This window comes from Methyloligella halotolerans (genome assembly GCF_001708935.1).
In the GTDB taxonomy this organism is placed as follows: domain Bacteria; phylum Pseudomonadota; class Alphaproteobacteria; order Rhizobiales; family Methyloligellaceae; genus Methyloligella; species Methyloligella halotolerans.
The window spans coordinates 316533-368538 of the sequence record NZ_MASI01000003.1 but is presented as its reverse complement, the minus strand read 5'-3'; the positions used below and the strand labels follow the sequence as shown (position 1 = coordinate 368538).

General features: G+C 64.3%; 71 protein-coding genes and 2 pseudogenes (1 of these 73 running past the window's edge). 15 read left to right on the top strand and 58 right to left on the bottom strand.

Annotated features, from left to right (window positions below):
• Positions 1 to 175 precede the first annotated feature (175 nt).
• Together A7A08_RS08330 and A7A08_RS08325 are read right to left on the bottom strand one after the other, a co-directional pair.
• Positions 176 to 661 (bottom strand): YajQ family cyclic di-GMP-binding protein, encoded by a 486-nt coding sequence (locus tag A7A08_RS08330; protein WP_069095033.1) that lies wholly within the window; start codon positions 659 to 661, stop codon positions 176 to 178.
• A gap of 129 nt (positions 662 to 790) precedes the next feature.
• The gene (locus A7A08_RS08325; RefSeq protein WP_069095032.1) at positions 791 to 1189 is read right to left on the bottom strand and encodes a flagellar export protein FliJ; all 399 of its coding nucleotides are present in this window, start codon (positions 1187 to 1189) and stop codon (positions 791 to 793) included.
• A 480-nt stretch (positions 1190 to 1669) separates the two neighbouring features.
• On the opposite strand from A7A08_RS08325, the gene ctrA reads away from it, so the two are divergent.
• A complete protein-coding gene (ctrA, locus tag A7A08_RS08320; RefSeq protein ID WP_069095031.1) occupies positions 1670 to 2368 on the top strand; it encodes a response regulator transcription factor CtrA in 699 nt (232 codons plus the stop codon).
• 101 nt (positions 2369 to 2469) lie between these two features.
• On the opposite strand, the gene A7A08_RS08315 is transcribed toward ctrA, so the two are convergent.
• The 7 genes from A7A08_RS08315 to chpT form a co-directional block, all read right to left on the bottom strand.
• Complete coding sequence (locus tag A7A08_RS08315; protein ID WP_069095030.1) at positions 2470 to 3411, bottom strand: CheR family methyltransferase; 942 nt, start codon at positions 3409 to 3411, stop codon at positions 2470 to 2472.
• Positions 3411 to 4496, bottom strand: a complete 1086-nt coding sequence (gene cheB, locus A7A08_RS08310; protein WP_280948729.1) for a chemotaxis-specific protein-glutamate methyltransferase CheB — start codon at positions 4494 to 4496, stop codon at positions 3411 to 3413. Before cheB ends, A7A08_RS08315 begins: the two co-directional genes overlap by 1 nt.
• 68 nt (positions 4497 to 4564) lie before the next feature.
• Complete coding sequence (locus tag A7A08_RS08305) at positions 4565 to 4930, bottom strand: response regulator (protein WP_069095028.1); 366 nt, start codon at positions 4928 to 4930, stop codon at positions 4565 to 4567.
• A gap of 41 nt (positions 4931 to 4971) precedes the next feature.
• Complete coding sequence (locus A7A08_RS08300; protein ID WP_069095027.1) at positions 4972 to 5448, bottom strand: chemotaxis protein CheW; 477 nt, start codon at positions 5446 to 5448, stop codon at positions 4972 to 4974.
• Positions 5445 to 6518 carry a response regulator gene (locus A7A08_RS17355; RefSeq protein ID WP_342586639.1) on the bottom strand — a complete coding sequence of 358 codons (1074 nt, stop codon included), beginning with the start codon at positions 6516 to 6518 and terminating at the stop codon, positions 5445 to 5447. The genes A7A08_RS08300 and A7A08_RS17355 overlap by 4 nt, the downstream gene beginning before the upstream one ends.
• Positions 6515 to 8212, bottom strand: coding sequence for a chemotaxis protein CheA (locus A7A08_RS17350; protein ID WP_342586638.1), 1698 nt, complete (start codon positions 8210 to 8212; stop codon positions 6515 to 6517). The genes A7A08_RS17355 and A7A08_RS17350 overlap by 4 nt, the downstream gene beginning before the upstream one ends.
• A 131-nt stretch (positions 8213 to 8343) precedes the next feature.
• Positions 8344 to 8970 carry a histidine phosphotransferase ChpT gene (gene chpT, locus A7A08_RS08290; RefSeq protein WP_069095026.1) on the bottom strand — a complete coding sequence of 209 codons (627 nt, stop codon included), beginning with the start codon at positions 8968 to 8970 and terminating at the stop codon, positions 8344 to 8346.
• Positions 8971 to 9143: 173 nt separating this feature from the next.
• Between chpT and cysQ the strand changes: the two genes are divergently transcribed.
• From cysQ to A7A08_RS08240, 10 genes and pseudogenes are all read left to right on the top strand, one after another.
• Positions 9144 to 9950 (top strand): 3'(2'),5'-bisphosphate nucleotidase CysQ, encoded by an 807-nt coding sequence (cysQ, locus tag A7A08_RS08285; protein WP_069095025.1) that lies wholly within the window; start codon positions 9144 to 9146, stop codon positions 9948 to 9950.
• Between the two features lie 145 nt (positions 9951 to 10095).
• Entirely contained in the window at positions 10096 to 11046 is a 951-nt protein-coding gene (locus A7A08_RS17345; RefSeq protein WP_342586637.1) for a DUF1134 domain-containing protein, read from the top strand.
• Between the two features lie 110 nt (positions 11047 to 11156).
• Positions 11157 to 12335 (top strand): hypothetical protein, encoded by a 1179-nt coding sequence (locus A7A08_RS08275; RefSeq protein ID WP_069095024.1) that lies wholly within the window; start codon positions 11157 to 11159, stop codon positions 12333 to 12335.
• Between the two features lie 138 nt (positions 12336 to 12473).
• Positions 12474 to 13148, top strand: a complete 675-nt coding sequence (locus A7A08_RS17150) for a hypothetical protein (protein ID WP_069095023.1) — start codon at positions 12474 to 12476, stop codon at positions 13146 to 13148.
• Entirely contained in the window at positions 13145 to 14440 is a 1296-nt protein-coding gene (locus tag A7A08_RS08265; protein WP_069095022.1) for an OmpA family protein, read from the top strand. The genes A7A08_RS17150 and A7A08_RS08265 overlap by 4 nt, the downstream gene beginning before the upstream one ends.
• A 157-nt stretch (positions 14441 to 14597) precedes the next feature.
• Positions 14598 to 15110, top strand: a complete 513-nt coding sequence (locus tag A7A08_RS08260; RefSeq protein WP_069095021.1) for a CreA family protein — start codon at positions 14598 to 14600, stop codon at positions 15108 to 15110.
• The gene (gene xth / locus A7A08_RS08255) at positions 15107 to 15880 is read left to right on the top strand and encodes an exodeoxyribonuclease III (RefSeq protein ID WP_069095020.1); all 774 of its coding nucleotides are present in this window, start codon (positions 15107 to 15109) and stop codon (positions 15878 to 15880) included. Before A7A08_RS08260 ends, xth begins: the two co-directional genes overlap by 4 nt.
• Positions 15881 to 15978: 98 nt before the next feature.
• Positions 15979 to 16826 (top strand): annotated as a pseudogene (locus A7A08_RS17595) (DUF4396 domain-containing protein).
• A gap of 98 nt (positions 16827 to 16924) precedes the next feature.
• Positions 16925 to 17758: a DUF1206 domain-containing protein gene (locus A7A08_RS08245; RefSeq protein WP_069095071.1), complete on the top strand. Its 834-nt coding sequence runs from the start codon at positions 16925 to 16927 to the stop codon at positions 17756 to 17758.
• A gap of 75 nt (positions 17759 to 17833) precedes the next feature.
• A complete protein-coding gene (locus A7A08_RS08240) occupies positions 17834 to 19234 on the top strand; it encodes an L-serine ammonia-lyase (protein ID WP_069095019.1) in 1401 nt (466 codons plus the stop codon).
• 68 nt (positions 19235 to 19302) lie between these two features.
• Here the strand turns inward: A7A08_RS08240 and folD are convergent, their stop codons facing one another.
• Together folD and A7A08_RS08230 are read right to left on the bottom strand one after the other, a co-directional pair.
• Positions 19303 to 20214, bottom strand: coding sequence for a bifunctional methylenetetrahydrofolate dehydrogenase/methenyltetrahydrofolate cyclohydrolase FolD (folD, locus tag A7A08_RS08235; RefSeq protein WP_069095018.1), 912 nt, complete (start codon positions 20212 to 20214; stop codon positions 19303 to 19305).
• Between the two features lie 376 nt (positions 20215 to 20590).
• Complete coding sequence (locus A7A08_RS08230) at positions 20591 to 20788, bottom strand: hypothetical protein (protein ID WP_069095017.1); 198 nt, start codon at positions 20786 to 20788, stop codon at positions 20591 to 20593.
• Positions 20789 to 20938: 150 nt separating this feature from the next.
• On the opposite strand from A7A08_RS08230, the gene A7A08_RS08225 reads away from it, so the two are divergent.
• Positions 20939 to 21199, top strand: a complete 261-nt coding sequence (locus A7A08_RS08225) for a hypothetical protein (protein WP_141693910.1) — start codon at positions 20939 to 20941, stop codon at positions 21197 to 21199.
• A 567-nt stretch (positions 21200 to 21766) separates the two neighbouring features.
• Here A7A08_RS08225 and A7A08_RS08220 read toward each other — a convergent pair.
• The 9 genes from A7A08_RS08220 to A7A08_RS08185 all read right to left on the bottom strand — a co-directional run bounded on the left by A7A08_RS08220 (position 21767) and on the right by A7A08_RS08185 (position 24751).
• Positions 21767 to 22039 carry a hypothetical protein gene (locus A7A08_RS08220; protein WP_208430594.1) on the bottom strand — a complete coding sequence of 91 codons (273 nt, stop codon included), beginning with the start codon at positions 22037 to 22039 and terminating at the stop codon, positions 21767 to 21769.
• Between the two features lies 1 nt (position 22040).
• Positions 22041 to 22256, bottom strand: coding sequence for a hypothetical protein (locus tag A7A08_RS08215; protein WP_069095015.1), 216 nt, complete (start codon positions 22254 to 22256; stop codon positions 22041 to 22043).
• Positions 22256 to 22423 (bottom strand): hypothetical protein, encoded by a 168-nt coding sequence (locus tag A7A08_RS16270; protein ID WP_169822964.1) that lies wholly within the window; start codon positions 22421 to 22423, stop codon positions 22256 to 22258. The genes A7A08_RS08215 and A7A08_RS16270 overlap by 1 nt, the downstream gene beginning before the upstream one ends.
• On the bottom strand, positions 22420 to 22608 hold the full coding sequence (locus tag A7A08_RS08210) for a hypothetical protein (RefSeq protein ID WP_069095014.1): 189 nt from the start codon (positions 22606 to 22608) through the stop codon (positions 22420 to 22422). Before A7A08_RS08210 ends, A7A08_RS16270 begins: the two co-directional genes overlap by 4 nt.
• Positions 22608 to 22901, bottom strand: coding sequence for a hypothetical protein (locus A7A08_RS08205; RefSeq protein ID WP_069095013.1), 294 nt, complete (start codon positions 22899 to 22901; stop codon positions 22608 to 22610). The genes A7A08_RS08210 and A7A08_RS08205 overlap by 1 nt, the downstream gene beginning before the upstream one ends.
• 11 nt (positions 22902 to 22912) lie before the next feature.
• Positions 22913 to 23380 (bottom strand): hypothetical protein, encoded by a 468-nt coding sequence (locus tag A7A08_RS08200; RefSeq protein WP_069095012.1) that lies wholly within the window; start codon positions 23378 to 23380, stop codon positions 22913 to 22915.
• Positions 23377 to 23904 carry a lysozyme gene (locus A7A08_RS08195; RefSeq protein WP_069095011.1) on the bottom strand — a complete coding sequence of 176 codons (528 nt, stop codon included), beginning with the start codon at positions 23902 to 23904 and terminating at the stop codon, positions 23377 to 23379. Before A7A08_RS08195 ends, A7A08_RS08200 begins: the two co-directional genes overlap by 4 nt.
• A gap of 71 nt (positions 23905 to 23975) precedes the next feature.
• A complete protein-coding gene (locus tag A7A08_RS08190; RefSeq protein ID WP_069095010.1) occupies positions 23976 to 24242 on the bottom strand; it encodes a hypothetical protein in 267 nt (88 codons plus the stop codon).
• A gap of 68 nt (positions 24243 to 24310) precedes the next feature.
• Complete coding sequence (locus tag A7A08_RS08185) at positions 24311 to 24751, bottom strand: C40 family peptidase (protein WP_069095009.1); 441 nt, start codon at positions 24749 to 24751, stop codon at positions 24311 to 24313.
• Between the two features lie 87 nt (positions 24752 to 24838).
• Between A7A08_RS08185 and A7A08_RS08180 the strand changes: the two genes are divergently transcribed.
• Together A7A08_RS08180 and A7A08_RS08175 are read left to right on the top strand one after the other, a co-directional pair.
• Entirely contained in the window at positions 24839 to 25411 is a 573-nt protein-coding gene (locus A7A08_RS08180; protein WP_069095008.1) for a class I SAM-dependent methyltransferase, read from the top strand.
• Positions 25399 to 25743, top strand: coding sequence for a hypothetical protein (locus A7A08_RS08175; RefSeq protein ID WP_169822963.1), 345 nt, complete (start codon positions 25399 to 25401; stop codon positions 25741 to 25743). The genes A7A08_RS08180 and A7A08_RS08175 overlap by 13 nt, the downstream gene beginning before the upstream one ends.
• A gap of 6 nt (positions 25744 to 25749) precedes the next feature.
• On the opposite strand, the gene A7A08_RS08170 is transcribed toward A7A08_RS08175, so the two are convergent.
• The 31 genes and pseudogenes from A7A08_RS08170 to A7A08_RS15575 all read right to left on the bottom strand — a co-directional run bounded on the left by A7A08_RS08170 (position 25750) and on the right by A7A08_RS15575 (position 49068).
• The gene (locus tag A7A08_RS08170) at positions 25750 to 26316 is read right to left on the bottom strand and encodes a hypothetical protein (RefSeq protein ID WP_069095006.1); all 567 of its coding nucleotides are present in this window, start codon (positions 26314 to 26316) and stop codon (positions 25750 to 25752) included.
• Positions 26313 to 27059 (bottom strand): phage tail protein, encoded by a 747-nt coding sequence (locus A7A08_RS08165; protein WP_069095005.1) that lies wholly within the window; start codon positions 27057 to 27059, stop codon positions 26313 to 26315. The genes A7A08_RS08170 and A7A08_RS08165 overlap by 4 nt, the downstream gene beginning before the upstream one ends.
• A 44-nt stretch (positions 27060 to 27103) precedes the next feature.
• Positions 27104 to 27502, bottom strand: a complete 399-nt coding sequence (locus A7A08_RS08160; RefSeq protein WP_069095004.1) for a phage tail fiber protein — start codon at positions 27500 to 27502, stop codon at positions 27104 to 27106.
• 63 nt (positions 27503 to 27565) lie between these two features.
• Positions 27566 to 27712 (bottom strand): hypothetical protein, encoded by a 147-nt coding sequence (locus A7A08_RS16265; RefSeq protein ID WP_169822962.1) that lies wholly within the window; start codon positions 27710 to 27712, stop codon positions 27566 to 27568.
• On the bottom strand, positions 27709 to 28431 hold the full coding sequence (locus A7A08_RS08155; RefSeq protein ID WP_069095003.1) for a hypothetical protein: 723 nt from the start codon (positions 28429 to 28431) through the stop codon (positions 27709 to 27711). Before A7A08_RS08155 ends, A7A08_RS16265 begins: the two co-directional genes overlap by 4 nt.
• Entirely contained in the window at positions 28428 to 29414 is a 987-nt protein-coding gene (locus tag A7A08_RS08150; protein WP_069095002.1) for a hypothetical protein, read from the bottom strand. Before A7A08_RS08150 ends, A7A08_RS08155 begins: the two co-directional genes overlap by 4 nt.
• A 14-nt stretch (positions 29415 to 29428) precedes the next feature.
• Positions 29429 to 32293, bottom strand: a complete 2865-nt coding sequence (locus A7A08_RS08145) for a phage tail protein (protein ID WP_069095001.1) — start codon at positions 32291 to 32293, stop codon at positions 29429 to 29431.
• Positions 32278 to 32595 carry a hypothetical protein gene (locus A7A08_RS08140; RefSeq protein WP_069095000.1) on the bottom strand — a complete coding sequence of 106 codons (318 nt, stop codon included), beginning with the start codon at positions 32593 to 32595 and terminating at the stop codon, positions 32278 to 32280. Before A7A08_RS08140 ends, A7A08_RS08145 begins: the two co-directional genes overlap by 16 nt.
• 1 nt (position 32596) lies before the next feature.
• Positions 32597 to 33001, bottom strand: a complete 405-nt coding sequence (locus A7A08_RS08135; RefSeq protein ID WP_069094999.1) for a DUF6950 family protein — start codon at positions 32999 to 33001, stop codon at positions 32597 to 32599.
• Positions 33001 to 33588 carry a hypothetical protein gene (locus A7A08_RS08130; RefSeq protein WP_069094998.1) on the bottom strand — a complete coding sequence of 196 codons (588 nt, stop codon included), beginning with the start codon at positions 33586 to 33588 and terminating at the stop codon, positions 33001 to 33003. Before A7A08_RS08130 ends, A7A08_RS08135 begins: the two co-directional genes overlap by 1 nt.
• Before the next feature lie 3 nt (positions 33589 to 33591).
• The gene (locus tag A7A08_RS08125; RefSeq protein ID WP_069094997.1) at positions 33592 to 34239 is read right to left on the bottom strand and encodes a hypothetical protein; all 648 of its coding nucleotides are present in this window, start codon (positions 34237 to 34239) and stop codon (positions 33592 to 33594) included.
• Positions 34240 to 35976 carry a phage tail tape measure C-terminal domain-containing protein gene (locus A7A08_RS08120; RefSeq protein WP_169822961.1) on the bottom strand — a complete coding sequence of 579 codons (1737 nt, stop codon included), beginning with the start codon at positions 35974 to 35976 and terminating at the stop codon, positions 34240 to 34242.
• Between the two features lie 472 nt (positions 35977 to 36448).
• Positions 36449 to 36799 carry a GTA-gp10 family protein gene (locus A7A08_RS08110; RefSeq protein ID WP_069094994.1) on the bottom strand — a complete coding sequence of 117 codons (351 nt, stop codon included), beginning with the start codon at positions 36797 to 36799 and terminating at the stop codon, positions 36449 to 36451.
• A 13-nt stretch (positions 36800 to 36812) separates the two neighbouring features.
• A complete protein-coding gene (locus tag A7A08_RS08105; protein ID WP_069094993.1) occupies positions 36813 to 37511 on the bottom strand; it encodes a phage tail tube protein in 699 nt (232 codons plus the stop codon).
• Positions 37512 to 37513: 2 nt separating this feature from the next.
• Positions 37514 to 37882 (bottom strand): tail completion protein gp17, encoded by a 369-nt coding sequence (gp17, locus tag A7A08_RS08100; RefSeq protein WP_069094992.1) that lies wholly within the window; start codon positions 37880 to 37882, stop codon positions 37514 to 37516.
• Positions 37883 to 37886: 4 nt separating this feature from the next.
• Positions 37887 to 38333 (bottom strand): HK97-gp10 family putative phage morphogenesis protein, encoded by a 447-nt coding sequence (locus A7A08_RS08095; RefSeq protein ID WP_069094991.1) that lies wholly within the window; start codon positions 38331 to 38333, stop codon positions 37887 to 37889.
• A complete protein-coding gene (locus A7A08_RS08090) occupies positions 38333 to 38692 on the bottom strand; it encodes a head-tail adaptor protein (protein WP_069094990.1) in 360 nt (119 codons plus the stop codon). Before A7A08_RS08090 ends, A7A08_RS08095 begins: the two co-directional genes overlap by 1 nt.
• On the bottom strand, positions 38673 to 39245 hold the full coding sequence (locus tag A7A08_RS08085) for a head-tail connector protein (protein WP_069094989.1): 573 nt from the start codon (positions 39243 to 39245) through the stop codon (positions 38673 to 38675). Before A7A08_RS08085 ends, A7A08_RS08090 begins: the two co-directional genes overlap by 20 nt.
• A 3-nt stretch (positions 39246 to 39248) precedes the next feature.
• Entirely contained in the window at positions 39249 to 39500 is a 252-nt protein-coding gene (locus A7A08_RS08080; RefSeq protein WP_069094988.1) for a hypothetical protein, read from the bottom strand.
• 11 nt (positions 39501 to 39511) lie between these two features.
• On the bottom strand, positions 39512 to 39862 hold the full coding sequence (locus A7A08_RS08075; RefSeq protein WP_069094987.1) for a hypothetical protein: 351 nt from the start codon (positions 39860 to 39862) through the stop codon (positions 39512 to 39514).
• Positions 39863 to 39948: 86 nt separating this feature from the next.
• Positions 39949 to 41238 (bottom strand): phage major capsid protein, encoded by a 1290-nt coding sequence (locus A7A08_RS08070; RefSeq protein WP_083226574.1) that lies wholly within the window; start codon positions 41236 to 41238, stop codon positions 39949 to 39951.
• A gap of 27 nt (positions 41239 to 41265) precedes the next feature.
• A complete protein-coding gene (locus A7A08_RS08065; protein WP_069094986.1) occupies positions 41266 to 41940 on the bottom strand; it encodes an HK97 family phage prohead protease in 675 nt (224 codons plus the stop codon).
• A 5-nt stretch (positions 41941 to 41945) separates the two neighbouring features.
• Positions 41946 to 43193: a phage portal protein gene (locus A7A08_RS08060; protein WP_069094985.1), complete on the bottom strand. Its 1248-nt coding sequence runs from the start codon at positions 43191 to 43193 to the stop codon at positions 41946 to 41948.
• A pseudogene (locus A7A08_RS08055) lies at positions 43190 to 44922 on the bottom strand (terminase large subunit). Before A7A08_RS08055 ends, A7A08_RS08060 begins: the two are co-directional and overlap by 4 nt.
• A 1-nt stretch (position 44923) precedes the next feature.
• Positions 44924 to 45274, bottom strand: a complete 351-nt coding sequence (locus A7A08_RS08050) for a hypothetical protein (protein ID WP_141693908.1) — start codon at positions 45272 to 45274, stop codon at positions 44924 to 44926.
• A gap of 168 nt (positions 45275 to 45442) precedes the next feature.
• On the bottom strand, positions 45443 to 45844 hold the full coding sequence (locus A7A08_RS08045; RefSeq protein ID WP_245290847.1) for an HNH endonuclease: 402 nt from the start codon (positions 45842 to 45844) through the stop codon (positions 45443 to 45445).
• Positions 45845 to 45984: 140 nt separating this feature from the next.
• Positions 45985 to 46170 (bottom strand): hypothetical protein, encoded by a 186-nt coding sequence (locus A7A08_RS08040; RefSeq protein WP_069094983.1) that lies wholly within the window; start codon positions 46168 to 46170, stop codon positions 45985 to 45987.
• Entirely contained in the window at positions 46167 to 47603 is a 1437-nt protein-coding gene (locus A7A08_RS08035) for a helix-turn-helix domain-containing protein (RefSeq protein ID WP_141693907.1), read from the bottom strand. Before A7A08_RS08035 ends, A7A08_RS08040 begins: the two co-directional genes overlap by 4 nt.
• The gene (locus tag A7A08_RS08030) at positions 47575 to 47775 is read right to left on the bottom strand and encodes a hypothetical protein (RefSeq protein ID WP_069094981.1); all 201 of its coding nucleotides are present in this window, start codon (positions 47773 to 47775) and stop codon (positions 47575 to 47577) included. Before A7A08_RS08030 ends, A7A08_RS08035 begins: the two co-directional genes overlap by 29 nt.
• On the bottom strand, positions 47772 to 48584 hold the full coding sequence (locus A7A08_RS08025; RefSeq protein WP_069094980.1) for a hypothetical protein: 813 nt from the start codon (positions 48582 to 48584) through the stop codon (positions 47772 to 47774). The genes A7A08_RS08030 and A7A08_RS08025 overlap by 4 nt, the downstream gene beginning before the upstream one ends.
• Before the next feature lie 127 nt (positions 48585 to 48711).
• A complete protein-coding gene (locus A7A08_RS15575) occupies positions 48712 to 49068 on the bottom strand; it encodes a helix-turn-helix domain-containing protein (protein ID WP_083226590.1) in 357 nt (118 codons plus the stop codon).
• Between A7A08_RS15575 and A7A08_RS16260 the strand changes: the two genes are divergently transcribed.
• Positions 49048 to 49206: a hypothetical protein gene (locus A7A08_RS16260; RefSeq protein WP_169822942.1), complete on the top strand. Its 159-nt coding sequence runs from the start codon at positions 49048 to 49050 to the stop codon at positions 49204 to 49206. The genes A7A08_RS15575 and A7A08_RS16260 overlap by 21 nt on opposite strands.
• Positions 49207 to 49281: 75 nt before the next feature.
• Here A7A08_RS16260 and A7A08_RS08020 read toward each other — a convergent pair whose 3' ends face one another.
• The 7 genes in view from A7A08_RS08020 to A7A08_RS16800 are tightly spaced (at most 11 nt apart) and all read right to left on the bottom strand, a layout consistent with a single transcriptional unit that may run on beyond the window.
• Positions 49282 to 49536 (bottom strand): hypothetical protein, encoded by a 255-nt coding sequence (locus A7A08_RS08020; protein WP_069094979.1) that lies wholly within the window; start codon positions 49534 to 49536, stop codon positions 49282 to 49284.
• Positions 49533 to 49841, bottom strand: a complete 309-nt coding sequence (locus A7A08_RS08015) for a hypothetical protein (protein ID WP_069094978.1) — start codon at positions 49839 to 49841, stop codon at positions 49533 to 49535. The genes A7A08_RS08020 and A7A08_RS08015 overlap by 4 nt, the downstream gene beginning before the upstream one ends.
• Positions 49838 to 50119 carry a hypothetical protein gene (locus A7A08_RS08010; RefSeq protein ID WP_141693906.1) on the bottom strand — a complete coding sequence of 94 codons (282 nt, stop codon included), beginning with the start codon at positions 50117 to 50119 and terminating at the stop codon, positions 49838 to 49840. The genes A7A08_RS08015 and A7A08_RS08010 overlap by 4 nt, the downstream gene beginning before the upstream one ends.
• An 11-nt stretch (positions 50120 to 50130) precedes the next feature.
• Entirely contained in the window at positions 50131 to 50316 is a 186-nt protein-coding gene (locus A7A08_RS08005; RefSeq protein ID WP_069094976.1) for a hypothetical protein, read from the bottom strand.
• Complete coding sequence (locus A7A08_RS16255; protein WP_169822960.1) at positions 50313 to 50477, bottom strand: hypothetical protein; 165 nt, start codon at positions 50475 to 50477, stop codon at positions 50313 to 50315. The genes A7A08_RS08005 and A7A08_RS16255 overlap by 4 nt, the downstream gene beginning before the upstream one ends.
• The gene (locus A7A08_RS08000) at positions 50474 to 50896 is read right to left on the bottom strand and encodes a hypothetical protein (RefSeq protein ID WP_141693905.1); all 423 of its coding nucleotides are present in this window, start codon (positions 50894 to 50896) and stop codon (positions 50474 to 50476) included. The genes A7A08_RS16255 and A7A08_RS08000 overlap by 4 nt, the downstream gene beginning before the upstream one ends.
• Positions 50893 to 52006: the 3' portion of an MT-A70 family methyltransferase gene (locus A7A08_RS16800; protein ID WP_069094974.1), read on the bottom strand. Its footprint extends 326 nt past the window's final position; the window shows 1114 of its 1440 coding nt (coding positions 327–1440); its start codon lies beyond the right edge, outside the window — the gene reads right to left on this strand; its stop codon occupies positions 50893 to 50895. Before A7A08_RS16800 ends, A7A08_RS08000 begins: the two co-directional genes overlap by 4 nt.

Genomic DNA, 52006 nt, shown 5'->3' with positions numbered 1-52006 from the left:
CGCCTCAGGCTCTCGCCAAGAGTTGCGCTCTCTCTAGAATTTACGTGTTCTGCGGTGCGTCGGCTTGGGCCGACATGCGCGCCGGCGCGTTAGGGTCGGTGGCGCCCCCGGCGCTCCGAAGCCGGCGCTTTATGCGGCGACATTCGTCGGCCGTCTGCGCCGCGCTTGCGCCTGGCTAGTCGCGGAAATTCTCGTATTGCAGGGGCTGATCGATCGGCAGCTCCTTGAGGAACGCGATCACCTCTTGAAGGTCGTCGCGCTTCTTGCCGGTAACACGCAGCTCGTCGCCCTGGATCGAGGCCTGGACCTTGAGCTTCTGCCCCTTGATCTCCTTGACCAGTTTCTTGGCGAGCTCCTTGTCGATCCCCTGGCGGATGACCGCCGTCTGGCGGACCGACTGGCCGGCGGCCTTTTCAGCAGTCTTATAGTCGATGCAGCCCGCATCGATCTGCCGGCGGGCAAGATGCCCCTGCAGCAGCTCATGCATCTGCTTCAGCTTGAGATCGTCGTCGGCGTGAATAACGATCTCGTCGCCCTTACGCTCGATGGTGGCCGAAGCGCCTTTGAAATCGTAGCGCTGCTCCATCTCGCGGCTCATATTGGCGAGGGCATTGTCGACCTCGGCGAGATCGGTCTTGGAAACGATGTCGAACGACGGCATGCCGCCCTCTATGTCGGTTGTTGAAACACTGCGGCTGCTCGGGCGCCTGACGCGCGAAGGCCGCCCGTCAGTGCGACAGGCGGCCTATGATTTCACGGCTCATCGCCGTCTTCAATGCGCGAAAGCCCGCTAGCTTGCGACCCGATGCTGTCCGGGATGTTCCAGACTGGAACGATCGCTCTCGGAATCGCTGCGGCCCCGGTCGCGCTCTTCGAGCATTGCGACCCGCTTCAGCTCTTCTTCCGCCTCTGCATACCGCTCCTGGGCCTGCTTCAGCTTCTCTTCCAGATCCCGTGCCGAATTGATCAAATTATCGCGCCGTTCCACGGCCGCCTTGGCGAAGGTGGGATAGGCGTAATGATTGACATCCGTTACACCGGCACGCTCTTGCTCGATCGCAATCTGCCGGTCGAGATCGGCGGCCATCTGCCGAAAATCGCCGATCATGGCCTCGATGTCCTCTACCGTCTGGCGCTTCTCGTCGACTTCGAAACGCTTCAGGCGGATCAGTGCGTCCCGTGACTTCATGACTCAGTACCTCAACAACTCTGAACGCTCTCGCGGACACGTTTCAAATCCCGTGCCACCATTTTGAAACACTCTAAAGAAGCGAACATCCTCATGGGTCGGCAGGCGCCGCTGGCGCCGACGAAAAACGCTTTCGTTTCAAAAGGTCCCCCGCTTTCCTGCCCCGAGCATCAATTCCCTCGCAGCATCGAAAAAACCGAATGAAGCCCGATAGTTACCGCATGCCTCACCCAGGACGTCCCCCGATATCGACCAGTATGCATGAGAGCACTTAAACACCGGTAAACCATACCCTCGGCATTTAAAGTTCCGGCCTAACACTTAAGGCAGCCCCGCCCTCGGGGAATTAACTCCCCCTAACGGGTTAGTTTTTGTTAACTATTGGGGGCTAATTTCTTGATTCGAGTTAACCAATCGCGTTTCACAGGGGTTTGCGACCCGGAGAAGCAAACCTGAAATTTCGGCGACCGGGGGATCAATATGCGGGTGCTTCTAATCGAGGACGACAGCGCCACTGCCCAGAGCATCGAGCTCATGCTGCAGTCGGATGGCTTCAACGTCTATACGACTGATTACGGCGAGGAAGGTGTCGATCTCGGAAAACTTTACGACTACGACATTATACTTCTGGATCTGAACCTGCCCGACATGAGCGGGTACGAAGTTCTCAAGACCCTTCGGGTCGCCAAAGTCCAGACGCCGATCCTCATCTTGTCGGGACTTGCCGGCATCGAGGATAAGGTTCGCGGTCTCGGCTTCGGCGCCGACGACTATATGACAAAGCCCTTCCACAAAGACGAGCTGGTCGCCCGCATCCATGCCGTGGTGCGCCGCTCCAAGGGCCACGCCCAATCGGTCATCCAGACTGGCGGCTTGCGGGTCAATCTCGACACCAAGACCGTCGATGTGAATGGCCAGCGGGTGCATCTGACCGGCAAGGAATATCAGATGCTGGAGCTTCTCTCGCTCCGTAAGGGCACTACCCTCACCAAGGAGATGTTCCTCAATCATCTCTATGGCGGCATGGACGAGCCCGAGCTCAAGATCATCGACGTCTTCATCTGCAAGCTGCGCAAGAAGCTGGCGGCCGCGACCGGCGGCAAGCACTACATCGAAACGGTGTGGGGCCGCGGCTACGTGCTTCGGAATGCCGAAGAGGAATCCGAAGTCGCCGCCTGACGTAACGACGTCTCACAGACTTACTCAGCACCGAAAGCGCCTCCGGACCGAAAATCCGGGGGCGTTTTCGATTCTGATTCCAATGCCTTAGACCTACCGGCTCAGCGCCCTGCTGCCGCCATTGCGGGACTGTCGCGACCGTCGCCATGGGAGGACGAGCCTTGGGAGCCCGTTCCAGCCCCTGTTGCCGGGAGCATGGTCCGGTCGCGATTTTCCGCAGAAATCGGCTGAAAAACACCCGGACAAGGGGCGGCGAGAGGAGCGAACCGATCGCTCAATCCGAGCACCGACTCGGTCGCTCCCAACAGCAGATAGCCGTCTGGCTGGATCTGCTGCGACAGCCTCGAAAGAACCTGGCGCTTTGTGGGTTCGTCGAAATATATCAGCACGTTGCGGCAGAATATGACGTCAAACACGCCGTGCCGCATGCTGTTATGCATCAGGTTCTGATGCCGGAACCGCACCCGTTCGCGGATCTCCGGCACAATCTCCCAGCCATCCGCGACCCGCTTGAAATACTTCAACAGCAAAGTGACTGGCAGCCCGCGCTGAACCTGGAACTGGCTGTAGACCCCCTTCTGAGCGAAGAGCAGCGCTTCTTCCGAGAAATCGGTCGCTAGGATCTCGATCTCCCATCCCTGCAGCAGGTCGCCTTTCTCGGCCAAAGCCATGGCGATGGCATAAGGCTCCTGTCCGGTCGAGCAGCCCGCACACCAGATCCGGAGTCGCCGGCTGGTCTGCCGTGCCTCGAGCAGCGACGGCAGCACCCGCTCCTCGAAGCACTCGAACACCGATTTGTCCCGGAAAAAATACGTCTCCTGAACGGCGACGCACTCGGCGAGCCGCCATTTGAGGCTCTCACCGTCGCTACGGGCGATCGCGCCGCACAGCGCGGAAACCGAATCCAGCTGATATTCCTTCAACACCCGCTTGAGCCGCGAATGCAGAAGCTCTTCCTGATCCTCCTTCAGGGTCATGCCGGTGCAGCTCTTCACCGCGTGGGCGAGAAACTTGAACTCTTGCGGAGTCATGGGTGTCAGCATCACGGCCGCTCCATCTCGAAAAGTCCGGCGGCGATCTCTGCCAAATGTTCCGGATTGCCGATCGCGGCGGCATAGCCGGCATTGGCCGCAGCCCCGGGCATCCCCCAAACCACGCTGGAAGCTTGATCCTGCACGATCACGCTGCCGCCCGTTCTTGCGATCGCACCGGCGCCTTCGGCCCCGTCGGCGCCCATCCCGGTCAGGATCACCCCCAGCACGGCCGGTCCATAGACCTGCACCAGGCTTTCGAACAGCAGATCGACCGATGGCCGGTAATAGCGCACCGGCGGCGCGTCGCTGATCGCGATGACGGGATTGGGCGATGAGACCAGGGTCATGTGGCGGTCGCCCGGCGCAAGATAGATCTGCCCTGCACGGATTTCCTCGCCATCCTCCCCTTCCTTAGAGGGCAATCCCGTGGCGGCCGAAAGCCGAATGGCCAGCGCCCGGGTGAATTCCGCCGGCATATGCTGCGCGATCAGAACCGGCGCCCGGCGGATAGCGGATACGAGCGAGGGAAGGAAGCGGAGCAGAGCCTCGGGCCCACCGGTCGAGCTGCCGACCCCGATCACCCGCGGCACGACCATGGAAAAGGGATGCCGCACCACATTGGTCGGCGGATTGGCGGCTAGTCCGGGCATCACCGCCATCCGCTCTGGACGGGACACCGGCATGCTCCGCGGCGCGGGAAATTCCGCCGGCCGGCAGAGCGCCTCGATCCTCTTCAAGAGCGCGATACGAAAGTCTTGGCCGCCCCAGCTCTTAACCGACGCGTCGGGCTTGCCAATATAATCCTTTGCCCCCATCGCCAGCGCGTCCAGCGCGATTCCCGCGGCGGCCTTGCTGAGCGCCGAGACCACGAGCACCTTGGCCGACGGACAGGCCTTGATAAGCTTCGGGAGCACCTCGAGCCCCCCAATGTCTGGCATTTCCAGATCGAGCAGCACGATATCCGGCCGCCGCCGTGCGATCGTCGCCAGAGCTTCCTGCCCGCTGGATGCCATGCCGGCCAGCTCGAGCCCGGGGGCTTCGCCGATCCATCGGGTCAGAAGCCATCGCATGAGTTGGGAATCGTCGACCACCATCACCCTGATTGGGCGATCCCTCCCCTCCCCCGTCGCCGGGGGACGTTTGGTGGCCGATGCTTCCGCCATCAGATCAGACCCACCTCATGGAATTTGGCTTCGATGATGTCTCGATCGAACGGCTTCATGATGTACTCGTTCGCCCCGGCCGAAATGGCCCGGGTGATATGGTCGACATCGTTCTCCGTGGTGCAGAAGATAACCTTCGGCCGGTCGCCTCCGGGCTCGCGGCGCAGCGCCACGAGGAAGGCGATCCCGTCCATCACAGGCATGTTCCAGTCCAGGAGCACGGCATCGGGCATGGAGACCCGGCACTGATCCAGCGCCTCCTGACCGTTCTCCGCCTCCGAAGCCTGGAACTTCATATCTTCAAGGATCCTGCAGGCGACCTTCCGGATGACCGGACTGTCGTCCACAACCAAGCAATGTTTCATCAGCCCCTCTAAATATATCGGCGGCCCCCAGGGAGCGCGCCTCAAGCTGCCTCTCTCAATTTCTCCGCATCCAACAGGCTCTCCACGTCCAGCACCGCCATCACCCCCTGATCGAGGCGGTACAGTCCCGCGCAAACCTCCGACCACCTCGACGTGAGATTGATCGGCGTGGGCTCGAAGCTCTCCGCGGACGGACGCAGCACGTTGCCGATCCTGTCTGCGATCAAACCGTAAATCTCCGCCCCGCGCTCGATACCGAGGGCGACGGAAGGCTCGCCCTCACCGCGCAAAGGCAGCCCCAGCCGGCGCCGGAGATCGATCGCCGTGACGACCCGGCCGCGCAGGCTGAGAAGACCGGCCACCGACGGCGGCGCCAAGGGTACCCGGCAGATCCCTTTGGGAATGAAGACGTCCCGCACCTGGGTTAGCGCCAGACCGAAAAGCTGGTCGCCGACCATCGCCGTCACGTAGCCTTCGGCGGCCTGTCTCCGGATTCCGTCGCTCGCCTGCTGGTTCATGCCGCGGCCTCCCAGCGCGAGCAGCAGGCTTCGAGCGCATCCATCAGCTTCTGGCGGTCGAACTTGCCGACATAGTGGGTGAAGCCCGCCGCCCGTGTCCTAGCAATCAGGCGCGGCGAGGTGTGGGACGAAAGGGCGACCAACGGTATCTCCGCCCAATGGGGATCGGACTTGATCCGCTCGGCAAACCCGATGCCATCTAGTTCCGGCATCTCAAGATCGCTGACGATCACGTCGAACCGCCAGCCTTCCTCCTTAAGCTCCAGCGCCTCGTGGCCCGACCCGGCCAAGGTCACGTCGTAGCCGTTGGCCGAAAGCAGCGGCGCGAGCATATTGCGGAAGAACTGGCTGTCGTCCACCAGCAGCACCTTCTGGGCGCGAGCCACATCGGACTCCTTCATCAGGATGCGCTGGCCGAGCCCTTCGCCGACATAGTGGGAGATATCGACGACCTCGACGACTTCGCCGCCGACCAGACAGGCCCCCAGAACGCCCGGCGTCCTGGAATGGATCTCCATGGAGAACTTTTCCTCCACCACGTCCACGATCTCATCGATGGCGAGCCCGACGCTCCGCCCGTCTTCCGAGAAAACGAGCACCGGCTGCAGATCGTCGCCGGGCCGCTTCTCGACACCGTCCATGAAGAGGACGGGCATCAGGGAGTCGCGGTAGCGCAGGACATAGCCTTCCTCGCAAGCCTCGAACTCCGAGGCCGGGATCTCCTCAAGCCGCGCGACCAGCGCAAGAGGCACCGCCTTGCGGGACCGCGAACCGGCCCTGAAGAGTAGCAGCGGCACCGTCTCCTTTTCCTCCGGCCGCGTCTGCGTTTCGGCGAGCACGGCCCCGCTGTCGCGGCGGATGTCATCCACCCCGGCGAGATGGGCCAAGGCGGGGGGATCGATGATCATGATGACGCTTCCGTCTCCCAGGATCGTGTTTCCGGAGAACACGGAAAGCTGGCGCAGGACGCTCGCCTTGGGCTTCACCACGATCTCTTCGGTGCGCAGAACATCGTCCACCAGCAATCCGAACAGGCGCGTTCCCAGCTCCAACACCGCAACCGTGGTCATCTCGTTCTGGAACCGCTCCGCGCCCGCGCCTCGGCACCCCGTTCACCCATCAGCTCGGCCAGATCGAAGACGGGAACCAGCTTGCCGCGAAGGCGAAGCTGCGGCGCGTCGTCGACCATCTCGATCCGGTAGTCCGAGCTCGCCTGAGCGCGCACGACCTCCACCACGTTATGCTGAGGCAGGGCGAACCGGATTCCCCCGCCCTCCACAATCAGCGCGGCGGTGATGGCCAGGGTCAGCGGTATCCGCATCACGAAGAGGCTGCCTTGGGGGCCACTCGATTTCAGCTCGATCGTTCCACCGATCACCTCCACATCGCTCCGCACCACATCGAGCCCCACGCCCCGCCCCGAGACATCGGTGATCTCGCGGGCGGTGGAGAAACCGGGCTGGAAGATGAACTGCTGAAGCTCGCGGTCGTCGAGCTGGGCCAGCTCCGCCGCCGTCGCCAGTCCCTTTTCAAGACATTTGTCGCGGATTGCCTGGGCATTCAGTCCGCGCCCGTCATCGGAGATCTCGATCACGATATGCCCGCCCTCGGCAAACGCCCTGAGCCGGATGTTGCCTTGCTCGGGCTTGCCGGCCGCCTGCCTTTCGGCGCGCGTCTCGATCCCGTGGTCGGCCGCGTTGCGGATGAGATGGGTCAGCGGATCGCGGACGAACTCCAGGACTTGCCGGTCCAGCTCCACATCGCCGCCCTCGCTCACCAGCTTGATCGGCTTGTCGAGACCGAGCGAGAGCTCCCGGACGAGACGGGGCAGCTTCTGCCAGCTCTTCGAGATCGGCAGCATGCGGGCCTTCATGATGCCGCGCTGCAGCTCGTTCGTGACATTGGATAGGCGATGGAGCGGGGCCTTGAACCCGTCCTCCTCGACACGGCGGGCGACATCCATAAGCTGATTACGGGTGAGAACGAGCTCGCTCACCGTCGTCATCAGATGCTCCAGCGTATCGACCCTGACCCGAACCATCTGGGTCAGGTTCCGGTCCGTGACCGCGCCCGGCGCCATCTCCTTCGCAGGAATAGCTGCTTGAGACGCCGTTTCCGAGGCCTCGGATCCCTCCTCGAACTCCGGTCCCTCGCCCGGCGCAAGCTCTGCGGCCAGGGCGTCGGGAGAAGCGGACCCGTCGGACACGCGATGCTCTCCCGGTTCGGGCGCTTGGAGATCGGATTCCGGCGCAGCGTTGAAGAACTCTCGAGGTATGGGCCGTTGATGCAGCCCTTCCGGCGCAACCGGTATCGGCGGCAGCCAGTCGCCGTCCATTACGGAATCGGGAGACGCGGGAGACTGCGTGGCCTCCGGTTCAGCCGCCGCTTCCCCGGCATCATCTCCTAGGGCCTCGAGACGGTCGATCAGCTCGCTGTCATCGCCCCGCGGCTCATGCCCTTCCTCCAGCCCCTTGAGGATCTCCTTTATGCGGTCGAGACAGGCGAGCACAACGGTGACGCCTTCGACCGTCACCGGATCGCCGTCCCGGTAATGAGCCAGCCGGCTCTCCGTCGCATGGGCAATCTTGGAAAGTCGCTCGAGTCCGAAAAAGCCGCACGTACCTTTGATGGTGTGGACCAGGCGGAAGATCTTGTTGAGGCTGTCCTGGTTGTTCGGCTCGCGCTCGAAGCGCAATAGCTCGGTGTCGAGCCGGTCGAGATTCTCGTCCGTCTCCGCCAGGAATTCTCCTAAGAGCTCATCCATCCATCCACCCCAGCACGCCGGGCATACCGCTTGTCCGGGTACCGGCTCGAAGCGGCGATACTGACCTACTGAGGTTTACGTTTCGTTGAGCAAGAAACGGAAATAGCGCAGATTCCCGCCATTGCGGACGGCTAGGAGGCCGTGATCAGCACCTCGTCAGGGCGATTGTCGACCGAAATGGTCATCCCGATGGAGTCCGCCAGCCGCCGTGCAAAATAGGGCAGGATGGAGTGGGCATCCAATCCTTCGGTCGGCCCATCGGGTGCGAGCAGTGCCTTCATCTCGTCCTTCAGCCCGGCAGCCTTGCCCTGACCGCGGATCTCGAACCGCGTCGCTTGATCGTCTATATGGACGTCGAGAGTGCCGCCTCGCGGCAGGGCGACCACGCCGAGCGAGACGAGATTCAGAAGCAGCTTCACCTTGTTCTTCGCCAAAGTGGCGAGGGGGCCTGTCCAGGTCAGTTCGTGCTTCCCCTGAACGAAGTCGCGGGAGACCTTCTCGGCATCGCGCAGATCGATCTCCGCGCCCGCCGACCCGGCGGCACCGAAGGCGATCCGCGCGAATTGCAGCTTCGCGGAGGCCGTCGCGGCGCTCTTGGTGATGAGCTCCATGGCATGCTCGCGCATCTCCGGATCGGTCTCGTCGCTCAGCACCTCGAGCCCGTTGGCGATCGCGCCGACGGGGCTGATGACATCGTGGCAGATCCGGCTGGAAATCAGCGCCGTCAAATCGATATCGGCAATTGGCTGTTCGCTCATGGTGTCCTAATGGCCTCCTCTTCGGTGTCGCAGGACACGGATTTGTCGCCCCTCGGGGCAGAGTCTGGTAAAGGGAACCGGGCCGTCCGCGCCGCTGCGGAAACGCCGAATCACCTCGCCCAGCCTATCTTGCCTTCCCGGCGCCACCAGCCACAACACGCTATAGGGGTCCCATGAAAAGCTTCGACTTCGAGCGCGCCTGCGAAATGCTGCTCGTGGCCAACTGCCAGGCCGGTGCGGCCATCATGCGGCACTACAGAAGCGATGCGGGATTCGAGCGGAAAGGCGACAATACGCCGGTGACCATGGCGGACCGTGACGCAGACGCCATCCTCCTCGCGGTTCTCCGTGAGATCGACCCCGAAATTCCCGTCGTCTCCGAAGAATCCGCCTCCGAGCTCGATCGGGAACGCGGATCCCAGTTCTTTCTGGTCGATCCTCTCGATGGCACGAAGGAATTCATCAAGCGCCGCACCGACTTCACCGTCAACGTGGCTCTGATCGAGGAGGGCGTGCCCGTCTTCGGTATGGTCTTTGCGCCGGCCCGCAAGGAGGTCGCCTTCACCATCGCCGAACATCGCGCCGTCGCCGCGAGACTCGACCCCGATCGGGATGCCGCCGAGCAGACCCTGAACGCCCAGCCGATCACGGTGCGCGATGTGCCCCCTGAGGGCATCACCGCCATGGTGAGCGCCTCCCATTTCGACGACGAGACGGAGGATTTTCTGAAGGATCTTCCCATCGCCGAGCGACACAGCGCAGGCTCGTCCCTGAAATTCATCCAGCTCGCGCAAGGCAAGGCGGACCTCTACCCGCGCTTTGGCCCGACGATGGAGTGGGACACGGCTGCCGCCGATGCCATCCTGCGCGCCGCCGGCGGCAGCGTGGTGACCATCGACGGCAATCCGCTGCGCTACGGAAAGTGGAACACCGGACTGAAGAACCCGGCCTTCATCGCCTGGGGACGGAAACCGGTCTGAAAGACCGCAAGCGTCGATGCCGGTAACCGGGCATTAACCACAGCCACAGTTTGGTACTACTTCGGACCGATCATAGCGCGAATTGCCACAGCGCAGCCGGGTCGCGTTTTCCGAACGCGTCGGCTGCGCTCACGATATGAGACCTATGCAGCTGAAAAGGCTTGCCATCCCTGCCCTCGCGGCCCTGATGCTTCTGCCGCTTGCGGCACCGTTGCGCGCAGAGACGGCACCAGCGCCCCAATCGCCTTTGCGGCTCGCCCAGGCAGGCGGCCCCACCAATATCGACCCGAGCCAGGGCGCGACGCCCCGCGCCTATGGCGAGCCTTCGCCCGAGCAGGAACAGGGATACGACAACGACTACGGCACCTATCAGGGCGGTGGCTCCCAGGGCGGCAACACCTACCAAGGCGGCGGCGACTCCTACCAGGGCAACACCTATCAGCCCGGGAATACCTATCAGGGCGGCGGTAACAGCTATCAGTCGCCCCCGGCAGGCAACTACAACAGCGATACCTACGGCCGAAGCTATGACGACGGCCCCGGACGGCCCTACGAGCCGGTCCCGCCCGCCGGTCCGCAAGAGAATTACGTTCCGCCGGAAGCCCAGCAGAACAACGGATTTTCGGTCGATGAGATCACCGAGGCCGGCCACCGCTTCTTCGGCACCGTCTCCCACGACCTCGCCAAGGTGATCGAATACGCCTTCCAGCGCCGTGGCCGTCCCAACGGCTATATCCTCGGCGAGGAAGCGGGCGGCGCCTTCGTGGCGGGTCTGCGCTATGGCGAGGGCACCCTCTACACCAAGGATGCGGGCACCCATCAGGTGTTCTGGCAGGGGCCGTCCGTCGGCTACGATTTCGGCGGCGAAGGCTCCAAGACCATGGTGTTGGTCTACGACCTCCGCGATCCCAACCAGATCTATCAGAAATTCGCCGGTGTCGACGGCTCCGCCTATCTCATCGGCGGCGTGGGCATCACCTTCCTGACCAAGGACAGCATCGTCCTCGCGCCGATCCGCTCCGGCGTCGGCCTCAGGCTGGGGGCGAATATCGGCTATCTGAAATATACCCGCCAACCCACTTGGAATCCGTTCTAGATTGGCGGTAATGAAGCAGCCGCGCCCTGGGATCTGCCGGCGCGGAACGGCCTCGGCCGAATGAGATGCAGCATCCGAGGTAAAATCCCCATGTGGGAGTGCATGGCCCGATGATCCAAGCGATTCTATATGGGGCGTTGGGGTTCTTCCTCGCCGGCCTCATCGCGGTGCTCTTTGTGCCTGCGCTCTGGAATCGGGCCGCTCGCATCACCCGCCGCCAGCTCGAAGACAGCCTCCCTCTGACGGCGGCCGAAATTCAAGCCGACAAGGACCGGCTACGCGCAGAGTTCGCAACCGAGCTGCGCCAGCTTGAGAACGAGCTGGAGAAGGCCAAGGCGAAGGCGGTCCGCGAGCTTGTCGAAACCAGCAAGCGGCGCGTGCGCATCGACGAGCTTGAAGGCGAGCTTTCCGAGTTGAAGGCGAAGTTGGACGAGACGGAGAGCGCGAAGCAAGCCCTGGTCAATACGTTGAGCCGAGGCCTCCCCCAGATGGAGGAGGAGCTCGATACGGCCCGCGAGATCATGACCGATATCGAGAAGACCCAGGCCGAGCTTCGCTTCCGCTACGGTCGCGACCGCGAAGCGCTGCGCTTCGCACAGGAAACCGTGAAGCGCCAGGCCGAGGATCTTCAAAATCTCCGCGCGGCACTGGAGGGCGGCGACAGCACCGCCCGCCAGATCTTCGGAAAATCCGACACCGCTCTCGCCAAGGAGAACCGTCAGATGCTCGCCCGCATCTCGGTGCTCGAGGAAGAGCTGGCCATGGCCCGCCATTACGACGCGGAAAACTACCTCCTGCGCGAGGAGATGCGGAATCTGTCCATGCAGATCCTGCGCGCGGCACAAGGCGAGGAGGCTCCTCTTCCGGAGCTCATCCCCGAAGCGCCCCCGGAGAACATCGACGACTACGTGGCCGCGTCCCAGTCCTTCGAGGAGGTGACGACTTCGCCCCTCCCAAGTCACGAAGCCGAACCATCCGAACCAGCACGGCAACCGGATCGTCCTGCGCCGGAGCTCAAGGCCGATCCGGAGCGCGCCCCCAAACCGGCCAAAGCCGGATTTGGCAGCCGCCTGAAAGAAAAGCTCACCAGCCAGCCGAAAGCCGTGCCCAACGGCGATACCCAGACCGCTTCCAAAAGCGCTTCCAAGAGCGAGCCGGGCTCCCTCTCCGAGCGCATGGCGGCCCGGCGCGGCAAGACCGTGGATGCGGCGACCTCGGGCGAAAAGCGGCAGGAAGACGGCCGCCGCTCGAAGGAAGCGCCTGAAGCGGTCGGCAGCGAGCAAGGCTAGCGGCCGCTTTCGCAACTTCCTGCAAAGTCAGGAACCTTCCCCGCCCTACTCGAATTTTAGTCAAAGTCCGGTGGCAAAGACCGTCGGGTCGCAATGGGGGCATTGCCGAGGTTCCGCCCCCGAGTGAGGAAACTCCCTATGTCGTTCATGAGATTCTCTCTCGTGGCTTTCACGAGCCTCTTGCTCGTTCCTGCCGCGAACGCTGCACAAAGCTCTACCCAGCTTGCCCAAAGCTCTATCGCGGCGGGCCAAGGCGGTCTGGTTCGCCTGGCCCAGCTCGACGGCGATCCTGCCGATGCGAAGAAGAAGCTGAATCAACAGGGCCAGCCCAAGAAGAAAGCCGATAAGCCCAAGCCTGCGCCCAAGCCGAAGGCTGAAGCAAAGCCAAAACCGGCTCCCAAGCCCAAGGCGGAAGCCAAGCCGAAGCCAGCTCCGAAGCCGAAGGCGGAAGCGAAACCGAAGCCGAAACCCCAGCCGGCGCCGAAGCCCAAGGCCGAAGCCAAGCCGAAACCGGCGCCTAAGCCGAAGGCGGAGGCCAAACCCGAGCCAAAGCCCGCTCCTAAGCCGAAGGCCGAGGCCAAGCCGAAACCTGCGCCGAAGCCCGAGAAGCCGAAAGCGAAAGCGGACAAGCCCGCTTCGAAGCCCGACCGCTCCGTGCGGGACGTTGCGCCCTCTCTGGCGCCCGACGCCGAGGAGACGGCACCGGAACCCAAGCCGGAACCGATCCCCGAGCCCGCGAAGGATGAGCCCAAGCCCGAACCGAAGCCCGTGGACCCCGAGGCCGACAGCAGCAAGCCGGAACCGCGCCCGTGAAGCCGGAGGATAAGAAGCAAGGAGACAAGAAGCAGGACAAGTCCGGCCAGAAGCCCGCTTCGAAGGACGGTCAGAACAAGAAGAAGAACGACGATCAGAAGAAGACACAGCAGAAGCAGCAGCAGCTTCAGAAGAAGCCGTCTACGACCCAGCAGCAGCGCAGCCGTGACGGAAGCCGCGACGGCGACCGCACACGACAGGGGTCGAGAGACGGATCCAGAGATGGCTCACGCGACCGCAATCGCGATGGTGACCGGAACCGTCAGGGCTCTCGTGATCGGGACAGAGATCGCGATCGTCGCGATGCCGACCGCCGCTACCGGGATGGTGACCGTGATCGCTACAGCCATTACCGGAAGGACTGGCAGCGTCACGACCGCTACCGCCGCGGCCAGGATCGGGAGGAACTCTCGACCAAGAGCATGCTCACCGGTCTGGCGATCGGCGCGGTGATCGGCGCCACGGCACCGGTCCTGTTCGACAACGGCCAGCGCCGCTTCGTCGAAGATGACGGCCGCGTCTACGTCTACGGCAACGACCAGGAACGCTTCAATGTCTATGGCGATGGCTATAGCGAGCGCCTGTCCGGCGGCCGGACGCGGGAGGTCTATCGCCGCCCTGACGGCACGGAGATCATCACCGTGCGCGGTCCCGACGGCTATATCCTGACCCGGACTCGCCGCTATCCCGGTGGCCGGGAGATCATCCTGATCGACGATGTCCGTCGCGGTCCTCCCCCGCCGGTCGTGCTTGGCCCTGTGCAGTATGCCGGCCCGCGCGACCAGTACGTGGTCGACTACGGCGATGCGTCGCGCGACCAGATCTATGGCGCGCTCATGGCCCCGCCTGTGGAGCGCCTCCCGCGCACCTATACGCTTGAGGAGGTGCGGGAATATCCGCGCATCCGCGAGCGCATGCCGCGGGTGGATATCAGCACCGTGACCTTCGATACGGACTCGTCCGTCATTGAGGAGAGCCAAGTGCCGGAGATTGAATATCTCGCCGACATCCTCAACGACATCCTGGAGGAGAACCCGGAAGAGGTGTTCATGATCGAAGGACACACGGACGCCACGGGGCCTGAGCTCTACAACCTCGCCCTCTCCGATCGGCGTGCCGAGTCGGTGGCCATCGTGCTCTCCGACTACTACGGCATCCCGCCGGAGAACCTGGTGACGCAAGGCTATGGCGAGGAGTATCTGGAGGTTCCGACTGAAGGTCCCGAGCGGCGCAACCGCCGGGTCACCGTCCGCCGGATCACCCCGCTGATCCGCTCCGCCGAAGCGCGCTAGAACGCTGCGGCGAAAATCGGACCGATCGAGGCCGGCGCGGTTCTGACGAACCCGCCGGCCTTTTTCGTATCTGCAGTCATCCGGCTCTATTGCCGGTCCTCGCTTCAGCGCTTACCTCCGGAGCGCCTGAAGACGTCTCCCAAGCAAGGAAACACCGATGAAGCGTTTCGTGACGGCCCTGATCTTCACCTGTCTGGCGGCCACCGGCGCCCATGCCGACGACCTGGAATGCGTCGACACGACGTGGCGGTTCCTCTCGCCTGACGATAAGGTCTGCGTCTCGATCTTCGAGGATCCGGAAGTTCCGGGCGTCGCCTGCTTTATTTCCCAGGCCCGGAAGGGCGGTTGGGGCCAGCCTTTCGGCCTCAACGAAGACCCGTCCAACTTCTCCGTCGCATGCCGCCAGCTCGGTCCTATCGACACCGACATCGCCAAGTTGCCCGAGCGCGAGCAGGCCTTCACCTCGAAGACCAGCATCTTCTTCAAGAAGACGCGCATCTACCGCATCCCCGACGTCGCCCATAACTCGATCGTCTATCTCGCCGTAAGCTCGAAGATCATCGACGGCTCGCCCGCCAATGCCATCAGCGTGGTACCCATCCTGCCCTGGCCTGAAGGCGATACCGCGAAGGACGAAAAAGACGACAAGCCATCGCCAAAAGCCGAATGAAGATCGCAACGTTTAACGTCAACGGCATCAACGGCCGCCTCCCCATCCTGCTGCGCTGGCTGAAGGAATCGAAGCCCGACATCGTCTGCCTCCAGGAGCTGAAGGCGCCAGACGACAAGTTCCCGGAAGAGGCGATTGAGAACGCGGGTTATCACGTCATCTGGCACGGCCAGCCCCGCTGGAACGGCGTGGCGATCCTCAGCCGCAACGCCGAGCCGGTCGAGACCGCCCGCGCTCTCCCTGGCGACCCACGAGACCACCAAAGCCGCTACATCGAGGCCGCCATCGACGGCATCCTCGTCGCCTGCCTCTACCTGCCCAACGGCAATCCGGCCCCGGGCCCGAAATTCGACTACAAGCTGAAATGGTTCGAGCGCCTGACGGCCCATGCGAAGGATCTGCTGGAGAGCGGCGCGCCCGTGGTCCTCGCCGGCGACTACAACGTCATGCCGACCGAGCTGGACGTCTACGCGCCGGAGCGCTGGGAAGACGATGCGCTCTTCCGCCCCGAGGTGCGCGGCGCCTTCGCGGCCTTGCGCGACCAGGGCTGGACCGACGCCATCCGCAAGCTCCATCCCAAGGAGCGCATTTACACCTTCTGGAAGTACTGGCGGAACGCGTTCCAGCGCGATGCGGGTCTGCGCATCGACCACTTCCTCCTGAGCCCAAAACTCGCCAAGCGCCTCAAAGCCTGCGGCGTCGATCGCGACGTAAGAGGCTGGGACAAATCCTCGGACCACGCCCCCGTCTGGATCGAGCTGAAGGATTGAGCGTGGATTCGCCCTCTCCGACACCCGGCAAGGTTGCGGCAACAGAATTGCGCTAGTCTTCTAGACTTCGGCCTTAAGGCGCGGCGGAAGGCGGCCCCATGCTCATCGACGGCGTTATGCTGCTCTGGTTCATCCTGACGGCGCTCAGCGTGATCTTCGTCGCCATCGACATCAGGACCACGCCGGAAAATCCGGTGATGAAATGGGCTTTCGTGCTTTTCACCGCCTATTCCGGCCCGTTCGGCGCATTCCTCTACGTGCTCGGCTGCCGCGAGCCCCTGCCCGGCACCCACGAACAATACGTCGCCGCACGCTGGCGTCAGGCCCTGGGCTCCACCATGCATTGCGCCGCCGGAGACGGTATCGGCATCCTGGTCGGCGCGGTGATCGGCGCCCTCGTGGCGCTGCCCATGGCGGCCGACATGGTTCTCGAATACGTCTCGGCTTCGCCTTCGGCTGGACCATCTTTCAGGCGCTCTTCATGGGAGGAATGTTCGGCTCATACTGGAAGGCCATGAAAGGCACCTTCACCTCGGAGCTGCTCTCCATGAATTGCCTGATGGGCGGCATGTTCCCCGTCTCCGCCCTTGCCTTCGCCGGCGACGAGGCCGCCCGCAATCCGGCCGAACCGCTCTTCTGGTTCCGCATGTCCCTCGCCCTCATGGTCGGCGCCCTGGCCGCCTACCCCATGAATTACTGGCTGGTCGCCCACCATCTGAAGCACGGCATGATGACCGTCCGCCGCGGTGGCGCGATGAAGATGGAGGGCACGGAGAACGACGCCATAGCTGACGACGCCCGGATGCAGCAGAAAATGAAGATGGCGGCTGAGACCGGCTCAGCCTTGTATGAGCCCAGCCCGCCCGTCTGGGTGATGACCCTGATCTCCTTCGCCGTGCTGTTCGCCGGCGCGGCCATCGCGCTGATCTTGGGCGGCCACGGCTAGCTTTCTCCCCGTTTCGAGGGGGAACCCCCGTGCCGACGCGGCGGTTGTCTCCGCTGAAGGTCGCCATTGATGAGCGACCCGAGGGAGGCAACAACTTCATGGACGTCACCGACGCGAAACCAAGCAACCTTCTCGAGACCATGGCGCGGGTGGGCTACAGCGCCCGCGGCCTCGTCTACATGATGGTGGGCGGCTTGGCGGCGCTCGCCGCCATCGGCAGCGGCGGCGACGTCACCGGCAGCAAGGGCGCGATGCAGTCCTTCCTGTCCCAGCCCATGGGATGGATCCTGCTGGGACTCATCGCCCTCGGCCTCTTATTCTTCGCCATCTGGCGCATTCTCCAGGCGACGACCGACGCCGATTGCGGCGACATCTCGGGTTCGAAGGCCGTCACCAAGCGCGCGATCTGCGTGGTGAGCGGCATCGTGTATTTCGGCCTCGCCTGGTGGGCCGGTAAGCTCGCCCTGGGCTTCGCGAGCAGTGGCAGCGGCGATTCCGGCGCCAAGGGCTGGACGGCATGGCTGCTGAGCCAGCCCTTCGGCGCATGGCTGGTCGCGGCCGGCGGACTTATCATTGCCGGCGTCGGACTGCGGTTTGCGTGGAAAGCCTTCACGGAGGATTTCAGCGAAGGCCTTCGGGGCGAGCCCAGCGAGTGGCTGGGCACCCTCGGTACCGTCGGCTACGCCGCGCGCGGCATCGTCTTCGTGATGATCGGCATCTTCCTGATCGTCGCCGGCTATCAGTCCGACCCGTCGAATGCGGAAGGATTGGGCGGCGCCCTGCGCAGCCTGCAGGAACAACCCTATGGCTGGATCCTTCTGGGCCTCACCGCCCTGGGCCTGGCTGCTTTCGGGGCGTTCAATCTGTCCCGGGGAATTTATGGCAAGATCCGTATGCCGGACACGCCCGGGAAGGATATGTCTTTCTCCTGACGGAGCCATAGGTCGCATGGCAATATCCGGCACCGTGAACCACCATCGCCGGATCCTGACCCAGATGCGAGGCGTATGTTTCTAAGCATCTTCGACATCTTCAAGATCGGCATCGGCCCCTCCTCCTCCCACACCATGGGGCCGATGATCGCCGCGTCGCGCTTCCTCGACACCCTCCGCAATCGTCCGGTTCCGGACCCCGTTGCCCCCGCTGCCCCCATTGCCCATGTGCAGGTCCGGCTCTACGGATCCTTGGCCTTCACTGGCAGCGGTCACGGCACCGACCGCGCCGTGATGCTGGGACTTCTCGGCTACGAGCCCGAGACTCTCGACATCGGCGAGGCCGAAAAGGCGATGGAGCGGCTCGGTCTTGAGAAACGTCTTCACCCCGCCGGCCTGCCGGAGATCGCCTTCGATCCCCGCAGCGACTTGATCTTCGATTACGGAGATCCCCTGCCCGGCCATCCGAACGGGATGCTCTTCACCGCCTTCGACGGCAACGGGGGAAACGTCGCCGAAGAGATCTACTATTCCATTGGCGGCGGGTTCGTGGTCACCGCCGACGAGCTTGCGAACCCCACACCCCCCGACCCCGACGAAACCCCTTGCATCTATCCATTCGCATCAGCCCGAGCCATGCTCGACATGGCGCGGGACAGCGGTCTCTCCATCAGCGAGATGAAGCGCCGTAACGAGATCGCCCGGCGTTCCGAGCCGGAGCTAAACGAGGGCGCCGCGAGGATCTGGAAAGCCATGTCCGACTGCATCGACCGCGGGCTGACATCAGGCGGCGTTCTGCCCGGGGGACTCAACGTCCCCCGCCGGGCGCCTGAGATGCTCAGGCAGATGCAGGAAGAGAAGGAGTCCAACAGCCGCCAGCCCTACACCGCCATCGACCGCCTCTATCTCTACGCCATGGCCGTGAACGAGGAGAACGCCGCGGGCGGCCGCATCGTCACCGCCCCCACCAATGGGGCAGCCGGCGTGGTGCCCTCGGTCATCCGCTACTATATCGACCACTGCATTGGAGCGGACCCGGCGAAGGTTGAGGACTTCCTCCTCACCGCCGCCGCCATCGGCGGCATCATCAAGCACAACGCATCGATCTCCGGCGCCGAAGCCGGCTGTCAGGGCGAAGTCGGCTCCGCCGCCGCCATGGCCGCGGCCGGGCTCTGCGAGGTGCTGGGTGGTACGCCGGCTCAGGTCGAGAACGCGGCCGAGATTGCCCTGGAGCATCACCTCGGCATGACCTGCGATCCCGTCGGCGGGCTGGTTCAGATCCCCTGCATCGAGCGGAACGGCCTCGGCGCGGTGAAGGCCGTCACCGCCGCCTCCATGGCGCTGCGCGGCAACGGCACCCATTTCATGCCCCTGGACAATTGCATTGCCGCCATGCGCCAGACCGGGGAGGCCATGAGCACGACCTTGAAGGAGACGAGCCGGGGCGGGCTCGCCGTGAACCTTCCCGACTGTTGAAGGGTCGACTGGCGGGCTACCGCGCCGGCAGGAGACGGCGGTGATCGCCATCTCCCGAAGGCATGCCCCTAAACCGGCTCGGGCTCCCCGATCCTCTCCGCCTGGCCCTTCTCGCGCTGGAAATGGCGCTCGGCCGATTTCACCGTGTTGGCGAGCAGCATGGTGACGGTCATGGGGCCGACGCCGCCTGGCACAGGTGTCAGCAGCGAGGCCCGCTCCTTCACCGTCTCGAAATCGCAATCGCCCACCAGCTTGCCGTCGGGCATGCGATTGATGCCCACATCGACCACCACCGCTCCGCGCTTCACCATGGGCCCGACCACGAGCTTCGGCGAGCCGGCCGCCAGGATGAGGATGTCGGCGAGGATCGTGTATTGAGCGAGATCGCGGGTCTTGATGTGGCAGATCGAGACCGTCGCCTCACGCTGCATGAGCATCAGCGCCATGGGCTTGCCGACAATGTTGCTGGCGCCGACCACCACCGCGTTCTTGCCGGAGATCTCGACGCCGGCCGCATCGAGCAGCAGCATCACCCCATGGGGTGTGCAGGGCGGAAACACCGTGTCGCCGATCACCAGCCCGCCGACATTGTAGAGATGGAAGCCGTCGACATCCTTCTCCACGCTGATGGCCCCGAGCACCGGTGCCAACGCGATGTGCTTCGGCAGAGGAAGCTGCACCAGAATGCCATGCACATCCGGCGCGGCGGAAAGCTCCCGCACCGTGGCAATCACCTCCTCCTGGCTGACGTCAGCGGGAAAGACGTATTGCCGGGAATCGATCCCCGCCTCCTCGCAGGCGCGCACCTTGCGGCCTACATAGACGATCGAGGCGGGATCCTCGCCGACGCGGATCACCGCGAGTGTCGGGCGCCAGCCGGCCGCTGCCACGAGCTTGTCGACCCGCGCCTTCAACCCGCCGCGGATCTTTGCGGCGATCGCATTCCCATCGATGATCTCCGCCGTGTGTTGCACCGTCATTCAAACAAATCCTTCGAGTCTGAGGGTGCCCTTCCGGGAAGGATCGTCTCAGACGCAGATTCGAAGGGCAAGCCACACGGTCGGCCATTTCGCCACAGACCTCGGCGAGGTCGCGACTGAAGAAATCATTGGATTTGAAGGGGATGGCCGCCTGCCGTCGCAGTCCGGCGCGCCTACGCAGCCGCTCTACCCCGTTCGGGATATCACCGAATTGTCGGACGATCTGGTGGGTAGAGGAAAATGGCGCCCCGTAGGGAAGTGCCCCGAGTGAGGGACATCAACAAGATAGGCGCATTTGGGATAGAACGCGCACCCTTTGTCTCGCGGGGCTTCTTGATTAGGAGTGTCCCAAAACGCGCCTGCGTAACAGCGCGGCTCAGTCCTCCCAGCTCTTCGCGATGATCCGCGCCCGCTGACAGAGAACCACGCGCCGCCCAGGCCGCTGCTTCACCGTTTCATGGAAAGCCGCATAGGCCACAAGAAGCTGATCGGCGCCCGCCATGACATGCTCAACCGACCACCCCGCATCCTCAAGGACTTCGATCTTGAACGTGAACTCTTGCTCCTGACTCATGGGCACGAGAATGAGAACGAAACAGGAACGACGTCAATGGTTGGCTTTGCGGAGTACTCGGCTTAGCGGCCCTGGCGGAAATAGTGTTTAATTGGCATTTCCTGTGGCCGAGGAGCTACTGTTTGTTCGCGCGATCTCAAGGTGCATTTCATGATCACGTTCTATTGGGCATGCGAGGTGATTTACACTCCGGGCGGCCGCTACCGCGTAAGCCCTTGCGCCATAGGCTGCTGCGATGGCGAAGGCGACACACTGCAGGAAGCGCAGGACATGGCACGGGAGAAACTGCAGAAGCGTCTCAACGACCGCGAAAGCGAAGTGATGATCGCCATGGTGACGAACGACGTCATCGATCCGGCCGATATCGTTTCAGGACGGCGCGTGAGAATTCCGGTTCGGATGCCGAAATAATGCCGACCAAAAAAACCCCGGCCTCCGTCGGAAGCCGGGTTAGGTCAGGGAACACGGTAGGAGAACCGATCGCTAGCAGGATCGCCGTGGATCGATGCCGATCGAGACAACGCGCGATGGGGCTTCGAGTTCCCAGGCCTCCTTCTCTTGGCCAGAAAGCCGGTAACCCTAACTTTACGGGTCGATGTTTCTTTATGCCCAGCGCGCTCTTCCTTACTCAAGCGTGCTGACTCTTAGAAAGAGCCCTGGTGACGCCCTTCCGGGGCTCTTTCACTTTTCAAACACCAGTGCGAAAAAATGCCCAGCGCTCTGAGAAGAGGCTGGGCGCAGGATGTCCTGCGGCCGGCGCGCCGCAGGACAGGTAACCATGGTCAACGTCCCTCGGCTTCGTCGCGCCGTCAAGCCGCTCTCGAAGCTTTAAAGCGCAAAAAAGCCCGGCCCCCCTCCGAAGAGAGAGACCGGGCCGGGTCGCAGCGGCGGGACTAGCACCGCTGCGGTGGAGAGAAGCGCCCATGCAGGAAGGCGCTTCAGCAAGCGCGGGATTAGGGAAACCGCGCTATCTCGCGATCAGCGTCCCGGGCGATCCGGTGCGCGCGTGAAATCGACATAGTACCGATCACCGGGGTTCAGTTTTCCGAACAGCGCCTCGTTCGCGCAGAAGAGCTCGAACGTTGCGGACGGCGAGAACTTGGCAAACGTGTTGTCCTCATCCGAGCCATCTTCGGGATATGAACCATCACGCGAGACGGCACTCATTTTGATGTTCTCGCCGCTCTCGACCCGTTCGACGGATTTCACGACAAGCTTGGCGCGCATCACCTTCTCACCAACTTCAGGCATCTCATTCTCCTTTCCAGTCTTCCAAGGCTTCGAGTAGTTCTCCGACCGTCACATCGGCCGGAAGATCTTCTAGGATGCGGCGCATCTGATTCCGCACACTCGCGGCCTGACGAGGCGACGCCGTAGCGGGCGCATCAACGCGGGGACCACCGCCGCTATAGGCGGCACCTTCGATTGCCACTTGAACGAGTTCCGGAAGCTCGGTTTCGGCGCGCATCAGAACCGCACTCCCAGCCACTTCAGCTCGCATACCGGCGCCGCCGGCAGCTTCCGCTCCCGGCGCACCTCTTCGGCCCGCGTCTCGCAGGCCCGCAGATCCGGCCGGATGCATTCGTTCGGCCCGCCCCAGGCGAGGCAGCCGGCGATCACGTAGACGCTCATCATGCCGGCAGCCCTCCGCTTGCCACCTGGATCTGGCAGGTCATGGGCTCCGGCAGCTTGAAAAAGCGCTGCAGCTGCTCCGCGCGGCGGAGACAGGGCTCAAGATCGGCGAACGCGCAAGGGCCCGGGCTTTGGGCCGCCAGCGCGCTGCAGCCCAGCAGCACCACCATGGGGATCGCCGTCAGCATCAGGACCGCCCATAGGCCAGGCGGACGCGGGCGTACCAGTCGAGCAGATCCTTGCCGCAGCGGGTCTTGCGCAGCTCCGATTGCCGGATCTGCCCGATCAGCCGCACCGCCATGGGCCGGGTGAGCCGGTCGCGCGGGATGTCGGTCAGCTTCTCGAAACAGGCGGCGTAATAGTCCGGCGCCTTGGGCAGCTGCACCGAGACGTCCGGGGCGCCCTGCTTCTGGCAGCCCGCCAAAGACACAGCGAGGGCCAGCGCGCCGGCCAGCGCCAGCGCGAACCTGAAAGCCTTCATGGCTTCGTCTCCTATTTGAGGTTCCGGATGGCTTCGAGCTCGTCCTCGAAGACGGCGATGGGGCAGGCCTCCTCGTCCCGCCCCTCGTGGCGGTCGATCACCTCTTGCAGATGCGCCGCCGATTCCTTCGCTTCCTCGAGCTGGGCTTCGCGCTTCGCCGCCTGGCGCTGCTCGAAATCGCGCACGTCGTTCAGGGCCGCCAGATCGTGGGTGAGCTTCCGGTTGGCGGCTTCCAGCCGGGCGATCTCAGCCTTGTCGCGGGCCGATGAGAACTGGTCGACGACGCCGGAGTAATAGACGCCCACCGTCAGCACGGTGCCGACGCAGGCGCCTACAGCCGCGCCCTTGATCCCGCCGGCGAGCCGGCCGGCGAAATAGATCACGCCGCCGGCGAACCCGCCGATCAGCGCCAGCATGAGCAGCGTCCAGATGCCGGAGAAGAGGGAGGCGAAGAGATTGCCGATGAGATTGCCGATCATCGCTTGCTTTCCTGCTCGACGCTGGTGAGGCAGATCTCCAGCTCGCCGATGCGATACGTGTCGCCGTACTCGCGGCGTAGCTTCAGGCCCCGCACCACCCGGCCGCCTGCCTTGTTGAACCAGGTCAGCGCATTGCAGGCGCCGCGATAATCCTTCGCCCGGGCACGGCGCGCGGCTGTCGATTTGCAGATGGCGCCGACGCCGACATTGTAGGCGGCATCCAACATGGAGGCCTGAAGGCCGATCGGCAGGGTGTCGAAGTTGTCGACGCAGCGCTGGAGCGGCTGGTGATAGTCCTTCTCCAGGCGCTCGTAGAGCATGCGGCTGCACTCGGCATCCGAGCAGTAATCGCCCTTCTTTACGCCCCTCGTCTCCCCGAACCCATAGGTCCAGGTTCGACCGAGATAGTCGTAATAGGCGAGGTTGCGTTTACCCTCCCACGGCTCAGTCAGATACGTGCCGGTAAACACGACCAGCCCCATGCTGACGGCAGCCGCCAGCGCGGCCACAGCTCGTTGGCTCATCTCAATCTCCGATTTTGGTGGGTGATCGTGCGGGCAGGACAGGCGGCGCCGCACAGCCGGCTGCGGAGGCGCTACTTGGCCACGCTTTCGCCGCGCATCCGGCGGCGAAGCTCATAAAGCTTGAGGGCAGCCACGGCGGAGCCGAGCATACCGGAGAGGATTGCGAAGGCCACGGCGATCAGCTGCAGCCAGGGCAGGACGATCTCGGGCGTCACAGAGGCCAGGGCGCCGCCGGTCGCGCCGGCCGTGATCGCCGCCGTCGCCACCTGTGCGCTCGACGTTTTGGCGATGATGTGCTGCACGCTTTCCTCCATCAGATGCTGGATGATGTGCCACATAAGCGGCTTCCCCTTTTCCTAGGTTTGGCAGTCGAAGGGGCCCCCGCCCCCGGATGCGGGCAAGCGCGTCAGGGCCAGCGATAGGCGACGATGCGCGAGCGCGGATAGCGCCCCACCCCCACCGTCCGCGCGCCCGGCCGGCCCGAGTGATTGCCGGAGACCAGGGTCACGCTGGAGGCGTCGAACGCCGTCACGATGCCCACGTGATGGGGCATGACCGCCACGGCCCCCACCTTCGGGCCCGGCAACGCCTTGCCGTAGTGCCGCCAGTCGATCGCCCGGTCCGAGGCGATCGGGTTGGGCATCACCGTGCGCATGTAGCGGCCGCACCATTGGCGGCTCCAGCCGGTTGGGTTGGTGCCGATATCGGCCATGGCGGCCTGCAGCCAGGGCATGCCCCCGGCCCCATGGCCCATCCCGCCGAACAGGGCGAACGGGAAGGCCGCGTACGCCGGCGTGCAGGCGGCCGGCGCCAGGCAAAGCACCAGCGCGGCGAGAAATGCTCGCATGGTCAAAACTCCGGTTTTCCAAGTTGCCCCTGAGCCGCCTGCTAACTAAGGTTGCGCCGCGTCAGAAGCGGGAAGTTGCGAGGATCAATGAGCACGGACCTGGAGCGACGGCTCTCGAACGAACGGTGGTTTCACTCGATCGACATGGGGGACTTCGCCACGAGCGGTAGGTTCAAACCAGGTGAACCCCAAAACGCGACTCTTTACGGCTTCATGGACTTGATCAAAGAGATCGATCTTTCCGGGATGACGGTTCTCGACGTCGGGTGCTCCGATGGCTTGGCCAGCTTTGGAATGCGGGCGCTCGGCGCATCGCAGGTCCATTCAACCAATTCTTTCGGGCGCGAGAAATTCGCCGTGGTGCGGGACGCTCTCGGGCTCGACGGGATTGACTACCACCCCGACCTGCAACTCAAGGATATGGTTGCGCACTTTGGCCGGGGCCAGTTCGACCTCATCCTGTGCGCCGGCGTGATCTACCACATGATCAACCCGGCAAGCGCATTCACCGAATGCCGTAAGCTGCTCAAGGCCGGAGGCTATTCTTTATGGAAACGCCCTATTATCCCGATGAGGAGCGCGCCGCTATCTTTCTCAATTCCGAAACCGAAATGGTCCCCAACGCCAAGACCTATTCGGTGCCTACCTTGGCCGCTCTGATGGGCTATATGAGGCTCTTCAGCTTTGAGGTCATCGCTACTCGGAAACTGACCTCGCCTCACCGTGTGACCCTTCTAGCCAAGGCAGTAAAGCCCGAAGAAGTCAGCGACCGGCCCTACATGGTCGAACGCATTCACGATGTGGATTTCTGTGACTTGGAGTTCCTCCTGAGCCGTGACCTATCGGAAGAGCGAAGCCACATCGTCGCGCCGAGAGCCTCGGACGGGGACATAGACCCGGCAAAATACGAACCTGACTTTCCCTATCATCCGCCGCGCGGCAAGCGCACGGTTGGCACCACGGCATGGACTACTCCTGACGGCAACCGGTGAGCGCGATCAGCACCAGTAGATATCGGCGGTGAAGTCGGGAGGAATGGGCGACATCGCTTCCAATTCATTCGATCTTTCACGAATGACCGCCGCTGCATCCTTTGCCTCTCTGGGAACTGCAGTTCCTCCAGATATCTCCCTGTCGATCATCCAGCGCGGCATCACTGCGGAAATGCGCCGCTGCGCTTCCCCCTTCACAGCTTCTATCATCGCGAGTCGATCAGGTACCCACTCACAGTTGGTAGCGTCCCAGAGGTCATACGGCCCTGGCTTCAACTCCGTCACATCGTCTGGCAACGAGCCTAGCACCGTGATTTCGATGGCCTGGCCAAGGCTGCCGATCAAGTCCCCAGCATCGCTACGGCGTGCCGCGACAAGGTAAACAGTCTTCCCGCGATGATCTTCGACGACCTCCCACTGATCACCATTCCACCGTCTCGCAAAGCCGTCCTCGGACTCGGGAGGCTCCACCGGTGTGAGCGATGCATGGTCGGCCGGAAAGATCTTGTCCGATTCGACGTATTCGTCGGTGTATTCATAGCTTTCCGGGTTGAAGCGATAGTATCGGGTCATGCGCCGAGCCCTCCGTGAACGATGACATACGGGTAAGCGACCGAGATTGGCCGGATCTCCGAGGCGGCGCCGTATTTAGCGTTCGATGCCGACGCCGCGAAGTTGGTGTTTTCCTGGCGACTGCCGCTAGCGCCGATGTCGCCAGCATGACTAGAAGGCCCCGCTTTTGAGAACGCGCCGGTTCCGCCATTAATGGCGACACGGTCCGAACCTTCCTGCAATTGTCCCGTGATATCCGGCGCCCCGTCCGCTTGGATCGCGCCACACAAAAGAGTGCTGCCATCCGCCATGCGGACAAAGCGCTTCGATGATGCAAGATCGGGAACGGTGAAGGTGGTCGACCCATCGCCCGGGCCGTACTCGCCAGCTGTCTTCGTCCCCTGACTGGCGGCCAAATTGCCGCTCGTCTGAATCCATTCCCACCAGGATGGGTAATCCTCGCGATCATACTCGGCGCCATCGGGGAAGACCCCCCACTCGGGTTCCTCATCGCCTGTGAACGGCAGGAGGGCACCGATGAAGCGAGCCGCCAGCGCCTCAATCGCCGCCTGGGCGTTATCCTGCCCCAGCACCTCTTCCGCCAGCGCGATATCCGAGGCGTCATCGTCGGATGGATTGAAGCTGCTGTCGGCCAGATCCTCGATCCGCCCTCGGATGTCGGCTGGACTGATATCGCCGGTCGTATTGTCGGGCAGCAGCGTATTCGCGTCCGAGTTCAGATCGGCGCGGCTCTTAACGGTCATCGCTCGCTCCTGGTGTGATGTCTGGTCTGGGGCGTTGGGAAGGCTTAGGCGGCCGTGACCGTGATGGTCTCGTCGCCGACGTCGAAGCTGTCCCCGTCCTCGATGAGCTTGGGCTCGTCGAAGGCGCCGTGGATCAGCAGATTTCCTGCGCTCGACGCGTCGAAAAGGCCGAAATGGCTGATCGTGCCCCAGTCTGCGCCGGCGGCGGTGAAGAGGAGCTGACCGTCATTGGTCGAGAAGGTCGGGTCGTCTCCGGAGGCGGCATTGAAGTCGATCGCCTGCCGGGCATAGCCGTTGCCGGCCGCCACCTCGTCGCCCGAGTCGTCGTCGGCGGGATCGGAGGTGAAGAGACCCAGATAAACCTGGCCCGGCATGGTGTAGGCGGCGACGCCCAGCACGTGGTCGAGCACCTTCGCTTCGAGATAATCGGACATCTTGGACATCGATCGTTCCTTCCATAAAAAAAGCCGCCTCGAGGGACGGCCGGTGCAGTCGTGTTGATGGCGTTACTTGAAGGCGAGCGGGTCGAACCCGGAGCTGAACCCGGACCCGCCGACCACCTTGCCGGCGATGCCGGTGGCGGTAATGGCGATGGCGGCGGCACCGTCGACGCGCGCGACGCGCCGCGAGACGCCGGTCGCCCCCAGCGTCATGGCTGCCGTTCCCGCCGTCCGCTTGATGCGCGGGCGCCGGCCGTGGCGGCGAATGCAATAGCCGCTTCGCCCGCCGCACGGGCAATGACCTTGGCGATGCCCTCGGCGGTCAGCAAAACGGTGGCTGAAGCCGTCGAGGTGCGAATGCGGTGCGCTTGCGCTTCGGCGGTCAACGAGACCTGCGCCGCACCGGGTGACCGCGCCGTGCGCTGTCCGGTAGCGCTCGTATCTGCGGCCAGATCGACAGAAGCGGGACTGCGCCCGATCCTCCGGCCTTCGCCTCCGGCGTCCAGGCTTCCATCGGCCACCTGCCCCGGTGTGCGGGCGATGCGCCGCGCCTCGCCGGCGACATCCAGGCTTAGCGCTGCCGCGCCGCTTCCGTACCGGATACGCTTGGCCGCACCGGCGGCGTCGATCGCGATCGCCGCGCTGCCGAACCCGGCCTGAATAGCGCGGGCCCCGGCGCGGGCCCCGATGCTGACATCGGCCGTGCCGGGCGTGCGGGCGATGCGCCGCGATGGGCTCGTATCGGCCACCTGAAAGCCAAGGTCGAAGCCGGAGTCGAAACCGCCGCGCCCCGTTGACACCTCGATTCCGGCCGCGCCAGGCGTGCGGGCAATGCGGCGGCCATCCGCATCCGCCTCGGCCTGCAGCGCAGCGCGCGCCAGCGGCTGGACAAGATCGCCGAATGCGGCCAGTCCAGGCAGGCCGGGAATCATGAGCCTGCCCCGAAGTTTCTCCCGGTTCTGAACACGAAGGCGCGCGGCGGGTCGATCGACCGCACAAAGATCGCCAGCAGGGTCTCGGCGGCGGGCTCGTCCGCGATTAGCGGTAGGCGCCCATCCGTCCCCTCATACCCCTCGGCATATGCCAGCGCGTGGCCGCCGTTCGCATCCTGCTTGATCTCGACATAAAAGCTCACGCCCGCATTCGGCACGTTCGTGGGAAAGCCGAGCGTCCGGTCGTCTGCGATCTCGAATGTGTGGAACAAGGCGTCCCCATCGGCCAGGCCGAGCGCCAAGGTTTCCGCATCGGTGCCCTCGTTCGGAATTGCCGCTGCGAGGATTTCGGCTAGCGCCGCTGCTTGGCCCCTGATGTAGATCGGCCCGATCCACTCTCCGGACGTCGCAAGCATGTAGGAGGCCTGCTCGTCCTCAACGAAGACGGTGAAGCCCGTATCTTCGTCGGCGTAGTCATCGAGCCCGGCCGCCGTCTCCACGGTCTGGTTGGGCGCAATCGGGCGGTTGATGAGCTGCCAGATACCGGCAACCTTGGCGTAGAGCTGCTGGGTATAGGGCACGAAGGCGACGTCGTTGTCGCGACCGATATCGGCAGTCGGAATGCCGTCCGTGACGAAGAAGAGCCCCTTACCCGAGATGCGCCCCCAAAGCAGGAGAAACTGCTCCGCAAGGTCTGCGCCGGCGCGCCAAGCAATAAGCTGATAGTTTTCATCCTCCAGCGGGTCGCCGGTCCAGGGCGCCGCAAGCTCGATTTCCAGATCCTGCGGGTGATCCTCTTCGTCGGCGGACTCCGGGTCAGACGCCACGAAGCCGACCAGCACCCATCCGCCGCCGGCGCGCGGCACGACCAGCATCGAATTCTTGCGGGCGACGGTCGAAAAGGCCGTGCCGATGCCGACCACCGTCGCGCTGTCGGTTTCGATCGAGATCGTGCCATCGTCGAAACGGGTTGGAATGCTCATGCGCTACGCGTCCCCTAAGCCCTGTTGACCAGCACGCCGAGATAGCCCGAGCCTTGGTAGCGCCACGTTCCGTTCGGGGCGCCGCCCGACGGAGGGCATGAGACCTGAAGGGTCACCGTGCGACTGCCAGCTGTCGGGATTTGCCCACCTGTCAGCATTCTGAGAAGAGGCAGGGTGACGAACGATCCGTCGCTCTGACCGTCCGTCAGCAGCTCGAAGACCTCGCCCGTACCGCCGACAACCAGCCTGGCGCGGGCGCGGCCGCGCCCTACCGGATCGCTGCCCGGATTGTTCCAGTACACAGTCCCAACCGTCTGTGCGGTCAGCAGTAGCCCCCGAACGCTGCTGTCGATGTCGACTGTGACTGATGCAACGGTTTCGTAAGTCGAGCTTCTGGCTTCGAAGCTTCCGGAGGAGGAGCCCGGATCCGGAAGCGTGCCGACCTTGATCTCGTCGACCGTGATCGTCCGCGCCGCGATCTTGTCGGCACTCACTGCGCGAGCCGCGAGTTTCCCGGCGGTGATCGCGCCGGCGGCGACTTTGTCTGCCGTCACCGCCTGGGCGTTGATCTTGTCCGAGGTGATCGCGTAGGCCTCGATCATCCGGGCCTTGATCAAGTTGTCGGCGACGAGTTCGGCCAGCAGGGTGATGGTCGGCGTGCCGTTCACATTCGAGACGCCAAAGGCGGGTTTCGGGTCGCCGCCTTCCGCATCGGGCTGGGAGACCAGGAAGCGCTCGGCGATGATCTGCGCGACCGTGCCGATCTCTTCGTAGACGTCGAGATAGAGCCCCGCCGAGTTCGCGCCGAACTCCGAGGATTCCGACTTCACCTCCAGGGCGATGCGCGCCAGCACCTCGGATGGCGTCGCCTGGGCGATCAAGCGGAACAGCGCGGCCGCGTCGCCATGCTCGCTCTGGGCAAACACCGCCGTGAACGCCTGAGCCAGCGCGTTCACGTCGTCATCGACCTCCGCGACCAGCAATTGCAGCGCCTTCGCCCGAGAGATCGCTTCGGCCTTTACCTCGATCAGGTTGGAGTCGATGACGGCTCCGGTCACCTGCTGATAGGCTTGGTCTTGGGCGTCCAAGGTGCCGAGCATCTCCAAAAGCGTGATGCTAAGCTGATCAAGGCGCCCTTCGGCCGCCAGCAGGCCACGCGCCAGCGAGGCGCCGGAGGCGATATCGAGCTGCTTGTTGCGCGCCTGGAGCGTGTCGCTCAGATCAACAATATCGATCCCGGCCTCTGGCGTAAGAACGGAGATCCACCCCGTCTTCTCCACCGCATAGCCATTCCGGCTGTAAAAATAGGCGCGCACCTGATAGGTGGTCAGCGCCTCGATCCCCGCCGTGATCATGCGCCCCTGGGACGGCGGATCGTCCGAGCGCACCTCCCAGATATTATCCGGCTCGTCGAACGGCCGCACCTCCATGATCACGCTTTCGAGGTCGGCATTCTCCGGGTCCGTCCAGGTCGCGTAGATCGCCGCGCGGCGGCCGCCGGGTCCGGTCGCGATCACCGCGCCCTCGACGGCGAAGTCCGGCACCTCCTGGGCGGCCGGGAAATCGGTGGTCGGCACGATGACCGGGACCTCGACGAAATCGGTCTCCGCGTCCCACTCGTAATCGTCCGGATCGACCTCGATCACCGAAACGGTGATGTTGAAGTCATGATCGTCCTCGACCGCCTCGATCTCGAAATGCTTGTTGTCGTAACCGTTCGCCGCGCTCGTCCAGGCGATCACGTCGCCGGGCTCCAGCCCCCAATGCTCCGGCCCGAGCGGGATCGTGTGGCGGCGCTCCTGGCGGCTCCGCGCCAGCAGCTGCTTCTGCAGCCGCTGAACGTGAGACACGCTCTGCACCCACGGCACGTCGAGATCGGCGGAGATACGCCGCCCGTCCCGCGCCTCGGCCGCTTCGTCCCGCCGCGGCGGCGCAACCCGCGGCAGCCAGGTGCGGCTGTCGGTAAACTGCGCGGTCAGATAGTTGACGCGCTGCTCCAGCGGTAGGATGGGCCGGAAGACATCCTCCTGGTCCGCGCGCAGATCCCCATCGGTGATGGACGCCACGGGCAGGCCGGGCGGCCCCATATAGATCTTCCAGACGCCGCCATTCTCGACCAGGCGGCCGCCGCAGGCCCGCAGCAGGGATTGCAGCGTCTCGTGCGGCTCGACATTGACGCCGATCTCCGCACCGCCGTGAAACTGCGGCTCGCCGTCGATCTCCAGATCCGCCTCGTTCATGGCGGCGAACCAGTTGTCGAGCGGCAGGGCCGATGCCGGCGTTCCTTCGATGCCGTAGAAGTGGCGCGGGATGCCGTCCGCATCCGCCACCCGGATGCCCCGAAGGATGTTGTAGGCGATCACCGCCAGGTTGGCCGACCATTCATGGGTCGAAAGGTCGTTCCAGCGATGGGAGCCGGAGCCGCCGGCCACGGTGGAATCCTTGCGCGGATCGTAGAGCTTCGCGCCGTCCACCACGAAGCGCCAAGGGAGCGGCCCGTAGATCTTCTCCGCGTCGTAGACGTAGTGCGCGCGGGCATAAGCGATGCCGCGCCCAACCATGTCGTCGGTCCAGGGCCGGCGCGAATGGCCGAACAGCTTGTCGACCGTGTAGGAATCGGCCTGGGTCTGGTTGCCGGCAAGGAAGCGGATCGACAGCTTGTCGTCATATCCCGCGACCGTCTGGGTCGCGCCCGTGCCCTCCAGGGTCGCGGCCGCCTCTTCGACGAACACTTTGACCAGCCCTTCGCACGGGTGGTCGGCAATCGCGATAATCTCGACCAGGTCGGAGTTGTCGGTCGGGCCGCGCTTTCCGTAGGTCTCGGCGTAGACCCGGGAGCCGGCGGTCACCGCCCGCCCCACGATCAGGCTTTGAGGCACGTCCGCATCGGCGCGGATGTCAAGCTCGACGCCGCCGGGCGTGTCTGTGCGCGTGGACCTGTCGCAGTTGGAGCCGTAATCTTCGGTAGTGGCTTCTCCTTGGGCTTCAGCAGTTGCCCAGCGATATAGCTGGCGCCGTACGCCAGCGCGCTCCCGGCAAGGCTTCCGACGATACCACCGGCGGTGATTGCACTGCCGACGGCGCCGACGGCCGCAATAATCGGCGCGACCAGGAAGGCGGCATGGGCCGGCGCCGTGCTGGCCAGAAGCACGGCGATCGCGAGAACGGCAATGCTGCGCATGCTAACCGACCCGGAACGCCTTGGCCGCATGGGTCAGCGGCACCTGCCCCAGCCCGTTCTTCTCCGTGCGCGCCACGATCATGCCGGCCATCACCACCCCGAGCGTATCGGTTCCGTCTTCATTGATGATCTGCGCCCAATCGCCGGAGCGCGCGGATGCGACCGGGATCTCCGGAAACATGGAGCGCGCCACGTCCGCCATGTCGCTCCAGCCCTCCGTCGTCATGACGCGCTTCGCGCCGAGCGCCGTGCTGTAGCGGCCGCGCAACCTCGCGGCGGGATCTTTGCCGGTGAACGCTTTCGCGCAATCGGCGCACCAGAGCAGGCAGTCGTGCCGTCCCCAGTTGAAGGGCTCCAGCTTGGCCCGCTCATATTCCCCATGGATGACGAGGCGCGGGTTTCGCATCACTTCTTCCGCCCGAAATAGATCGGCTTGCCGCGCTGCGCGGAGGTGTACTTGTAGAAGTCGTCGTTCGGGTCGCGCTGGTGCTGGCTCGCGCTGCTCCTTGTGTCCGTCCGGCTGATGGTCAGGGCGCGCGCATGGCTTTCGCAGGTCAGGGCATTGCCGCCCGTGCCGCCCGCTTCCGGCGTCACGATCTCCGCATCGTCCACGATGCCGACGAAACGGGGGATGAGATCGCCGATCAGCTCATGAGTGCGCGGATCGAAGATGCCCGTATGCAGCTCGATCGGCCGCTGCCCCACCGTCGAGCCGCGCACCAGGGCGTTGGTCTCCGGGTCGAGCCCCGAGAGGGTGACCTTCATCCCCTGGATGCTCATGTCGCTGACGGCCGAGATCGCCTCCGGCTTGATGAGCGCGCCCGAGCCGTAATAGGTCCGCCCGCCGATCTCCACCGAACCCTTGCCCGTCCAGAAGCCCGCCGGCGCAGGTCCGCCAGTGTCCGGGTCGAGCGCGTCGCACCATAGGAAGAGCGCGCGCTTCACCTGTCCGCTGGCCAGGGCCGCGCGCTGCGCCGTCGAAAGGTCGAGCATGGATCAGTCGAGTGTCTGGATGGCTTCGAAGCTGACCGAGGTCAGCGACTTGACGTCGGTCGGGCCGGAAAAGCTGCCCGGAACGATCTTCATCTCGGCATAGGCGCGGTGGAGCCGCACGGGCGTGTCGGCCGTCCAGCCCGGCTGGATATGCGGCCGCACCTCCACGTCCACCTCGCCGGACGCATCGGCCACACCACCGGCCACGATCATGTGTAGCGCCTGAGACGTGCCGTAGGAGAACGACAGGAAGTCGCCAACGGCAAAAGCGAAGGTTTCCGGGAGCGAGCCCAGGCTGAGAACAACGCCGCCTGTGGCACCCTCCAGGCTTGCGAACCCGTCGAACGGATTGCCGCCAACCTCCAGCCCGTCGAACCCGTCCGGGTACGCCTTCGGATACTGGCGGAGATTGTGATAGGCGTAGAACGACTCCAGGCTCCGAAGCGTCATGTACCAGGCCTGCAGCTCCCGCCACTGGTCTTCCGTGCGCGGCGGCGTCGTGAAGCTGGCCCGCCAGAGTGCAGGCCCCAGATCCTTGGAGATGACCTTGCCCGACCGCAGCGGCGTCTGCGCATCCATCGGCTCGATATTGAAGTCGAGCCCGACGAGCTTCAGCGCGTCCGGGATCACCCGCGGGAAGCTGATCGCCATCTAGCCGATCCTCCGGGAACGAGACTCCTTCATGATCGTCACGACCTTCCTGCCCAGGTCGCGATCGCGCTCGTCGAGGATCTGCCGGAAGCGGGATTCGGTCATATCGGAGCCCCGCGCATCGATCGAGGAATGGATGGTCACCCCGCCGACGCCGCGTGCGGCCTCCTGCTGTGGCGTCGTCACCGACACCCGTTCGTTCGGCGAAGCGCGAAACGCGACAAGTTGGCTGTCCGTCCCCCCGGAGCCGCCGACCTTGAACGAACCGCCTTTAGCAAATCCGAAGAGGCCGCCCAGCCCGCTCGACAGCGCACCCCCGAGCGGACCAGTGACGGTCTGCGCGAAGGTGATACGCGCCAGGTCCTGCAGGATCGAGCCGGCGAGCTCCTTGAAATTCACCTTTCCGTTCTCGACAAAGTCGCTGAACGCGCGGTCCATACCGTCGGTGACCGCCTGGGTCGCCTCTTCGATCTGTTGGAATGCCTCGGAGCTGCGCCGGCTGAGTTCGTCGAACTGATCCTGCGCTTGCCCTATTGCCCGCGTGTAGGTGTCCCAATCGATCGCCCCGGCATTCAAAAGACCCTGAAGCCGCTCGAACTCCATACGCAATTGCTCGACCGGCGTGCGAGTTTGCTCGAACACCTGGCGGCCCTCGTCCATTTGACGCTTGAGCGCGGCCGCGGCCTCTGCCGCCCCACCGGCTCCGCTCGACAGATCCTTGAATGCCTTCACAGCCTCATCGTTCAGGATCTTGGCGAAGGCGCCCGCGTCGTCACCGAGGCCCGCGAAAATGTTCAGCCCTTCGATCTTCTTTTTGAAGTCGTCCCACACACCGCTGAAATAGGCCACGCCGGCGGCGGCACCCAGAACGGCAGCAGCAATCAGCGCCCATTTGGACCGGAAGATCGTAAGAGCATCCAGAACCTTACCGGCGGCGATCAGCTTCGTCAGGGCCGTGAGGGGGCCAATAACTGAGGAGACAACCCGGAAGAACCCGCCGAATACGAACAGCAGCGGCCCCGTTGCCGCTGCGAGTGCGGCCATGGCGATCACGACATTCTGGATCGAGGGATCAAGCGCGCTGAACCTATCGACGAGGAGTTGCAGCGCGCCCAATGCAGGGCCGCCGACTTCCGCCATGAACCGCTGGAAGATGGGCAAAAGTGTATTGCCGAGTTTGGTGGCCGCTTCCTCGAACTTCGAGCCGAGTACACGCATCATGTTCGCCGGACTATCCAGCGTCCGCGCCAAATCGCCCTGCGCATTCGACGTTTGATCGAGGATCGTGATGTAGCGGCCGAGGATCTTCTGCTGCTCTGTCAGCTTTTCATTGCCCTGGATGAGCCCCATCCGCATCAGCGTCATCTTGACGTTGGTTTCGCTGACGCTGACACCAAGCCGCCGCAGCGGCTCGATCTCACCGGAGATGCCGGACTGCAGCTTCTGGAAGGCATCGTCGGGGGAGAGATTGAAGAACGAAGCCAAGTCGCCCGTGAGCTGCGCCAGGCCCTTTGACATATCGAAAGCGGCCGCGCGGCTGATACCCATAGCCGTGGTCATTTGGAAGAACGTCGCGATCGTCTTCCGGGTCTCGTATGGGTTGAGCCCCACGGCTTTGCCGAGCTGTTCCGAAAAGTCGCGCGCCCGGTCGGCCATATCGCCCATGGCCACCGCGAACAGGTTTTCGCTCTCCGTGGCATCCGAGGCGAGTTTGATCAGCCCTGCGCTCGCCGCCACGATCGGAAGCGTAAGGGAGAGACTCAGATTCCGGCCCGTGTCCTGCAGGGATTTGCCGACGCGCTGGAGGCTCTTGCGCGCGCTCCTTAGCCCGTCTTCGAACTGGGCGCTGTTGAGTGCGAGATTGACGCGCAGCGCGCCGATTACGCTTCCCGTCATTAGCCTCTCCCGCTCAACGCTACCGCCCACATTTGGGCGACCGAAATCTGCTCTTCCATCGACTGCATTGGCCGCGAGCGCGGTTCAGCGTCGTGCAAGAGGGACTTGAGCTTCACGAACTGTGTGGACTTCTGAGGCGCGTAAGCAGTCAGCCAGGCCGTGTGCCAGGCCAGCCACGCCCGTTCGTTATACTGGTCGGCCAGGCGTTCGACGTACCCGTCGAGAATGTTCTGGGTCTCTCGGGGCGTGAGCTTCCAGAAAAGCTCCGGATCCTGACCGGCCCGCACCCATGACCGTTGCAGCGAAAGCGGATCTAAGCCTTCGCCGCCTTCGGAGGGTTTTCCTTTGCGCCGGCCTTCTGTTCCGGCATGGCAAGCTGGAAGGCTTCGCCGATGGCAGCGGCTGTGGCTTCAAGGCCGGCCGCGGATGCGACGTCGCCGGCATCCTCGAGGCCCATCTCCTTGTGATGGTCTCGCAGACCCGCCCACACGAGAGTGCGAAGTCGCCGCATATCCAGATCCCCACTGCCGAACGAGTCGATGATCGCGGCGATCGATTGATCCAACGCATCCTCCAGCTCGCAGAGGGCATTGTGGGAGAACGAAAGCGTGTAGGTGGTGTCGCCTGCCTTGAGTGGGACACCACCACGATGCGGATTTGCCATGAAAGCCTCCCGGTTACGCGGCCGCAATCACGGCAGGCGTCGCGGCGCTCTCGGACGCCTGGCTGCCGACGGCATTGGTGGCGGTAATCTCCACGGTCAGTACGGCGTCCACATCGCCCACCACGGGGGTGTATGTCTTCTCCGTCGCTCCGGAGATGTCGGAATCGTCGGCCTTCCACTGATAGGCGAAGGTCGGCGCCCCGGTCCAAATCCCTTCGATGGCAGTGAGCTTGTTGTCGACCTGCGCAACGCCGGAAATGGCGGGCAGGATCAAATTGGCCGGAGCGGCGGCCGGAGTCAGAACGCGCATGGACGAGCAGCGAACGCTGACATCGGCGGCGAGTTTGCCTTCGTTCGGCGCGGTAGGCGCGAAACTGGCAAAGTGCCCCTTCCACGTCCACACCACCCCATTGGGATATGTGACGCGGTGCATCAGCTTCTTCCGCTGAACCTTCCAGCCGACGATCTTGACCTCAGTCGGATTACCGGGAATCCAATTGATGCCGAAGCTCATGGAGCCTGGATCGATGAGGGTGGGGATAAATTCCCGCGTGGAGTCCGGCGACTGGGTATGCGTGACCTCTTCCTCGCCAACGCTCATCTCGGGCGGCGTGATATCCACCGTCTCGCCGACTGTAAACCAGGTGTCACCGTCGTCTTCCGACACCTCGTAGAGGTTTCCATAGCCAATCAAGGCTTCCGACTCTGCCATCTCTATGTCTCCTGATGATGAACTATGATGTCGATCGAGACGCGGAACATGCGATTGACCTCTTCGGCATCGGCGGCCGGGAAGTCGCGTTCGCTATCGATGAAGACGCCCAGCAGCGCGCCGCTGCGAACGCCGGACAGCGCCGACCGCACCGCGCGCGCCGTGGTCTTTGCGGACCCGTAGGTCTCGCCGTAGCAGTCGATCTGAACCCGGCTTTCGACGTAACCGGACGGCCCTTGTGAGTTGTAGTCCCGATTACCGGTGATGCCGTTGAGCACCACATAGGGCGCCGCCGTCCCTTGCGGCGCGCGCACCCAATACCGCTCGCCTCCGGCCACATCAGCGAGCAGAGCCGTCAGCGCCTCTTCCATCGGCTCAGCCCTTTTTCCTGATCCGCTCGGCCGCTTTCTTTATCTCGCTGGCGAGCAGGGTCTTGATCGACCGCAGGATTCCCATCTTATTGCGATCCCAGGCCGGGCGGGCGAAGGGCTGCGGCGGTTGGTCCTTGGTGCCGAACTCCTGCAGATGGGCTTGCGGCAGTGCGCCTGCGCCCACATAGAATTCGGCCGTCGCCTTGTCCTCCCGCGCCGTGGCGCGCTTCTGAATGCGCTTCTGTCGAGCACTCAGTTTCGTGCTAGCGGCAACGCTCTCTTTAAGCTCGCCGGCGGCCACCGGAGCTCCCGCCTCCATCTCCGCCGCCAGAGGTTCGCTCGCCTTCTTGAGCACGCGTCGAAGCACCGCCTTTCCGGTTCGCTTCGGCAATTCGCCCAACGCACGATCCAGTTCCCGCAGACCTTCGACCCGAACGGTCTGACGAGCCATCAATCAGCCTCGCGCACGGCGGTGATCTCCAGATAGCGGCCGCGCCCGTGACGGGTCTCTTTGATGCCGGTGATATTCCAGACCCAGCCGTCATGGCGGATACGATCCTTGGCGGTGACACCGCGCGTTCCACTATCGGACCGCACCGTGAAGCGGCTCATCACGGTTGCGCCGACTTGATCGGCCGCCGCTTTCTCGGTGTCGCGCACATCCTCCCGTCCCGCCCAACGGGTGACCAGCGTGCTCCACGGCTTCTCGGTCTCGTTGAAGCCGTTCGCCACGCCTTCGCCGGCCCGCTCGATCGTGATCCGGCGGTCGAGTGCGCCGCGCCGGTCTCCCTCACAGGCCCACTCGACGATAAGGTGCGATCAGCGCATCCACTGCGAGAGGCGCCGCACCAAGAGACACATCCGTCACCGCCTCGCGGTGCTCGTAGAGGTGCCCGACCATCAGGAGGATGGCGGACTTGAGCGGCGCGGGAACCTCCGCCACTTCATCGCCGGCGACATACTTCACCGAGACAGCATCCCGCCGCGCATAGATCGAAGGCCAGGACTGATCGGGCTGGAGGTCGAGGTAGGGCCCACGCGCATCGGTGAAAAGCTGATAGACCGTATCGGCCAGCGTTTGCTCTTCGTTGTTACCGTCGAAATAGGTCACGCTCGTAACCGACGTCACGGGACCGACCAGAAGTCGCAGGCAGCCGAAGCCCGCAAAGCGCTGCTCCCAGCTCTGCGTGACCAGAGCCCGCCCGACGATGCCCGTGTAGCCGTCGAAATACTGGGTCGCCGAGGCGATCAGCGCACCGATCAGCGTGTCGTCGTCATTGTGATCGACACGGCAATGCGCCTTCGCCTCGGCAAGCGTGACGGGCGCCGCATCCGGCGCCGTGATGCGGACAGGCGCGAGCATGACCTACTGGTCGCCGCCTTCGCCAGTCGCCTCGTTGCCGGCGCCTTCGCCGGCCTTGAGATCGGTGTCCGCCTTGTTCTTCGGCGCCGACTTCAAGGCTTTGTTCTTCGGCGCGGACGGCTCCGCCTTCCCGCCGGTCTTCGAAAGCACGCCACCCTTCACGAGATGCGCGACCGTGCTCTCGTTCGCCTCTCGGATGTCGCCGACCTTGTAGGAGCGATCTCCGATGTGCTCTCGTTCCACGCGGAATTTCATGATCGCTGCTCCTATGCTGCCGCCGCGACGTTCGCGGTCGGATCGCTCGTTTCAGCCGCGGTGCCGCTCCAATTCGCGGCGGTCACCGTGACGGTGAGAGGTGAGCCGACATCGTCTTCGATGGGCTCATAGGTGTTCGCCGTGGCGCCGCTGATCGGCTCGCCGTCGCGATTCCACTGATAGGAGAGCGAAGGGGCCGGCCGTCCCGTCCATGTCCCGGCGGAGGCCGTCAGCTCTTCGCCCACCTGGGCGGTCCCGGTGACCTCGGGCGCTGCACTGTTCTCCGGTGCCAATGGCGTGCCGCCGTTAGCGCCAACGAAACCCGCCATGCTGCGCTTGCGCTGCTTTGCCGTCTTGGCCATCGCCGCAGATCCTCGTGAGATGGTGGAAATGTGGGAGGGAGGCCGTTCGCCACCCTCCCCATGTGGTTGATGAGGCCCGCAGCGGCCTAGCTCTCGTAGCCGAGATCGCCGTAGATGAAGGCTTCCGGCCGATAGACCGCCAGCGCCAGACGCTCTTCACAGAGGATCGTCACGAGGTTCTTGGTGAAGTCGTCATTGACGTAGCCAGTCTCGATCCGGCTATCCCAACGATCGAACACCTGGGCGCCGAGGCGGAACGCGCCGACCAGGAACTTGTCGGACGTGATCGCCTGGGTCTCGACCACCGGCAAGCGCCACAAGGTCGGAGAGATGCCGCCCTGGGGATCGCCGATGATGTAGTTGCCGCCGGCGTCCTTGGTGAGCTCGACGCGCGCCCAGTCGGTCGGATGCATCACCACACCCGTGGCCGGATACTCGGCCAGCACCGCCTGCAGCATGGCCAGGCGGATCGTGTCGATCGCCGTGGCGTCGTCAGGGGTGAACTCGGCACTGTAAGCGGTCGCCTGCGGGATAATGCCGTGCAGGTTCTGACCTGTGCCGTCGCCGCTCAGCAGCTGCTGCTCCTCCACATAGGCGAGCCCGTAGAGCAGCCGCTGATCGATCATCGATCGGAGCTGAGGGATATCGTCCACGACCTGGCGGCTGGCCTTCATCCAGTGGGCGATGACCTTGGCCGACGTCGAGATCAGATCGAGCTTGATATCGGACGAGGGCTTTGCCGCCCCTTCGGCGACCGGAGCCGCGTTGTTGGTGAAGCCGGTTTCCTGGACATACTCCAGGGTGTTGCCGTCCATCTGACCGGGGCTGATGAGGTCCCGAACAGTCATACGGCGCTGCGGCAAGGGTTGAATGCCCGGCAGCCGCGTGGGTGCGATGGCATCACCAACCGAACCCGCCGAGTCCGTCGTGGCGGAGGTCAGCGTTGCCTTGATTCGCAGATCGGCCTTGCCTTGGGTGGGAGATCCGCCGAGCCAGCCCTTGACGTTCTCGTTCTCGACGAACTGCTCGCCGAAGGTCTTGGGCTTGTCGGCGCTCTTATCGCCGACTCGAGCGAGCTTCTGCTCCATCTGGGAGACCTGCTCGCCGAGCTCGTTCATCTTCACGAGCGCTTCGTCCGACTTCTCCTTGAGAGAGGTCGTCAGCTCCTCCCCGGCCTTGGACTTGCCGAGGGCTTCCTCGGCGAGTCCCTTCACCTCTTCGACGGCTTTCGCGAAGGAACCCTTCACCTCTTCGGCGAGGGCCTTCACGTCGATGCCATTGTCATCGGACTTGTCGAAGGCAATGCGCGGGGCGAACAGCAGGTGCTCAAGCGAGCCGATGCCGCCGCCCGCGACAAAGCGGGTGTGCATTTTCATGTCGATATCCTTTGGACTTGAGAAAGTTCAGCCGGCTTTCTGAAGGATGCTCAGAAACTCTTCGGCCTGGTGGTTCGCCTTCTCGCCCTCGGACTCGCTCCGAATGGCCTTGGCATAACCGACAGAGGCGATCTGCACGGCCATGCTTTTCGGGACCCCTGCCTCCCGCAGGATGTCCTCGAATTCCTTGATCGGCATGGGATCGCCATCGCGTAGCCGCTTGGCGAATTCGTCCATGCGTTCGGACTTGACGGAGTCGATGCGCGCCCGGCGGTTGGCCGGGAATGAGACGACGCTGATCTCCAGAAGGTCCAGCTTCTTGAGCAGGAGAACGCTTCCGTCCGGCTCGGCTTCCAACTCACGATAGCCGATAGACAGACCGCGCACGGCGCCGGCCTTGAGCAGCGCGTAGATCTCGTTGCCGCGAACCGTCTCCATGACGAACCGGCCTTCCGCTTTCAGGCCGTTCTCGTCCTCGGAAACGTTCATCCATACGCCGATCGGCTCGCTGGCATTGTGCTGCCACAGCATGAGCGGCATCGTGCCTTCGCTCTTGTGCCTCGCCAGGCTCTCGGTGAACGCGCCCGGCAGCACCTTCTCGCCATAGGAATCGACGTTGTTGAAGATTGAGCCGTATCCCGTGAAGGTGCCCTTCTCCGATACTTCCTTGACCTGCAGGGCGAAATCCTTGGTCTTCAACATGGCGACTATCCCTCTCTCCCAGGCGGCGGAAGCGCCCGCGTCTCGTCCGACGGATCGGCGTCAATCGGCACGTTCTGCATTTGCATGCGAGGAACGTCGCCACCCTCTACGGGAGGCAGATTCTCAAGTGCACGCACCTCGTTGATCGTCATCGCGCCGATCGCGGTCATCTGCTGATAGAACTTCGCGCGCCCTGCGCTGTCCGCTCGCAGCAACCCTTCGATATTGAACTCGATGGAGATCCCATCGGCCCGGTCGCGAGCGGTGAGAAGCTGCTTTTCGAGCGCCTGCTCGATACGCTTGAGGCGGCGGCGCAGCGTGAACTTCTGGAAGCCGAGCGTCTGCTGCTCCAGTCCCGTGCCCCAGCTCGTCGACTTCTCAGTGTGCCCGATCATGAAAGGGGGCACGCCGAAGAACCGGCAGATTTCCTCGACAGAGAAGCCACGCGATTCCAGCATCTGGGCATCTTCCGGGCTGATCGTGAGCTGGCTCCAGGTGGTTCCTCCCTCCAGGATCAGCGGCCGCCCGGCGTTCATGGCGCCGAGGAATTTCTCGGTGAGGTGGGTTTCGGCAGCCTCTCGCTGTTCCGGGGTCAGGTACTTTTCGAAGGTCAGGACGCCCGAGGGACGCAGGCCGTTGCGGAAGGTCGTGCCGGCCGCCCGATCTACCGCCTGGGCCAGACTGAACACGTTTCGCCCGAATTGAAGTGTCGACATGCCGCCAAGCGGATCGCCACCGAAGCCGCGGATATGAAGCATTTCGGCTTCGATCTCGACATACCGCTGGCCGTCCTTCGTCCAGCTGTATTCGATCGACCCGTTGGCGAGACGGCGAACCGACATGAGTGCGGGCGCCACTGGCACCAAGGCAACCACCTTACTGCCCTGGCGTACCACGCGGGCGTAGGCATTGCCCCAAAGTTCCAGGGACGCGCTGATAAACTCCCAGAAATCGACCGCCGTCTGGTCGTAATTCGGGCTCTCGTGAAGCAGCTTGTAGAGCGGATGCTGTAGCGCCACCTCCCGCCGGTCTCCCTTGGTCTGGTAGACCATCACCGGCAGCGAGGCGGTGGTGCCACAGATCAGGTTGACACAACCCCAAACTGCGGACAGGGCGAGCACGCTCTGATCGGTTACGACCTCGCCGGCTGCGCCTTTCATCGCACTGCTGTACCAGCCATCAGGCTCGCGGACGGTCAGCTGCCGGAGCACTGTCTGCGCCGCTTTTGTGGCGAACCGCTTGAGCGGGTTCATGCGGCACCTGCAAGGCTTTTGAAGTAATCGTTCATGCCGCCTCCCGCGCTTACCGGCCCGCGGCTCATGAGCATGTAGGCGTTGAAGAGCGCGATCAGCGGATCGATCTTCGCCTTGCCAGCAACCTGCTTCGTCACGAGGACGGCGTTGCCCTTCTGCTCTGTCTTCGCGTTGCCGACCACCCAGTCCATCATGGGCTGCGCCGCATGCCGGAAGGTGCCGTCTTTAAGCTTGCGTTCCATGCCCCAAACGGCGCCGGAGAGGCGATAGCCCTGATAGACCGCGCAGACCGGACCGCCATTGGCCTCGGTCTCGATGCCGAGCGCCGCAAGAGCTTCGATCAGGGCGGAGATGGCGCACGGGTCGAGCCCCACGCCGAACTTCTCGGGCAGCAGGCCTGCTTCGTGGATCTTCGCGATGATGGCGGAGATCTCTTCCACGTCCTGGGTGGGTTCTTCGCAGAGCACCAGGTCTCCGCTCTTTTTGAAGTCCTTGAGCTGTTCGGCGATATCCTTGCGCAGATCCAGCACGTCGCTCTGCACCCAGGCCTTGTTCCACGACAGCCAGTCGTGGGTCTCGCCGCAGCGGCCAATCACACCGAGCCCATAGAGATCGTCGAGCCCACCCCCGTCGACGCCGACCGTCACCACCTCGGAGCGATCGAGGATTTCCTCGAGGGTCAGCGTGGCGTCTGCGGCATCAGCCCAATAATCCGCGCCACGCCAACGGTCGCGGCGAAGGCGCGTCCCGATCGGAACGTTGAGGTGCTTCGCGAGGAAGGTCTGCTTGTCCTCTTCACCGTCACCCGTGAGCGTCTTCCGCAGCTCGTCTTCCAGCCATTCCTGGCTGACCGAGCGGCCCAGGTTCGGATTGGTGATGCGGAAATTCGCCGGGTCGAGATAGTCCTCGGCCTCGATCATCGCTTCCGGGAATTCGTAGAGGACACCGAGGCTTTTCGGATCCGTGATCCGTCCGTCCCGCACGTCCCTGAAATATTCCAGCTTCGACTTCCAGACGCCCGCCGGCGGCTCATCGCTGTGCGTCGTGAGGTAGATCACGAAGCCTTCGGGCCGAGACACGAGACCGCCGGTCGCTTCCGCCAGCATCGCCGCGGCGCCGTTGCGCTTGCCGAAAAGCCAGAGCTCGTCGACCAGAACGAAGGCTGCCTTCTTTCCCGACACCGTATCGCTGTCGGCCGCCACGACCTTCAGGAGTGCTCCGGTAGTCCGGTGCGCAATCGTCCGCTTGTGATCCTGAACGTGGAGAAGCTTGGTCAGATCCTCGTCGTAGCGGACCATGCCGGCTGCCGGGCTAAAGCAGTTGTTCGCGACCTCCAGCGTCGGCGCCAGGATCAGCAGCTCGGCAAGATGTCGCCAATTGCGGATCAGCGCCGTGATCATGATCCCGGCGGCGAGGGTCGACTTCGAATTCTTCTTGCTGATCAGCAGGAGGAAATCGCGGATCAGCCGCCGCGCGTTGTCGCTATCGTAAGCGCCGAAGATCGCGGCCACGAAATCGAACACGAAGCGTCGCAGGCTTCGCCGAAGGTGGGCGGCCTGGCGTCTCCCGTCTCCGGATCGCGCACAAAGGGCGCATCGACGATCTTCAGCGACTTGAAGACATCCAACGCGGCTTCGGCTTCGCGTGGGAACAGCGGTTCGATCGGGACTAGCGATCGGCCGCCGACGATTCGCTCCTCCCAGTCCGGGCACGCGGTCGACCACTCCATCCTACTGCATGCGCATCGGAGCGGGCGGCGGCGCGAACTTGCCGGTCACCGAACCGGCGTCCTCGATCTGTTGCTCCTTCTTGCCCAGCTTGCGCTTCGGCTTGGCGGGCTCGCGGACATCGGCGGCAAGCGCCTTCAGGTCGTGAGCGTCGATGATCTTGCCGAGCTCCTTCATCGCACCCACATTCCCGCCGATCGCTGCTTTCCAGAGCCCGAACAGGCGGGAGGCCTTGAGCGCCGGCAGCGCCTCGTCGCGTTGGCGAAGCTCGACAAAATAATGCTTCCGCATCGTGGTCGCGGTGATGCGAAGGGCCTGGGCGATCTGGCGATCCTTCCAGTCCAGCGCAAGCAACAGTCTGATTTTGTTGCGGTTTTCCTCAGTCGGAATATGAGCGGGGCGCCCTCGCTTCCCATGGTTCTCAGGGATCGGGTCGCCGAGCAGGTCCCTATTTTCCAACATGTCAAAAAAAACCTCTGCGTGACAGCACCACCGGTCCGGAGGCCGAGGGGTGCTGAACTTTCACCTACCCCCCTCCCCGCGCTCCCGGCGGGTCAGATGGACGGCCCGATCGCTGTCGAGCCACAGGTCGTCGGCCCCGATGCGCCCCGCATCGAACTCGCGTTCGAGCAGCTGCTTGACCACATCGTGGTGCCACTTGCAGCTCGCCTGCCACCACCGCTGATCCCAGAAGGCATCGGTGCCGCGTGTGTGCGGGATGACGTGATCGGTGAGGGTCGCAGGCTCCACCCGCCCGACCGCCTGGCAGCCGCGGCAGAGAGGATTGGCCCGAAGGAAGCGCTTGCTTGCCCGGTCCCACTTCGAGGTGTAGCCGCGCTCTCTCGCGCTATGGCGTTCGGGAGGGGCGGCCACCGGCTTCGGCGCGCCGCCGAGAAGCGGGGGCGGACCCGACAGCTTGCCCATCGGCCACCCCCGAAATGCGAAAGGCCCTCGCCGTTGCCGGGAGGGCCTTGCTTCGATTCGCTTGGTCCGATACCCGCCGCCCGGAGGCGCAAGTGTCAAACCTGCATTAATGCAGTGCTATGGTGATTCCATAGCGCCGGTCAAGCGGCCCCGCGCCGCCGTCCACGGCGCATGAGCTCGACCAGGGCGCGCAAGCCTTCCAGCGCCGCCAGCCACTCGGCAAAGGTCAGCGGCTCCTCGGCCACGCAAAGCCGGTCCAGCGCCTTCACCGCCTTGTGCCCGCCCGCCTCGAACACCGCATCCTGGTGGGTGCGATAGCGCTTCACGCCCGGCGCACAGCCCGCTCGTTCTCGTTGGCATGGGACCTGGACGCCCCGCCGCCGCCCGCCACGGGGACTTCCAGCATCGCCGTCTTGGCGCTCCCCTTCGGCGCATCCAGCACGAGGCGCCGATACTCCTCGGTCACCTCGGCCCAGCGCAGCCCGGCGTCCCGCTCGTCCGTGGTCACCTCGCCGAGATACCACTTGCGCCCCAGGGGCGTTGCCAGGTGCGGCGACGTCACCACGCCGATCAGCTCCTTGGCCCGGCCGTAGCTCGCCACGCCCCGATCTTCGCCCCGCCGGGGCACCGTCCCATTGGGGTGCCGCCGCGCCCCGTCCTTCCGCTTTCGTCCCGCTCGTGCCATCCCGCATCGTCCTTTCGTCCCGGTCTCCACATCGCCTCGCATCTCAGCATCCCCGCCCCGCCTCAGCCGGTGTCGGCCCAACAGGCGCTTGCGTCCCGCCCTTCTCCGGCGGCGCCTGCTGTCCCGCGCCGTCTCCCTGCCCCGGCTTCCAGCCTCCAGGCTCAGCGCCGCAAGCATCACGCCCAGCCCCGCGCCCCGCTCCCGCATCTCCGCCCGGGTGGCGATCCGCTCCATCACCGGCTCGATCCGCCCCACGGCTTGCGCATAATCGCCAGGCTTCAGATGCGCCCGCAGCGCCGCATCCCAGCGCTCGCAGGCCGCCTCCCTCGCCACCTCGGCGCTCGAAGGGCGATACCCGCCTCCCGGCTTGGGGCGATATCTGGGAGGCCTCATGGCCCGCTCCTCTCTGCCCGCCTGTAGCCTCTCCACCGGCTCCGCGGCCTCCCGCTTCCCGCCGGGGATCGGCAGCATCATGTGCCGCTGTCGTGGTGGTTGCTGGCTGGGCGCCTCGTCCCGCCCCGGCGGCGGCGAATGGCTTCGCGACGGTGCAACAGGTGACACCGTGCCTCCCCAGGTTTCCTTCCTAGGTTCCTTAAGAGGTTTGGGTGCCAATCCTGGCACCGTCTGAGTGCCACATCTGGCACCCTCAAGGTGCCGATCCTGGCACCCTTGATCCCGGCACCCGGCATCGCCCGTCAGCGCGCCCCACTGCACCCCATAGGCATTCCGGTGCGAGACGCCGCCGTGCCGCGCCCGCACGATCAGGCCGAAGCGCTCCAGCTCGGCCAAAGCGCGGAAGACGGAGCGGCGCGAAAGCCCCGTCCGGCTCATGATGCGCTCGATGCCGGGATCGCATTGCCCGGTGGCCCGGTTGTGATGGTCGATCAGCACGGCCCCCACAGCCTTCGCCGCCGCGCTCAGCCCCGGATGGGTACAGACGGCGTAATAGGCTTGCGCCTTGTTGATGCCGCCTTCGTCGGCCGGCGCCGCCGCCGGCCTAGCCCGCATCGCCGGAGAGGCCGGCCGATAGAGATCCCGCGCCGCCTCAGCCATGCTCACCCCGATATCGTTCACGAAGCGCGCCGTAAGGCGCCTTGGTCGAGCGCGTGCGCCAGAGCGCCCGCTCCAGGCGTTCCCGGCCGCCGCGGCCCGGCTGGGGCCGCACCACCGGCACGGCAGGCGCCGCAGGCTCGCCGGTCGTCACGTCGACATTCCAGCAGCCGAAGAGGAGGCTTGTGTCCGTCAAGCCGCCTCCCGTCCCGCCTTCAGGCGATCGATGTTCTGGCGGTGCACGGTGAAGGTGATGGCGACCACCCAAGGGTTGCTCTCCCAAGGCGCGCGCTTGGCGTTGAGGGAGTCCCAGAGGTCGCGGTACTGCTCTTGAGGCGACGGGTCCCACTCATCCGGAAAGTCGGGGTTCGGCCCCAGCACGCCGGGGCAACCCTCCGCAATCGCGTCAGCCTCGCTGATGCGCTGCAGCCGCTGCACCCGAACCTCCGTCACCTTCAGGGTGAGGCGGGACGCCCAGCGCGGCATATGGATTGAGGGATGTTTCGTGAAGTATTCGCCCCAAGGGAGGAACTGCCACACGCCCCTGGCCTCGTGGTCGGCAACCTCCCCATTCCAATCAGGAGGCGGGCCGAACCACCAACTGCCGGGTTCAGCATCGCCCTCGTGCGGCTCGAAGATGCCGGTCCGTTGATCGCGTGGCGGGCCGAAGCATTCCGGGGTCGCGACGTAATCGATCTCGCTCCCCTCTGGACCGCAGTCGAGGCATGGGCCGCAGTCGATCGTCGAGTAGCCGTCGCTATCGGTGTCGTGCTTCGACCAGAAGGTTTCCCGCACCCAGATCAGATCGCCGGGGGCGTAGGGGAGGTCATCATCGCATCCGTCGTGCCACGACTTCCGCCAATCCACGTCGGCATAAACCCTGGTCTTGCGTCCAGTAAGAAACAGGGGCTGCGGCTTCAAAAGCCGCCGCGTCTGCGTCTTCCGACCCTCCAGCAAGGCGCGCACCATGGCGCCGGAAAACAGCATCGGCTTATCGGTCATCATGCCGCCTCCCGTCCCGCCTTCAGGCGATCGATGTTCTGGCGGTGCACGGCGCAGCTCAGCGCCACCCCCCACGGGTCGCTCACCCGGGGCGCGCGCTTGGCGGCGTCTGCGATGGGGTTCTGAAGGGCTAGGACGAGGTGTCCGGCGCTGGCCTCGAGGCCGCGCGGCATAGGTCGATAAGTCCCCGGCGAACTGCGGGGTCCTTTATGCGCGTGAAAGCGCCATTGAGCGTCTGTCCTTCTTCGCTTGCCACAAACTCGACAAGACGGATTTCGAACGCCGATGGTGGGAGTTGGGCACCTGTTCGGCCTTTGGACTCGGGCACATCTTCGAATAGGTCTCCGACTTTGAGACCGAGGATCGACGCACACTGCAAGAGCCGGCTTGAGCTGATCCGGGTTGTCCCCTTCTCGTATTTCTGAATTTGTTGAAAGGAAAGACCCATGGCCCGGGCGAGCCCTTCTTGGCTCAGCCCAATCTCCATTCGACGGAGGCGGACGGCACGGCCGACATGGACGTCGATCGAATTCGGCTTTTTCGAAGACACGACTGCACTCCTTCGCTCGGCGACGAGACGACGCGCGCCAAGGGTCAGCGCTTTGCTCTGCCCGCAATCGGCTGACCATGGGCCACCCTATAATGTGTGCCCAAGTTCGTGGCCGTTCGAAGGTCATCGCTGATGCGGTGAGCCCCGCCATCACAAAAGCCTCCCCTGATCCTTGCTCGAATGGGCCGCCGCCTCCGTCAGCCCCCGGTCCTCGGCCAGCCAGCGCGGGATGGTCACGAACCCCTTGCCCCGATCCAGGACGTGCTCGCGCGACAGGAAGACGAGGCGACCGTCCTTGCGCCCCGCCACGCGGATGCCGATGGACGGCCCGCGCTCCGCCGCCACCTCGCAGGGGACCTCGACCGGCTCATTGCGGGGGTCTTCGCGTTCGTGATCGCCGTTCACTCGCCACCCTCCCAGGCCATGCGGTAGCCGCGGCTGCTCCGCCCTGGCCCGTCGCTGCGGATCTCCAGCCCGCTGCCGGCGAGCTTCGTCCGCAGCGCATGCATTCTGACGCCCATGGCGTTGACCGGAGCGTCCATGGTCACAGCGACGCCCACATAGAAGGCGGCCGCCAGATCCCGGCCACGCGTCCAAGTGCCCCAACGCACCAGCAGCAGCTCCGCCAGCTCCCGCTCGCGCGGCGTCAGGTCCGCCTCGTCCAGCACCTCTTCGGCCTCAGACTTGATCGGCGCTTCACAGACGCTCACACCCCACCTCCCCGCTTCTTCTCCGCCTCAAGCTCGTCGCGGGCGTGGGCCGCCATGGTCCGCAGGTGCCCGTTCAGCGCATCGCAGACATTGATCACGGTCGCGCGGTTGGCGTGGGGCGCGGCCTCCTCGAAATCGGGATAGTTGGTCACAAGCCGCCGCGCCGCCTCCAGCCCGCGGATATAGCTCTCCGTCTCCACCAGGCCGATCGCGTCGGCCAGGGCGGCGATCTGCTCTTTCACCGTCGCCGCTTCCGCCTGGCCTGCTTTCCGATGCATCAGCCGCCTCTTCATCGCCCGCACCCCCGGTCCGGAAACCGGTCTTCCCGCGCGGCGTCGGCCAGGATCTGCGCGATCAGCAGCTCCGGCGGCACGCGGCGATAGCTCGCCTCTTCGCGGATGTCCCGCAGCGTCTCCCCCGGCAGCAGCACGGGCAGCGCCTCTTCCCCATCGGTGATCAGAAGGGCCCGGGTCATAGCGAGGCCATCCCATAGGTCGCGGCCAGCCAAACGACGATGGCGAGCAGCGCAGGCCACCACGGCCACCCATCGTCGATATGAAGGCAAAAGAGGTGGCCCGTGGCGAACAGGCCGCCCCAGAAGACGATGGCCAGAGCGAGCGCCTGGAGATCGTTCACGCGGCCACCTCCAGCCGTTCAAGCCAGTAGAAAGACTCGACAGAAAGCAGCCCGGCGCGGGAGGGGTGCGGGTCATGCAAGCAGCGTTCGGCCACCCGATCCCAGATCACCATATGCGTGACGTTCCCTTTCTCAGGGTCGGTCCGCACCGTTGGACCACCAGCCGCGACGACGCGGGGCAGCGGCGAATAATCGATACCGTCCCGGCACCGGCAAAAGTTGAGCACGAGCCCGGCCGCTTCGAGGGCTTCGTAGAAGTCGTCATTCCATCCGCCGTCGCGGGCGACTGGGTGGGGAAGGTCTTCAAGATCGCACTGCGCGAGGGTACGCACACAGGCTCGCGTGCAGTCTCCGCGCTCGCCCGTCTTAGGATTGGACAAGCACTCTTGATCGTAGAGCCTGAGAGCATCGACAATCACGCCGCCACCTCCCCGGCGGCCGCCTTTCCGAGCGCCCGCGCCCATTCCTCCTCGGTGAGGAATTCGGCAGCGACGACCATATTGTCCGAGACCCGAACCATGCCGTTCGCATCGACAAGGGCGCGTTGCTCTTCCGTCAGGGCGCCGGTCTCCGCCTCGTTCCCCCAGGCGTCCCACCCCGGGCGCGCCGGCCCGCGCCGGTTCAGCTCGATCTTCGGCAGGGTGGGGAACAGCGCTTCGATCATCTCGGCCACGGCTTCGGGCTTCGCCGAATGCTGCCCCCGCTTGGCGTGGAGCAACGCGCGCTCTTGCGTCCCCGGCGCCGGGCATGGCACATCGCCCTTCGTGCCGATCAGCAGCAGTTCCAGATCGTCGATGTTCCAGTAGCCCGTGCCGCCGACCTCCTTGTCCCAGCCGTGGCAGGAGACGTAGGCGAAGCCCCAGGCGCGCATCACAACCAGTCCCATCTCCAGCATCGGCCGCGTCACCCAGAGATAGAGCACGCAATCCTCGGCCGAGATCGCGACCACCTCCCGCGCGGCGATATCGGTCAGCTCCGAAGTCGGGTAGTGGTTGTCCGCCGCCCGGTCCATCCCCGCTTCCGACCATGTCTTGAAGCGCCATTCCGGGTCGGCCAGGATCACCCCGTATTTCTTCTCCGGCAGGGCGCATTGCTTCGCGCCGAGCTCGGCCTCGCGCTTCGCCCGGCCTTCCTGCTTCAGCACCTTCCGCACCACGTTCGCCTTGCCGCTCGCAGCCACTTGGGCAATCCGCCGCTGCGTTTCGGGCGGCAGCATCGCGGCCTTGGCGGCGGCGGAGATGGAAAGATGCCCGGCCCGCACGGCTTCGTTCAGCTCGTCGATGCCGCTCTTGCCGACCTTCGCGGCGTCCCGCACGCTCCGCTCGGAAACGTTGAACAGCTTCGCGGCATCCGCCTGGGAGACCTTCGGCGCGGGCTCGTCTCTCTGCTCGACCCCCTCAGCCTTATTCGGCAAATTTGCCGAATTTTTCGGCGCCTCGGTTTCAAGCGGCAAATTTGCCGCTTGATCGGAGGCGCTTCTCCGGTCGCCGCCGTGCGTATAGCTCGCGACCTGCGAAGCCACCCAGGCC

Bases quoted from the DNA above. Each gene is read 5' to 3' on its own strand.
- cysQ (WP_069095025.1), top strand. From the start codon at position 9,144: ATGAAAAGCTTCGACTTCGAGCGCGCCTGCGAAATGCTGCTCGTGGCC.
- A7A08_RS08045 (WP_245290847.1), bottom strand. From the start codon at position 45,844: ATGGGCAAGCTGTCGGGTCCGCCCCCGCTTCTCGGCGGCGCGCCGAAG.
- A7A08_RS08135 (WP_069094999.1), bottom strand. From the start codon at position 33,001: ATGCGAAACCCGCGCCTCGTCATCCATGGGGAATATGAGCGGGCCAAG.
- A7A08_RS08240 (WP_069095019.1), top strand. From the start codon at position 17,834: ATGTTTCTAAGCATCTTCGACATCTTCAAGATCGGCATCGGCCCCTCC.
- A7A08_RS08140 (WP_069095000.1), bottom strand. From the start codon at position 32,595: ATGCGCAGCATTGCCGTTCTCGCGATCGCCGTGCTTCTGGCCAGCACG.
- A7A08_RS08005 (WP_069094976.1), bottom strand. From the start codon at position 50,316: ATGACCCGGGCCCTTCTGATCACCGATGGGGAAGAGGCGCTGCCCGTG.
- A7A08_RS15575 (WP_083226590.1), bottom strand. From the start codon at position 49,068: ATGGAGATTGGGCTGAGCCAAGAAGGGCTCGCCCGGGCCATGGGTCTT.
- A7A08_RS08085 (WP_069094989.1), bottom strand. From the start codon at position 39,245: ATGCTCGCGCCTGTCCGCATCACGGCGCCGGATGCGGCGCCCGTCACG.
- A7A08_RS08180 (WP_069095008.1), top strand. From the start codon at position 24,839: ATGAGCACGGACCTGGAGCGACGGCTCTCGAACGAACGGTGGTTTCAC.
- A7A08_RS16265 (WP_169822962.1), bottom strand. From the start codon at position 27,712: ATGACGCTGGGGGCGACCGGCGTCTCGCGGCGCGTCGCGCGCGTCGAC.
- A7A08_RS08130 (WP_069094998.1), bottom strand. From the start codon at position 33,588: ATGCTCGACCTTTCGACGGCGCAGCGCGCGGCCCTGGCCAGCGGACAG.
- A7A08_RS08305 (WP_069095028.1), bottom strand. From the start codon at position 4,930: ATGAAACATTGCTTGGTTGTGGACGACAGTCCGGTCATCCGGAAGGTC.
- A7A08_RS08155 (WP_069095003.1), bottom strand. From the start codon at position 28,431: ATGATTCCCGGCCTGCCTGGACTGGCCGCATTCGGCGATCTTGTCCAG.
- xth (WP_069095020.1), top strand. From the start codon at position 15,107: ATGAAGATCGCAACGTTTAACGTCAACGGCATCAACGGCCGCCTCCCC.
- A7A08_RS17350 (WP_342586638.1), bottom strand. From the start codon at position 8,212: ATGGATGAGCTCTTAGGAGAATTCCTGGCGGAGACGGACGAGAATCTC.
- A7A08_RS16270 (WP_169822964.1), bottom strand. From the start codon at position 22,423: ATGATGAGCGTCTACGTGATCGCCGGCTGCCTCGCCTGGGGCGGGCCG.
- A7A08_RS08165 (WP_069095005.1), bottom strand. From the start codon at position 27,059: ATGACCGTTAAGAGCCGCGCCGATCTGAACTCGGACGCGAATACGCTG.
- A7A08_RS08095 (WP_069094991.1), bottom strand. From the start codon at position 38,333: ATGGCTCGTCAGACCGTTCGGGTCGAAGGTCTGCGGGAACTGGATCGT.
- A7A08_RS08300 (WP_069095027.1), bottom strand. From the start codon at position 5,448: ATGAACCAGCAGGCGAGCGACGGAATCCGGAGACAGGCCGCCGAAGGC.
- A7A08_RS17355 (WP_342586639.1), bottom strand. From the start codon at position 6,518: ATGACCACGGTTGCGGTGTTGGAGCTGGGAACGCGCCTGTTCGGATTG.
- A7A08_RS08150 (WP_069095002.1), bottom strand. From the start codon at position 29,414: ATGAGCATTCCAACCCGTTTCGACGATGGCACGATCTCGATCGAAACC.
- A7A08_RS08245 (WP_069095071.1), top strand. From the start codon at position 16,925: ATGGACGTCACCGACGCGAAACCAAGCAACCTTCTCGAGACCATGGCG.
- cheB (WP_280948729.1), bottom strand. From the start codon at position 4,496: ATGGTGGTCGACGATTCCCAACTCATGCGATGGCTTCTGACCCGATGG.
- A7A08_RS08220 (WP_208430594.1), bottom strand. From the start codon at position 22,039: ATGCCTGAAGTTGGTGAGAAGGTGATGCGCGCCAAGCTTGTCGTGAAA.
- A7A08_RS08125 (WP_069094997.1), bottom strand. From the start codon at position 34,239: ATGGCGATCAGCTTCCCGCGGGTGATCCCGGACGCGCTGAAGCTCGTC.
- A7A08_RS08275 (WP_069095024.1), top strand. From the start codon at position 11,157: ATGATCCAAGCGATTCTATATGGGGCGTTGGGGTTCTTCCTCGCCGGC.
- A7A08_RS08315 (WP_069095030.1), bottom strand. From the start codon at position 3,411: ATGCTGACACCCATGACTCCGCAAGAGTTCAAGTTTCTCGCCCACGCG.
- chpT (WP_069095026.1), bottom strand. From the start codon at position 8,970: ATGAGCGAACAGCCAATTGCCGATATCGATTTGACGGCGCTGATTTCC.
- folD (WP_069095018.1), bottom strand. From the start codon at position 20,214: ATGACGGTGCAACACACGGCGGAGATCATCGATGGGAATGCGATCGCC.
- gp17 (WP_069094992.1), bottom strand. From the start codon at position 37,882: ATGGAAGAGGCGCTGACGGCTCTGCTCGCTGATGTGGCCGGAGGCGAG.
- A7A08_RS08110 (WP_069094994.1), bottom strand. From the start codon at position 36,799: ATGGCAAATCCGCATCGTGGTGGTGTCCCACTCAAGGCAGGCGACACC.
- A7A08_RS08210 (WP_069095014.1), bottom strand. From the start codon at position 22,608: ATGCTGACGGCGATCCCCATGGTGGTGCTGCTGGGCTGCAGCGCGCTG.
- A7A08_RS08200 (WP_069095012.1), bottom strand. From the start codon at position 23,380: ATGATCGGCAATCTCATCGGCAATCTCTTCGCCTCCCTCTTCTCCGGC.
- ctrA (WP_069095031.1), top strand. From the start codon at position 1,670: ATGCGGGTGCTTCTAATCGAGGACGACAGCGCCACTGCCCAGAGCATC.
- A7A08_RS08065 (WP_069094986.1), bottom strand. From the start codon at position 41,940: ATGTTGAAGACCAAGGATTTCGCCCTGCAGGTCAAGGAAGTATCGGAG.
- A7A08_RS08260 (WP_069095021.1), top strand. From the start codon at position 14,598: ATGAAGCGTTTCGTGACGGCCCTGATCTTCACCTGTCTGGCGGCCACC.
- A7A08_RS08185 (WP_069095009.1), bottom strand. From the start codon at position 24,751: ATGCGAGCATTTCTCGCCGCGCTGGTGCTTTGCCTGGCGCCGGCCGCC.
- A7A08_RS08070 (WP_083226574.1), bottom strand. From the start codon at position 41,238: ATGAAAATGCACACCCGCTTTGTCGCGGGCGGCGGCATCGGCTCGCTT.
- A7A08_RS08170 (WP_069095006.1), bottom strand. From the start codon at position 26,316: ATGACCCGATACTATCGCTTCAACCCGGAAAGCTATGAATACACCGAC.
- A7A08_RS08025 (WP_069094980.1), bottom strand. From the start codon at position 48,584: ATGATGACCGATAAGCCGATGCTGTTTTCCGGCGCCATGGTGCGCGCC.
- A7A08_RS08215 (WP_069095015.1), bottom strand. From the start codon at position 22,256: ATGCGCGCCGAAACCGAGCTTCCGGAACTCGTTCAAGTGGCAATCGAA.
- A7A08_RS08075 (WP_069094987.1), bottom strand. From the start codon at position 39,862: ATGGCCAAGACGGCAAAGCAGCGCAAGCGCAGCATGGCGGGTTTCGTT.
- A7A08_RS08230 (WP_069095017.1), bottom strand. From the start codon at position 20,788: ATGAGTCAGGAGCAAGAGTTCACGTTCAAGATCGAAGTCCTTGAGGAT.
- A7A08_RS17150 (WP_069095023.1), top strand. From the start codon at position 12,474: ATGTCGTTCATGAGATTCTCTCTCGTGGCTTTCACGAGCCTCTTGCTC.
- A7A08_RS17345 (WP_342586637.1), top strand. From the start codon at position 10,096: ATGCAGCTGAAAAGGCTTGCCATCCCTGCCCTCGCGGCCCTGATGCTT.
- A7A08_RS08010 (WP_141693906.1), bottom strand. From the start codon at position 50,119: ATGCATCGGAAAGCAGGCCAGGCGGAAGCGGCGACGGTGAAAGAGCAG.
- A7A08_RS08330 (WP_069095033.1), bottom strand. From the start codon at position 661: ATGCCGTCGTTCGACATCGTTTCCAAGACCGATCTCGCCGAGGTCGAC.
- A7A08_RS08080 (WP_069094988.1), bottom strand. From the start codon at position 39,500: ATGAAATTCCGCGTGGAACGAGAGCACATCGGAGATCGCTCCTACAAG.
- A7A08_RS08105 (WP_069094993.1), bottom strand. From the start codon at position 37,511: ATGGCAGAGTCGGAAGCCTTGATTGGCTATGGAAACCTCTACGAGGTG.
- A7A08_RS08160 (WP_069095004.1), bottom strand. From the start codon at position 27,502: ATGTCCAAGATGTCCGATTATCTCGAAGCGAAGGTGCTCGACCACGTG.
- A7A08_RS08205 (WP_069095013.1), bottom strand. From the start codon at position 22,901: ATGAAGGCTTTCAGGTTCGCGCTGGCGCTGGCCGGCGCGCTGGCCCTC.
- A7A08_RS08190 (WP_069095010.1), bottom strand. From the start codon at position 24,242: ATGTGGCACATCATCCAGCATCTGATGGAGGAAAGCGTGCAGCACATC.
- A7A08_RS08225 (WP_141693910.1), top strand. From the start codon at position 20,939: ATGATCACGTTCTATTGGGCATGCGAGGTGATTTACACTCCGGGCGGC.
- A7A08_RS08325 (WP_069095032.1), bottom strand. From the start codon at position 1,189: ATGAAGTCACGGGACGCACTGATCCGCCTGAAGCGTTTCGAAGTCGAC.
- A7A08_RS08060 (WP_069094985.1), bottom strand. From the start codon at position 43,193: ATGAACCCGCTCAAGCGGTTCGCCACAAAAGCGGCGCAGACAGTGCTC.
- A7A08_RS08195 (WP_069095011.1), bottom strand. From the start codon at position 23,904: ATGAGCCAACGAGCTGTGGCCGCGCTGGCGGCTGCCGTCAGCATGGGG.